Below are 57,671 nucleotides of genomic sequence, written 5' to 3' on the forward strand. Positions count from 1 at the left end.
GAAAAAAGAGGAGAGAGAAAAAGCGAAAGCCGGAGATTCAAAATAGGAAATCCGGCTAAACTACAAAGCAGACAAACTCATGTCGTGAGTTTGTCTGCTTTGTGCTTTAATAACAATGCGGTTTTCTATTAAAAATTTAATAGCATGCTATAACTAAAATTATAATTTGCAAGAAACATTATTGCGGTAATACCCCACTATTGAAAGAAGTCAGACTTGCTGCAATGCTTAAATATACTTTCTCTATTTGATTTTAAAGTCAAAAAAGCACTTATCCTCTATAAAACCTTGTAAATTATCACCAATTTTAACGGCACCAACACCTGCCGGGGTTCCCGTGTAAATTAAATCTCCAATTTTCAGAGTAAAATATTTTGAAACATGACTAATAATCTGGTCGATGTTATATATCATATCTCTTGTATTACCCGATTGCCTTACCTCTCCGTTTACATTCAGTGAGAAGTTCAGATTATTTAAATCTGGATAATCTGATTTTGGAACAAAATCAGACAAAACAGCTGAACCATCAAAAGCCTTGCATTTTTCCCATGGCAAGCCTTTGGATCGCAGTTCATCCTGCAGATCCCGTGCAGTGAAATCAACACCCAAAGCAATCTCATCGTAATATCGGTTCGCAAATCTTTCTTCGATGTTTTTCCCTAATTTGTTAATGCGAACGACGACCTCAACTTCAAAATGAAAATCGTTGGCAAAGGAAGGCAGAAAGAACGGATTATTGTTTCTCAATATTGCAGAATCGGGTTTTGAAAAAACAACTGGTTCGGCTGGAAGAGGATTTTTCAACTCTTTGGCATGCTCTTCATAATTACGCCCAATACATAATATCTTCATCGAAAAATGGTTTAAACTGAAACTCTGACACTACTTATTATTAAACTGACGCAGTTTGATACTAGTCAACACCTTTTTAGTGTAAAGCGGGAAATCGCCATTCATCATCCATCCATAATATCCAGGATCTTTCTCCAAAACCTCTGTGACTTTAACCCCCTTATATTTTCCGAAATTAAAAACCTCTTCGTCCTTTTCGTTAAAAATAATACGACCCGCAAAATCAGCGTTTTTATTGTGCGATGAAAATCCCGATAAAAACGAGATGTCGTTTTCCAACTCGCTATATCTTGCTAACTGGCCTTTTAAGACCTCATAGGTGGCTCGAGTATCGGCTTCTGCGCTATGTGCATCCTCAAGCGTTTTATCACAATAGAACTTATATGCAGCCTCAAGCGTTCGCTTTTCCATTTTATGGAAAATGGTCTGCACATCAATAAAGTGGCGCTTCTTCATGTCAAAATCCACCTCTGCTCTGATGAATTCCTCAGCCAAAAGAGGAATATCAAATTTATTGGAATTATAACCTCCTATATCACAACCTTCCATAAATTTAGCAAGCTCCTTGGCAATGGTCTTAAAGGTTGGACAATCCTTCACATCCTCATCATAAATACCATGAATCTCTGATGATCTCTTGGGTATTGGCATTTCAGGGTTTACTCTAAAATGTTTTGATTCTTCTGTTCCATTAGTGTGAATCTTTAAAATTGCAATCTCTACAATCCGATCTGTTGCAATATTAATTCCGGTAGTTTCCAAATCAAAAAAAACAATCGGATTTTTAAGGTTTAATTCCATATCAATATTAGTTTAAGGAAACAAAAATAAACAATCGGTTTACTTTTCCCCAATAATTTGGCATTTTCCACATTTCGTAATTAAATGATTAAAACAATTGTATTTTTCGCCGAACTGTATAAATTTGTATCTAAAGAAACAAAACCTTGGCCTGAATCTGATAATTAGCCTTTTGTTATATAATTAATTTCAACCAAATTGGAATCAATTCTTCAACTTGATACAGACATTCTTATATACTTAAACAGCATAAGAAGTCTACTTTGGGACAATTTTTTCTGGATATATACCAGTACAATCATTTGGGTTCCATTATATGTCGCCATAACTTACGTGCTTTTTAAAAGAATGGGATGGCAGGCAGTTTGGGTTCTGTTGGCAGTTGCTTTAACCATTACCTTGTGTGATCAAATTTCAAGTTCTATATTTAAACCATTGTTTGCACGCCCCCGTCCTACCAGGGAACCACATCTTGAAGGAATACTTCAGCTGATTAACGACTACCGGGCTGGTCGCTTTGGATTTGTTTCCGGACATGCAACCAACTCATTTGGTCTCGCGATTTTCTTGTCTTTAATATTCAGAAAAAAATACTTTGCCATTTTTATTTATGTTTGGGCATCGTTAAATGCCTATTCGCGAATCTATGCAGGAGTTCACTACCCGGGGGATATTCTTGGAGGCATTATCTTAGGAACATTTATTGGTTGGGGTGTATTTAAACTTTACGAGTACATTACCATTCGACACCCAAAAACAAATAGCATTCGGGAAACAAAATTCGGCTCAGAAGTTCAATTTGCCGTTGCTGTTGGTGTATTATCATTTGTAATGATATTCCTCTCTTCTAAAATTCTACTGAAAATCATGAGTTAAAACAAGGCTTAGTTTATGTAAATGTCGTTTGTTCAAAACAGAAGGGCTTATACATTCATAAAATTGGCACAACAAGAGGGATAGAAACGTTGGAAAAGTAAAAGCCCTAAAGGAGTTCAATCCCTTTAAGAGTTGAGTGTTTCGAGTTATTTAGTCTTGAGTTCATTCATAGCTATCAAAACACAAGCTCTATCGAAGTTAATTGGAATATCATACAACCTAAACTAAATCATGTTTAATTAATATTTGTTAATTACAACGGAATTCTTGTTAATTAATTATTAAATACTGAAAGGTTTTACTATCTTTAAAAATAATCAATAACCTTTTTAAAACCTTTCAATCATGAGTACTACCATAACATTTAATCAGCTGAGGAGGATCAAGGATAGCCTCCCAGAAGGCGCAACACGTACGATCGCCGAAAATTTAAACCTCGACGTAGAAACAGTTCGCAACTATTTTGGAGGGGCCAACTACGATCGGGGTAAGAGTGTAGGAATACATATAGAACAAGGGCCCGACGGTGGCATTGTTGAACTAGATGACACCACCATTCTGGATATGGCTCAAGATATCCTGGCTGGAAAAGTTAAAATTACTGTACCTGTATAGAAAAATATAATAGCTTAAAAAACAAAGGGTGAGATTTTGAATCTCACCCTTTGCTTTTTTTTCATCCGAAAATAATTTAGTTAATTAATTGGCCGAATGGAACTTCCATGAGCTGTTATTTTCGTGCTCTTGTTGTGAGTTGCTCACTCATGGGCGTTTCATTTACTATTTTTGCTACTCTTGCGTGATAACACCTCCACTTGAGCTGGAAAAACTGGTAGAAGTCGCATTGCCCTTTAGTGCAACCCGACCTCCAGAACTGGCTTTTGCAACCACCTTCTCAATTACAGTAAAGGAAACATTGCCACCGGAACTAGCAGACAGATCAGCCTCGCGACACTCCATTGATGCACCTGAAATATTACCTCCGCTGCTGGCACTTCCCTTAATCACTTCGGAATTACCCTGTATATTAATGTTGGCACCAGATGAGGCTTCGATGTTCAGAGAGTTACTGTTTATATTCAAACGACAAAAAGCACCGGAGGAAGCCTTTACATAAAGGCCTGTAACTTCAATTAAATCGTCTCCCTTTGCTTGGGCACCTGAAGAAACAGTTAATGTTTCCAACCGTGCAAAAGTAACATAAACCTTAATAGGGCCGGTTCTCGACCTGCGAAACAGTCCTCTTCGCCTGTTATCAACCCCTATTACAAGTTTACCATTTTTAGAATCAGTTTTGATACGATCAATTATAGATTCATTGGCCACAACAACTACAGAGTGCTCATTTCCCTGAGTCATCAATAATTCAATACCGGAACTAACAGCAATCTCGTGAAAAGGAGCCACTTGTCGACTCTGTTCAAGTAGCCTATCATTCTCATTTGTAGCATAAACACATGAGCAAAAACTCACGGTCAAAAACGCGATACTGAATAAAATAAAGTTAATCTTTTTCATATTTTTAATTTTACAGGTCATATAAAACTCGCCAGAAACAATTCCACTTAGTGAGAAACTATTATTCATGGCTCATTTCATGATATTGGATAATTATAATTGTATGACCAGAATTAACATGAAAAAGTTACAGCAAATTATTGAATTATTTTCATCTCGTCAAGTAAGTAGTCTGCCTTGCCATATTTCTCTATCAAAAACAGGGCATAACGTATATCAACCGATATGTTTCGGCATTGATCTGGATTAAACATTAAATCACTCATCACCCCTTCCCAGGCTCGATCAAAGTTAACCCCAATCAATTCTCCCCTGTTGTTTAATACGGGACTTCCGGAATTACCTCCTGTGGTATGGTTTGTGGCAACAAAACATAATGGAAGTGTGCCATCAACTGCGTAATTACCAAACTTTCTGTTTTCATAAAGATATTTTAAGTGCTCCGGCACAAAATAATCAGAAAACGAAGGATCGTACTTTTCAAAAACTCCATCAATGGTTGTTAGATGTTGGTAATAAACACCGTCTCGTGGTTCATAACCTCTCACTGTACCATAAGAAACCCTCATGGTAAAATTCGCATCCGGATAGAAAAGCCTCTCGGGTTCATATTCCTTCATCAGGTTAATATAAACCCTGTTGAGACTGTCGAGTTTTTGCCCGGCACGATTAAAGCCGGGGGTAAGATTAAAATAGTAGAAATCGCGCAATGATCTGAACAATACATATGCAGGATCCTTTCTATAATCAAGACGGGTGTCGTATGTGACGCTTTCTAACCACTCTTTGGTCTTCTCTTCATTTGTAAAAACAGAGTTTTTAAACAAATCATCAACAAAGGCTTCAAAATCCCCATCAAACTTTTCAAAGATCAACTCAAAAACATCGGGATTATATTTAGGATACATTTCAGAAAAAAACATATTCAAAAGACTAATGGTCATCTCCCTATCCAACGGTTTATAAAAATCCCTGAAATGCTCTGAAATCGAAGCTCTGAGGTTTTCTTTAACCTCATCAGGAATTCCATTATCGTCCCCTATTAATGCTAAGCGGTCAAAAACACCAGAGAATCTGACAGTTTCCATTCCTGTTCGACCGATCATCTCTAAAATATAATCACGCCCCAGCCGATAGTATGAGAAATCAGTGTATAGAGAATCATACAGATCTAATATTATTGCGTGTTCATCGCTGATCAACTCGTTGGATAAAATCCAGTTTCGGAGACTTTTTTCATAATCCTGTTTCTTTTCTACAGCATTTAAAATTCCGAGTCCTCTGATTTCTCCCTGCCACCTTTTCCAAGCATTAGATACGGAGGAGTGTTTACTGGCATAGGCAATTCTTACCGCGGCATCCTGCTCCATGTAGGAATCCATAATGTTAAGTTTATGAGTTCTTACGCCTATCAATGGAGGATAAATATCCTTTGTCAGCATCTTTAGATGCTGAGATGGAACGTATTGTTCAGTTCTTCCAGGATACCCCATCACCATCGTAAAATCACCTTCTTCAACCCCCTGAAGAGAAATCGGGAAAAAATATTTTGGTTTGTATGGTACGTTTTCAGAAGAATACTCTGCCGGAAGATTATTTTCACAAGCATATACTCTGAAAAAAGCAACGTCACCGGTATGCCTTGGCCACATCCAATTGTCGGTATCTCCCCCGAATTTCCCAATTGATGAAGGAGGGGCTCCAACCAAGCGGACATCGGTAAACACCTCATTAACCATTAGAAAAAACTGATTGCCATTAAAAAATGATTCAACGCGTCCCACATAATGAGTTCCATCAATGGCTTTAGCAATAATACGTTCAATATTTGAATCAATGGAATCCTTACGTTGTCTCATGGTCATTTCATTTGTTACATTCTGCAAAACATCAGTGGTGACATCTTCCATTCTGCGCAAAAACGTAACGCGAAGATTCGGATTCACAAGTTCATCCTCGCGGGACATGGCCCAAAAGCCATCTGTCAAATAATCTTGTTCAACAGAACTATGACTTTGAATTACACGATGTCCGCAGTGGTGGTTGGTAATTAATAATCCTTCAGGGCTAATCATCGATCCTGTACACCCGGCTCCGAATATCACAACCGCATCATGCATGCTTTTTTCATTAATGTTGTAGATGTCATCGGCAGTTAGTTCAAAACCTTTCTCCTGCATTTCTGTCAGGTTGAACTGTTCTATAAGAACAGGTATCCACATGCCTTCACGGGCATGTGAATGATTTAATATTAAATGAAATAACAAAAATGTAAGAGATAGATATTTGATCATATTAAAAATTTTTAAGTTCATCATAAAGTCTGTCCACAGGTAAACCAACCACATTGAAATAAGAACCATTAATTCTCGAAATCCCAATTAGGCCAATCCATTCCTGAATACCATAAGCTCCTGCTTTATCCATGGGCTGATAATTCTCTACATAATAATTGATTTCATCTTCACTGAGTTGTTTAAACCAAACCTCAGTAACAGAAGAAAAAGCAACTTCTTTGGAACAGCTCTTTAATACAACACCGGTAATAACACGGTGTTTTTTGCCGCATAGTTTACTTAGCATTAATTTGGCAGAATTCTTATCCAACGGTTTGTTTAAAACCTCATTTTGGAGGCAAACAATGGTATCGGCAGTAATGACAACATTTCCGGGCTTCGTCCAAAAGGCTTCATAAGCCTTTTGTTTTTTCTTAGCTAGCCAAACAGGAACTTCTTCCACAGAAATCCCCTCCTCCACCTCTTCATTAATATCGGGTATTACTTTAACTTCAAACTTAATTCCAGTCATTGACAACAGCTCCTGTCGACGGGGAGATTGAGAGGCCAAAATGATATGATGTGAATTTACTTCGTTAATCATTTCTAAGAATAACGCGATATCGGATTAAACAAAAAAGGTACGTGCGACCAATATAAACAGAATACCAAACAGCATGGTAAGTTTGCTAAGTTGAGAAGCCTGATGATAGTGTTTTGTTTCCTGAGCGGAATAAATACGGGCTGCTATCAACAAGTAAGGCAATGTGAGTAATAAGACAAAATAGGCGAGAGTGATGTCACTTTGATTTAATTCAGGTACCACAGCATATATAACCCAAAGAAATATGACTGATGCCAGTGAAAGTATAACAACGATTGTTTTGGTGTACCCCATTCCCATTTCAATTGGCAGGGTGTGACATCCGGCAATTTTGTCGCCTTTTACATCCTCCATATCCTTAATAATTTCACGACCAAGGTTGCTGATGAACGCAAAAAATGCAAAACCTGTGGTCCAAAACCAGGCCATGGAACAAGCTTCGGTTTCGAGAATGGCATCACCATGAATACGCGCAAGAGCTGCAAATTCTAATGAAACCACAAAATATGCAACCAAAGCAGTCAAGAGGGAAATGATAAGATTACCCAGAATCATCTGCTTCTTAAGCGTGGTGGAATAATACCACAAAAGAAAAGGAAGCAAAATAAACATGAGGGCATAAGTCTCTTTTCTAGTTATATAAGCCAAAAAGAGGCCGGTAAACACCCCTATAAACGTAAAAATAACATGAAACAACAACACCGTGCGCCTCTGAAACACATAACCAACAACCACTTTGTCAGGTCGGTTTACGCGGTCAATGCGTAAATCAAAGTAGTCATTAATCACATATCCCGATGCGGCCAAAAAAACGGTAGCTATAACAAGAAGTAGAAATCTCAAATCCGATAAAGCCGGAACAATATCATAGAATTCCAGCATAGGCAAAAGGAGGCCGTAACGCAGAAGATATTGCAATAAAACAATTATTACCAAGTTCTTAAACCTGATTAATCTAAGAAATGCCATCATCGGTATGTGTTGTTTAGTTTTAATTACCAGGTTACAACTTTCCCCCATTTTCCCTGGGCTCTTAAAACCTGCTCAATTACATCCCTCACACATCCGTCCCCTCCTCTTTTGTCGCTTATATATCGTGAAATTGACTTGATCTCTTCAACAGCATCGGAAGGACAGACAGGAACCCCAACTTTAGTCATCACTTCATAATCGGGTAAATCATCTCCCATGTATAGAATTTCATCAGCGTTGAGCCCTCTAAGCTGAATCCAGTCGTTTAAATCCTCTATTTTATTGGCCGATGCCATATAAATATCCTTTATTCCAAGATTTTGATACCTGAGCTTAACCGATTCTGTGTTTCCACCGGTAATGATTGCAACAGAATAACCTAATTTAACAGCCTTTTGAATGGCAAATCCATCCTTTATGTTGGCAGTTCTCATTGGCTCTCCTGAAGGATGCATGGGAATTACATCAAAACTTAAAACGCCATCAACATCAAAAGCAAGTGCTTTAACCTTATTCAGATCTTCTTTAAAATTACCCATAAATATAGTTTTGAGACGAAATTACATAATTAAGTTCAATTTCGTTCAGAATTTCGCTCCGTTTCATATGTACGGATAATACTTTCTGATATCAAAGCATAAATATCATGATGAAAAGTTTCACCATTAAGCGACTCCTGATGCAATTGTATAACCTGCTTATCGTTTCTTCTTGCAGGACCTGTTTGTGCATGAACAGGTTTTATTGATAAGGCTTTTCTTGTAGTTTCACTAATTAGCGGTTCCAATAACGAAAACTCCATGCCCTGCTTTTCAAGCAAGTCATCGGCCAACACATAAAGATGGTTCACAAAATTGCAGGCAAAAACCGCAGCAATATGCAATGCCTTCCTGTGTTCGCCATTAGCCTTTTGAACCCTGGTACTGATGTGCTGAGCTACTTCGATGATTACATTTTTGCTGTGAGAGATATTCCCTTCAATCAATACAGGAACTTTCTTAAAATCCAACTCCTTATCTTTGGTAAAAGTCTGAAACGGATAAAAGACACCATACAAATTAAACCTGTTCAGAACTTCCATTGGGACACTCCCGGCCGTATGCACGACCACACCTTTAACCAAAGGCATTTCATGGGCTATGGTTTCGATCGCTCCATCGGAAACCGATAAGATATACATATCGGAAGTAACATCCATCTGCTTTAAATTATCTATGGCAGATGCTTCCACCATACCGGCTAAAACTTCAGCATTGACAATATCGCGACTATACACCTGAACAATCGAAAAACCAGCATTTTTCAAAGCAATGGCTAAATGTGTTGCAACATTTCCTGCACCGATGAGTATAATTTTATTAATCTCCATATTAGTGATCTGTTAATCAGTGAACAGTAATCAGTGAACAGGCAGAATAGTTATATCTTTTTACCCTTTCACCCTTTTACCCTTTATCCCTTTAACCATCTATCCATTTTATCCTAATTGCCCTGCCAACATTACAACCATTCCCTCTTCCATCAATTTCGTCTTCGTCTTGGTTGACGGTTTCTCAAATCAATCTCATCGTAAAACACCCAACGGTTATTTTCAAAGCGCAATCCGTTATGAGAAAAATCCGGACCCATATACCTTGGATCGTCGGGATAGAAAGGGTCAAACGATGAAAGATTGTCCATCACGATCATACGTTCGTTTCTATCAAATCGCAACATCATATTTGCACGAACACTATACTCAAAAACCATTCGGTTTTTGATATCACGTCCCTGCATAAAAATAGGTTTTCCAAAAACCGGATGGCCATCATCACCAAACGACAAGACATCAATTACTCGAATTTTTGTGAATGCATTATGAGCATTATATCCCAAAAGCGTATAAATGATTTTTCCACTCACTGTTTGTTCAATAACATCGTAGTAAACAGCTCCGAACCATTCAGTTGGCAAGTGCATTTCGCGCTCAGGGTTTTTAGTATGCCGATGCCTGTCGTGGAGTTCGAAAACGTTGATCTGGTCATTATCTAAAACAGCAACAAGACCGTAAGAGGCATTATCTCCATTAAAGTAAGCAATGTTCCATGTACAAATTTTCACCTTTTGGTTACTTGATATTAAGGTGGACATCCTGTCAAACCCTTTAAAATCGTCAGTATGCAGTTCTTCTACTTCAAGAACGCTTTTTAAGCGTTCTCTAATCTTTTCACTTAACAGCTCCTTTTCGGTATCTTCTGTAGTCGCAACCAATTTGTGAAATAAAATTTTCAGCTCTAAATCGGGAATATACCTGATCTCCTCACCATGATTGAAAAATCGCATCCCATTTACCCACTGATGGCCATCTATGAGCACAAACTCTGAGGATAAATCACTTCCAATATCGGGTGTGGTTTCCGTTTCAATGTGAAACAAACGGAATTGATCATTCTTATGCTTAATTAAAAAAATTAGTCGGGAATTGATATAGCGATATGGCAAAACACCGGCAAGAACTAAGATGGAAGAATCGGAGTTAAATCGTGAGATCCAATCATCCGGAAGAAAATCATCCAGATTATCTAGCGTTAAATCAACGGAACGTTGATTTAAATTGGTAATGAATTGCGCGTATCTGAAATTCTTTTCGTTGTCATCAAATGAACTCATCTGACTCCATTGCTCAGGGAACGAGTCAACACTTGCATGAATTTCCGAACCATAGGTTACAACCAACAAAAACAAAGACAATGTCCGAATCACCATTTCATATTATTTAAATATCAAACCAAAATCTTGGTTCGTTTTAATCAAATATCAAACCAAAATTAATATAAAAAGTCAGCTTTAATATAATCATTAACGGTTAAAAAAACAGAATCATATAAGCTGGTCTATTTTATTTATATGTTTTTATTTATATATTTGCATTTTTACATTTATCTACAATCTAATAAATTTAACAATAAATATATGGAGGGAGAAAAACCAAAAAAGCGCATGCAAATCGCAAAACCGATCATATTTGTTTTTGTAGGAGGTATCATGGGGTTTCTATATTACAATTTTATTGGTTGTAATGGCGGCTGTTCAATTACTTCAACTCCGGTAAACAGCATAATAACCGGTGCCTTGCTTGGCGGAATATGGGGAATAAAATAACGAAATCGTGATTTTTGTTATTTAAACTCATAAAGATTTATTGTAACTTTTTTCCATAAAAAAACATTGAATTTATGGAAAAGATGCGCGCATTGGTAAAAGCAAAACCCGAGCCGGGAATATGGATGCAGGAGATTCCGGTACCGGAACCCGGGCATAATGACGTTCTGATAAAAATAACAAAAACATCTATTTGCGGAACTGACTTGCATATATATAATTGGGATGAATGGGCGCAAAACAACATTAAAACACCTATGACCATAGGTCATGAATATGTTGGTTATGTGGCCAAAAAAGGTTCGGAAGTAAAGAATGTAAAGGAAGGCGATCGCGTAACCGGAGAAGGCCATATAGCATGCGAACACTGCCGAAACTGCAGACGAGGTCGTCAGCATATTTGTGAAAAGACCATTGGAATTGGAGTAAACATAAACGGTGCATTTGCCGATTATGTGCTTGTTCCATCGAACAACGTGATGAAAATCAGCTCAAAAATTCCTGATGAGATTGTCTCAATCATGGATCCTTTTGGCAATGCAACACATACGGCACTATCTTTCCCTCTTATTGGCGAAGATGTTTTGGTTACGGGAGCCGGATTAATTGGAAGCATGTGCGTGGCCGTAGCAAAGTTCGCCGGAGCCAGATATGTTGTAGCCACCGAACTAAATGGTTATAGAGCCAGCCTTGCAAAAAAAATGGGTGCCACCAAAGTCATTAATCCAAAAGAAGAGAATCTTTCTGATGTAATTAAAGAGCTTGGAATGATAGGTTTTGATATTGGTCTTGAGTGTTCCGGATCCACCGCCGCGTTTAATCAGATGCTCGATCACATGTACAATTCAGGCAAAATTGCACTGTTGGGAATTTTACCTGCCAAAACCATGGTAGACTGGAATAAGATGATTTTTAAAGGACTGACTTTAAAAGGAATTTATGGCAGAGAGATGTTTGAAACATGGTATCATATGGAACAGATGTTGATGTCAGGATTAGACATTTCTCCTTTAATCACTCACCGGTTCAACATTGATGAATATCAAAAAGGATTTGATATCATGCAAACAGGAAATTGCGGGAAAGTGATTTTAAACTGGGAGTGATATAAAATAATCAAGCAGGATTAATTCTTGAATTAATCCTGCTTGATACATGTTTTTTATAATCTACTTTTTGCTTTCAACCCATTTTCGGGCATTAACAAAAGCCTCCAGCCATGGTGTCACCTCATCATTTTTTCGATTGCTTGGATAATGCGCCCATTGCCATGGGAAAACAGCCCGCTCCAAGTGAGGCATCATTGCAAGATGGCGACCATTTGCTGAACAAATGCCAGCTACATTATAATCGCTTCCGTTTGGATTGGCCGGATACCCTTCATAACCGTAATAACCAATTACATTGTAGGCGCTTTTGTCCATTGGTAGTTTGAATTTTCCTTCCCCATGAGCAATCCAAATCCCGAGACGACTTCCAGACAAAGAGTTAAACATGACAGAATTATTGTCCGGGATTACCATATTTACAAAACCGGATTCAAACTTATGCGATTCGTTATGCAACATTTTAGGTTTCTGCTCGTGCTCCGGATAAACCAATCCAAGTTCCACCATCAGCTGACAACCGTTACAAACTCCTAAACTTAAAGTGTTTTCTCTTTCATAAAAAGCATTAAGTGATTTCTTTGCAGCATCGTTATATAGAAACGCTCCAGCCCAACCTTTGGCTGAACCTAATACATCGGAGTTACTAAAACCACCTACAAAAACAATAAAATCAATATCTGCAAGAGTTTCACGACCGGTAATCAAATCAGTCATATGAACATCCACCACATCGAATCCGGCAAGATAAAGAGAATAAGCCATTTCTCTGTCCCCATTGACTCCCTTTTCACGAATGATGGCAGCTTTTGCATTACGCTTACCACTTTCGGGCAGAGCGTCCAGTTTAAGTGAATTCAAAGATCCTTTGAATTCTTTATCAATTTTAAACGATAGCGGTTGTAATTTGTAATTTTCGAAACGTGCAGCAGCTTGTTCTGCTCCACTCTGTTTTCGATCCAGAAGGTATGAAGTTTTATACCACAGATCACGCATTTCATCGATATTAATTGAGATATTGTCTCCTTTACCTTCAATTATCAAATTACGATCTTTAATTGGTTTACCAATTAAAGTATATTCAATTTCGTATTTCTCAAGAATAGATGCGACAGCTTTTTCATCTTCAACCTGAATGATCACTCCGGGATTCTCTGAAAAAAGAATTTTAACAACATCCTCTTCCTCGAACACCGAAAGATCTGCTTTAATACCATAACTTGTGTTGGCAAAACACATTTCAAGTAAAGCCGTAACAAGACCTCCAGCTGATATATCATGTCCAGCGAGAATCAGACCGTTTTTAATCAGCTCCTGAATTGCAGCAAATCCTTGTGAAAAATATTCAACGTCTGTAACCGTGGGCGTTTCATTCCCCAATTGATTGAGAATTTGGGCAAAACTACTTCCACCAAGTTTCAATCCATCGAATGACAAATCAACATGTAACAGTTTGGTGTCACTGTTCCTTACTAATACAGGTTCAACAACTTTTCGAATGTCACTCACTTCGCCCACTGAGCTTACGATAACCGTACCCGGTGAAAAAACCTGATCTCCATCCTTGTATTTTTGAGTCATGGACAGAGAATCCTTTCCCGTGGGAACGTTGATTCCCAAATCAGTAGTAAAATCACTGAGAGCCTCAACAGCTTTGTACAAACGTGCATCTTCACCCTTGTTTTTACAAGGCCACATCCAGTTCGCACTTAAACTCACCCCTTTAAGTCCATGTGTTAATGGTGCCCAAACAAGGTTTGTAAGAGCCTCAGCTACAGAAAGCACGGATCCCGCAGCAGGATCAATCAGCGCAGGAGCCGGTGCATGTCCGATGGATGTAGCAACTCCTTCAATTCCACGATAATCAATAGAGGTAACCCCAACGTTGTTTAAAGGAAGTTGGATCTCCCCGGCACATTGTTGTTTGGCAACGCGTCCGGTAACCGAGCGGTCAACTTTATTGGTAAGCCAATCCTTACAAGCAACAGCCTCCAGTTGAAGCACATCCTTAATATATTGCTCTATTTGAGATACATCATAGTTTAAACCGGAAAAGTTATCCTCAACCGTTTCATCATTCATGATGGTTTTTGGAGGGTTTCCAAACATATCGGCCAATTGCCAATTGATAGGTGCATTTCCTTTGGAGTCCTCAAACTTAAGATGCATATCGCCAGTAGTTTCACCCACTACGTACATAGGTGAACGTTCTCTTTCGGCAACTCTCTTTAAATCTTCAATATCCTTTTCATTTAAGACCAATCCCATTCTCTCCTGCGATTCATTACCAACAATCTCGCGAGCAGAAAGAGTTGGGTCTCCAACAGGCAATTTATCAAGGTGAATGGTACCTCCTGTGGTTTCGACCAATTCTGAAAGGCAATTTAAGTGGCCACCGGCTCCATGATCATGAATGGAAACGATTGGATTCTCATCCCTCTCTACCATAGCACGTATGGCATTCATGGCTCTTTTCTGCATTTCGGGATTTGAACGCTGAACAGCGTTCAATTCAATGCTGTTGTCATATTCACCTGTAGCAACAGAAGATACTGCTCCTCCCCCCATTCCAATCCGGTAGTTATCTCCTCCAAGTACAACAACTTTATCACCTTTCGAAGGATCGTCCTTTAAACTATCACTTTTTCTTGCAAAACCAATTCCTCCTGCAAGCATGATCACTTTATCAAAAGCAAATTTCTTTTGATTCTCGAAATGCTCAAAAGTAAGAACAGATCCACAAATCAGAGGTTGACCAAATTTGTTACCAAAATCACTAGCTCCATTCGAAGCTTTTACAAGAATTTGTTCAGGCGTTTGATAAAGCCAAGGCCTTTCAGGAATATTTTTCTCCCAATCTCTTCCTCCATCGGGACGCGGATAACTTGTCATGTACACAGCAGTTCCGGCTAACGGCAGAGACCCTTTCCCTCCTGCCAGACGGTCACGAATTTCTCCTCCTGTACCAGTAGCTGCTCCGTTAAAAGGTTCAACCGTTGTCGGGAAATTGTGTGTTTCCGCTTTTAGTGATATAACCGTTTCAATCTCTTTCTCAGTAAATAAATCAGGCTTGTCTTGTGTTTTGGGCGCAAATTGACTCGCAACAGGTCCCTGTATAAAGGCTACATTATCTTTGTAAGCAGAAATCAGATAATTTGGATTCTCTTTTGAAGTGCGCTTAATCAACTGAAAAAGAGAACTCTGTTTCTCTTCTCCATCGATGATAAATATCCCATTAAAGATTTTATGACGACAGTGTTCTGAATTAACTTGTGAGAAACCGAAAACCTCACTATCAGTTAATTTTCGCCCAAGACGTTTACTTAGGTCATTCAGATAACTGATTTCATCAGTACTTAAAGCAAGTCCCTCTTTTTGATTGTAGGCAGAAACATCTTCAATGTATACAATCTCATCGGGCTTTTTGTTGATATCAAAAAGAGTTTGATCTATGCCATAATACATTTTCTGCAACATAGGATCAAATGTTGCTTCGGCACTTTCAACACCGAAAAGCTCTTCAATCCTCAAAATTCCGGAGATGCCCATATTTTGAGTTATCTCAACAGCATTTGTACTCCAGGGAGTTATCATTTCCCGTCGGGGTCCAACAAAAAAACCTTCCAGATTACCAACATCCAGAAGTTTTGCATTACTGAATAACCATTCCAGTTTTTGAATATCTTCATCAGACAGTTGCCCCTTAACATGCACTGCCAAAACCTGATTGGAGTTACCCCCGAAAAAAAGAACCATGAATTATGCTTTTATTTTGGATTAATTTCTGTGGAATTCGATGCAAATTTAATCAATTGCAATTGTATGCCAACATAAAAAGATGAAAAACAAAAAATCTCTCTCATATATGCATAATAATCAAGGTACTCTTCCTTATTCGTTATCGTTCCACGGCACCTTTGGTGATCTGTAGAAGTTAATCCCTTTGGCTTTTAACCTTTCACCATGCTTGGCCAGTCGGAATTTGTATTCATCCCAATTTCTCTGATCCATATCAGCCCATGCAATTTCTGCAATACCGGGAAGTCTTGGAAAAACCATATATTCAATGTCCTCCATGGTTTCAACTGTTTCAGTCCATAATGGAGACTCAACACCAATAATAAATTCTTCCGGCACTCCATCAATGAAAGTAGTTGGATCCCAATTATAAGCCTCATCAACCTCAGTGTAACCAGCCCAGTTTAAACCAAGTACAGTGGTTGAATCGTATTTCATATCTAGGTAAGCATGTTTGGCAGGAGACATTATGATACGAGCATTCTGTTCAATAGCTAGACGGGCATTTTCCGGACTGGCCCATAACTGCACTATAGAGGTTGGCGAAAGATCAGCCGTAGCGATTTCATCCCAACCAATCATTGTTAAGCCATAGGAATTTATGATATCCTGAGCACGATTAATAAAATAGACATAGTCATCTTTAGGTGTTACGTGGGATTCATCACCCCCAATATGGAAAAAGGAACCATTAATCAATGCTGCTATCTCTCTTACAACATCATCTACAAATTGATAGGTAATTTCTTTCCTGGTGGCAAGAGTACTAAATCCCACTTCCATTCCAGTGTAAAGTTCGCGAGCCACACCATCCTCGTTTAATTCAGGATAGGATGCCAGTGCAGCATTGGTATGCCCGGGCATGTCTATTTCTGGAATTACAGTAATATACCTTTCGTCAGCATATTTCACGATCTCCAAGAACTCCTCCTGGGTATAATACCCCCCTTCACCTCCTCCAACTTGTGTTGATCCACCAATTTCTGTAAGCTTTGGCCATGATTTGATTTCCAATCTCCACCCCTGATCATCTGACAAATGCATATGGAACCGATTCATTTTATATGCCGCCATAAAGTCGATAAACCTTTTCACATCATCTACATCAAAAAAATGTCTGCTTACATCAAGCATGGCTCCACGGTGTTCATATCTTGGGTAATCTCTGATTACTCCAGTACCAATTAACCAACGTTCGGATTGCACATCATTCATTTCAATTTGCACCGGGAAGAGTTGGCGAAGTGTTTGCAATCCCCAGAATAATCCTACAGGTTTATTGGCATTTAACCGAACATGATCATCATCTACAAATAATTCATATCCTTCTTCTCCCAGTTCAGGAAAATCATCCACTAATAAAACTAAAGACTCTTCAATTGATTGACCAGATTTTTGAAAAACCGGAACATCAAAACCGGAAGATTTTCTTAAAAGCTCTGCAAAAATCTCTGCACTCCTCATTACTTCATCGTGTTCAGAATCGACCATGATTCTGAAGGATTGCGTTACTTCAAATGCTCCAAAGGCCGGGATTATTTCTTTTGGAACCGGAATCAAATCGGCATTCGATATGTCTATTTTAGGAACTTTATTGCAGGAAATTCCAATTAAAAGAATTGCGAATAAAGGAAAAGCAAGATTTAGAATGTTTGCAGAGTTTTTATTCATAGCTTAAAATTTATTTGGTTAACCATATAAATTTAATGAAATTCTTCGATTTTCATTAAAAATTATTGCATGATTCCAAACTACAAAGATCCACGAATAATGAGATTGGATGGATTCTTTATTTCAACCTTTTCCCTGGAAATAATCATTCTTGCAAGATTCTCACCCATAGCCTTAAAGTCGGTAGAAATAGTTGTAATGCCATCAGCTATAATCTCTTTTAGGCCATAATCATTCAGTGAAATAATCCCAACATCATCTCCTATTATGTAATTCTCTCTTCGGCAATGCTTTACCAGAAAAACCAAATCCCGATCATTTGGCATGATGTAAACATGCCCCCTTAAAACATCGGACTCAGTTAAACCTGATATTACATCATTACTAAAATTAAAATCCTCACAAAACTTCTTAAATCCGTTAAAAAAACCTCTTGGTTCCTTTCCTCCCGGGTAAACAAGAATCAATCGATTATACTTTTTCAGAAGTTCTAACCCTTGCCGCAAACCGTTATATATATCTTCATCAAAAGACTGGTATATCGACGGATATTCGCCCTTTAACGATACCGGCAACTGATCGAGTATGAACACCTTATCGAGCGGAAGCTTTTTAATTGATAAATGTGCATTGGGTAAAAGTGCAGGCATTACCACATAATTAGTATAGTTTCCTAGCTGATTTGTTATGATAGAATCAAAAACCTCATCATTAAAATGGTGAAAAAAGATATCAATCTGAGCCCTCCCGGCTATAGTGGTAATAAAAGCATTATACAAATCTTCCTTAAACCCGTTAAACTCATCAAACAACAGTAATATACGTAAATCATGGTTAACATCAGTACTTTCAATATAATACCCTTTACCTGGAACACTTTTCAACACACCCCTGGATTTTAACTCATTATAGGCAAGCAACACAGTATCGCGAGATAGGCTATTCCGTTGAGCAATGTCATTTACAGAGGGGAGTTTGTCGCCCCGTTTAAAAAAACCTTCACGTACCTTGTAAATAACCGAATCAATGATCTGACGGTATTTAGCATGAGCCGATGCTTTATTGACCTGAATTATATTTCGATTCATTTAAAACAGTTAAATATTTTGTAATAAATGCCGACTACAAAATAACACCTTCATTGATAAATATTGTGCAAATCCTTAAGAAATATGGAATATATTGTATTTTTTCTAAATTTGTATAATTGAATACACATTTTGAGAGGTTTATTAAACCTCTCATTGCATATAAAAATAACAAATTTAAATCATAACCAACCCGAGCACCTTTTTGCTTTAAAAACAAAATAACAGTTTACAAACCAACATCTTAATGCAATGCTAAGCATCATTGACTATTTTGAAGATAAAACCTCCCAATTTGGCAACAATCCTTTAATATGGGAAAAGAGAGAAAACATATACGAATCCACATCTTATAACGAAAGTCTTGAATTAATTAAAACATATGCCGCAGGGCTTATGGGAATTGGTTTTGAAAAGGGAGATCGTGTTTCATTGTTATCGGAAGGAAGAAGAGATTGGCTCATTGCTGAATTATCCATACTTTATGCAGCAGGAATTAACGTTCCTTTATCAACAAAACTGGAGGAATCCAACGACCTGGTATTCAGAATAAATCATTCAGACAGCAAAATTATAATAGTATCTGCATATCAATTGCCCAAAATAAGAAATATCATCAATCTATTGCCGGGAGTTGAAAAGGTTATCATTCTGGATGAGATAGAAGATTTGCAGACAAAAGAAATTCTTTGGTCTGATTTATACAAATCAGGAGTTGAATTCAGAAAAACAGATGAAGACAAGCTAAAAAATCGTCGAAACGAGATCACTCCCAACGATGTTGCAAATATCTCGTACACATCAGGAACCACGGCTGATCCTAAGGGAATTATGTTGTCACATAGAAATTACACAGCCAATGTTGAACAAGCTTTTAGTTTTATTGATATTCCTTCGCATTACCGAACCCTTGTGGTTCTGCCGTGGGATCATGCTTTTGCACATACGGCGGCACTTTACGCGTTCATGTACCGAGGAGCATCGGTAGCCGCTGTTAAAAGTGGGAGAACCCCCAACGAAACACTTAAAAATTTTGTAAATAACATGCAGGAGATTCAGCCGCATGTATTAATGAGTGTTCCTGCTCTGGCCAAAAACTTCCGCAAAAACATAGAAAAGGGAGTTAGGGACAAAGGCAAAATTGCCTGGTTACTTTTTTCCCTTGCCATAAAACATGCATTCTGGTATAATGGAACAGGAGACAATAAAGGTAAAGGTATTAAGAAGTTAACCAAGCCAATAGGAAATCTTTTTGACAAGATTCTTTTTAGGAAAATCCGTTTAAAATTTGGGGGAAATCTTAAATTTTTTATTGGCGGCGGGGCTTTGCTGGATATAGAATTACAAAAATTCTTTTATGCCATTGGAATTCCCATGTATCAGGGATACGGTTTAAGTGAAGCTGCCCCTATAATTTCTGCTAACACCCCCGACTTTCATAAAATGGGATCGTCAGGAAAAGTGGTACATAACCTGGAACTCAAAATATGTGATGAGAACGGGCGTGAAGTTAATACTGGTGAGTCGGGAGAAATTGTTGTAAAAGGGGAAAATGTAATGCTTGGCTACTGGAAAAACAAAACAGCCACAGCAGAGACCATTAAGGATGAGTGGCTATACACTGGTGATCTTGGCTATGTGGATAATGAGAACTATCTATACGTAAAAGGCCGTTTTAAAAGCCTTCTAATATCACATGATGGTGAAAAGTACAGTCCGGAAGGAATTGAAGAGGCTATTATTGATCATTGCCCGTTAATAGATCAGTTTATGCTATACAACAACCAAAGTCCGTATACCATAGGTTTGGCTGTTCCTAATTCTGACAGCATCAGCAATCTCTTGAAAAATCATGAATTTCAATCTGATGAAGAGAAAAGTGCCTTCATCCTTCGGGCAATTCAGGAAGAGATAAACCAATTTAAACAAGGCGGCAAACTTGATGATATGTTTCCGCAACGCTGGCTACCAACCACAGTTGGAGTTTGTCCTGAACCTTTTACAGAAGTAAATAAGATGTTGAATAGCACTATGAAAATGGTTCGAAGAGTTGTTGAGACCAAGCTAAACAAAGAAATAAACCATCTTTATACTCCGGAAGGAAAAGATATGTTTAGCACAAGAAACAGGCAAAATATTATGCTATATTTAACCAAGCCCGTCAGCTCCTAGTTAAATATTGTATCATAAAAAATGGGCTGATCAACTAATATTATAATTCTTTTATCAACAATTTTGATCAATCCATAAAAAAAATGAAACAAAAAAGCATTATATTACGTCTTTGTATAGTATAACTATTTCATATTTTTAAAGTTTTCACCAATTTTACACCCTAAATAGAACTTACAGTACTCAAATCAGGCCGCTAAATGTACACAATAAATAAAAAATGGTTGTTGGTTTTATTGCTTATGGTGACATGCACCATTACTAACAGCCAAATCAGACGTGGATACAGAGGTTCTCCATTTAATTTAATGGATGGCTTGTCTGTTACTGCCAAAGCCGGACCAAACATTTTTTTCGGAGACCTGGTTGATGAAGGACGTATCGGTTATTCGGCCGGAATAGTTGCCGACAGAGAAATGACCCGAACTTTATCAGCCCGTGCACAACTGATGGGGGGAGTAATGCAGGGAACACAAATATTTCCTAACACAGGCCAGGCTTATGCCGAATTCGACAATATGTATTTTGAATTTACGTTTGGAGGTACATACAGACCTCTTAACGATTTAATGGGGTATTTTAAAGAAAGAACTTTTCAGCCATATGCACTTTTACAGGCAGGATTTGTTTATTACAATGCCACAGAATATTGGGGTCCGGCAAGTGCTGGCACATCCGGTGCTGAACCCGGTGAAAAATGGAGAACTGCAACAGGTTTAGCTCCTATAGTTGGTGCCGGAGGGGGAGCATCAATATGGCTTACGCCCAGATTAAGTGCAAACTTTGAGTTTGCAGGAAATTTAGCGTTTTCAGACAAACTTGATGCACACGATGTATGGTACGATAGTTGGGATCCTTTGGGAACTGAGCACGACACAGATCCATATGACTTCTATTATTCAGTAAATCTGGGGATAACCTATTTGATTCAGGATAGCCCATTCAGAAACGAGCCAAGGTTTAACCGTAGAAGTTACATGAAAACCAGAAGGTTTTTCCAGCCTAAGACAAGATCAAGAAGCTCAAGACCAAGTAGTCATATGAGAAGACGCTGGTTGTTCTTCTAAAAATATTTCCATTTTTTAGGTGAGGTGGTCAAAAATTTACCGTGCAGACTTTCTTTCTTTAAGGAGAGTCTGCAATCGGAACATTTCGTCGCGATACTGTGCTGCAGAAATAAAATCCAGATCTTTTGAAGCGGCTTGCATAGATGCACGTGTTTTCTCAATGGCCTTTTCAAGCGCATGAACGGACATGTAAGCAACCACCGGATCAGCAGCAACATCTGCTGTTTCAGGTTCAGAATAACCTTTCACAAGTTTGTCGTCCCTGCTGCTTCCCGGAATTATTGAGCCTTTTTTCCTTATTATTTGCGATGGAACAATTCCATTGGCTTCATTATAGGCCAATTGTTTGGTTCTTCTGTAATTAGTTGCATCAATGGTCTCCTTCATTGATCTCGTTATGGTATCGGCATACATGATAACCAGTCCGTTTAGGTTCCGTGCTGCTCTTCCGGCAGTCTGTGTAAGCGAACGCGCAGAGCGCAAAAACCCTTCTTTATCGGCATCCAAAATAGCAACCAAGGAAACTTCCGGGAGATCCAATCCTTCCCGCAAAAGATTTACACCCACCAACACATCAAAAAAGCCTTCCCGTAAACCTTCCATAATTTTAACACGTTCAAGAGTATCCACATCAGAATGAATATACTCGCATCGTATCCCCATTCTGGTTAGATAACTACTCAACTCTTCGGCCATCCGCTTAGTCAATGTGGTTACGAGTACCCTCTCATTTTTTTCTGTACGAATTTGAATTTCTTCAATCAAATCGTCCATCTGGTTGAGACTGGGTCTTACGTCAATATGAGGATCCGGCAACCCTGTTGGACGAATGACCTGCTCAACAATCACACCCTCGCTTTTTTCCATTTCATAATCAGCAGGCGTTGCACTTACGTAAATCGCGTTTTTAGCAAGCGATTCAAACTCTTCAAATTTCAACGGTCGGTTATCAATAGCTGCGGGCAATCTGAAACCATACTCCACCAGATTCTTTTTACGGCTAAAATCGCCACCATACATGGCGCGAATCTGAGGAATGGTTACGTGGCTCTCGTCCACCACAACCAAAAAATCATCCGGAAAATAATCAATCAGGCAAAAAGGTCTGGTTCCGGGCTCTCGTCCATCAAAGTACCGGCTATAATTTTCGATTCCAGGACAATATCCAAGTTCCCGAATCATTTCCAGGTCATAATTAACCCTTTCATCGAGTCGCTTTGCCTCAGCTTTTTTTCCCTCATCACGTAGGAATTGCAGATGATCCGTTAAATCATCCTGAATCATTTTAATAGCTGAATTAATTCTTTCTTTGGTCGTTACAAAAATATTGGCCGGATAAATCAGGAAGCTTTGATGTTTCTCCAGACTTATGTTGTTAACCGGGTCAAAACTTTCAATGGATTCTATTTCATCTCCCCAAAAAATGACTCTAAGCGCATGATCAGCATATGCAAGAAAAATATCGACCGTATCTCCTTTTACCCGGAAATGTCCACGATTGAATTCGACCTCGTTACGTGAGTATAGACTATCAACCAATCGTCGGAGAAATTGATTTCGGCCAAAAGTCATACCTGATTCAATTGTAATAACATTGGCATGAAAGTCCTCCGGATTACCAATACCATACAAACAAGATACAGAGCTGACAACAATCACATCTTTTCGCCCTGAAAGAAGAGCCGAAGTTGCGCTCAGACGCAACTTCTCAATTTCATCATTGATTGAGAGATCTTTCTCTATATAAGTATCAGTAACAGGCAAATATGCTTCCGGCTGGTAGTAGTCGTAATAACTCACAAAATATTCAACGGCATTATTAGGGAAGAAATGTTTAAATTCACCATAAAGCTGAGCTGCAAGTGTCTTATTATGACTTAACACCAAAACCGGCTTTTGAAGTTGCTCAATCACATTGGCTACAGTAAATGTTTTACCGGAACCAGTGACACCCAATAAAGTTTGGAATCTACTTCCGATTCTGATTCCTTCAACAAGTTGGCGAATCGCTTCTGGTTGATCCCCTGTCGGCTTAAAATCTGATTCAATTTTAAAATCCATCTGATTATTGCACGTTGATATTTCCGGAAAATACAAATTTAGCAGGACCTTCCAACCAAATATTATTATACACTCCTTTATCCTGAGCAGAAAACCTGACAGTCAGAGCTCCTCCTTTTACCTTTATTGAATATTCTGTGCCTCCACCATGAATGAAAAAATTGGTTAGCACAGAAGCCACGCAACCAGTTCCGCACGACCATGTTTCATCCTCAACCCCTCTTTCGTATGTACGAACCATTATAGAGGAATCTCCGCATTTTTCAACAAAATTCACATTTGTACCCGCTTTACCAAAATAGGAATTATTTCGAATGGCTCTGCCAGCAGAAACAACATCGGTTTGTTCAAGATTCTCTGTATAACAAACAAAATGGGGGGAACCTGTATTCAAAAAATAACCATCTGCCACCTTCTCAATGCCGTTAACATCTAACATTTTCAAATTAATGATATCCGGTTTAACTAAAGCATGGTGAATACCATCAATAGCATCAAAAGTAAATATTTCGTTTTCTTTTACCATACCTAAATCACAAGCAAACTTTACAATACATCTTCCTCCGTTACCACACATAGTACTTTCATTACCATCACTATTGTAGTATCGCATGTAAAAAGCGTGCTCAGGAGAATTTTCCAATAGCATAAATCCATCAGCTCCAACTCCAAAACGGCGATGACATATAAAGCTAATTAATTCCCTATCACTAATATTGAAATAAGAATCTCTATTATCAATAATTACGAAATCGTTACCTGTTCCGTGATATTTGTAAAATTTTAATTGTTCCATATTACGAGCTCTTCAATATTTCTATTCAAATTCATTTTTTACAAAGATAATTAAGTGATTTATAGCAAATATCAATAATTAAGAAATTGTGACAAAAGAATTATGGGTTAACACAAAATATTTCTTAATAATTGTGACAAAAAGGTTAAATAAAAAAACAATTTGTGCATTGCTCCTTTATTAGGCTAGATCTATATTTATAGTCTGAAAAATTTAACTCAAAACAACTAAATCAAATTTCAAACCTAAAATGAATCATGACATCTGATTATCTAAACAATACAATATATACTCAATAGATTTATCACCTTAAAAATTGAACAAAATTATATATAATTTAAAACCACGATTCATGAAAAAAGTCACTTTATTTATGGTATCTGCTTATATATTAATAAGCTGCACCATGGCAAATCAACCCACTCAAGAAGTAAGCGTAGTAAGAATGAGTGATGAAGAAGTTGTCAGGCTAATAGCCGACCACGTACTAGAACAACCAGTTACGCAATTTGTTGGTGTTACCACAGGGGTAGTATATAATTCTACAGATGAAATTCCAGAAGGTGAAGATGTCCGCTTCAAAAGTCCGCTAATGGAATGGCACTACTCTGCAGGTGTTACTAATATGGCAATTATTAAACTTGGGAAATACCTTGAAGAACAAAAATATATTGATTATGCTTTAGACCATGTAGCATTTGGTTTTGCAAATTACCAATACTTTAAAGAGCGCTTTAGAGGTGACCGCAATCATTGGCACTGGCCATACGGACAATTATGGAATTTTGAGGAGTTAGATGATTGTGGTGCAATGGGCGCAAGCGTTATTGACGTATACGCCATCAACCCGCAAGAAAGATACCTTGAATACATAAAAAACTCAGCTGAACATATTCTCAACGGACAGGTTAGAACAGAAAATGGAACATTAAGCCGTACTTTTCCAAGAAATATGACCATTTGGGCTGATGATTTGTACATGTCAGTCTCTTTTCTTGCAAGAATGGGATCTTTTACAAATGATGAGAAGTATTTTAATGACGCTATACATCAAGTAATTAAAATGGATCAATACCTTTGGGATCCAATTAAGCAATTATACTACCATTGTTATTACACAGATCTCGAACGAAACGGAGTCGCGTATTGGGGACGTGCAAACGGGTGGATTACATTTGCTATTTGTGATTTATTGGATGAACTTCCATCTGATCATCCAAAAAGAGACCTTTTAATTTCAATTCTGGAGAAACAAATTGTGGGATATTCAAGATATCAGGACGCTGATGGAATGTGGAAGCAATTACTGGATAAACCAGACTCGTATCAAGAGTCTTCAGTAACTGCACTTTTCATTTATGGAGTTGCAAAAGCAGTTAATGAAGGATGGATTGATCCTGATTATGCAAGTATTGCAAGACGTGGGTGGCATGCGTTAAAAAGAGATAAAATTACACCGGAAGGTAAATTTATTGATGTCTGTGTAGGAACCGGTATTTCGGATGACCTTGTTTTTTATTATACACGACCAGTTGGGGATAATGAGAAACATGGAATAGGTTTGATACTTAATGCTGGGCTTGAAATGATAAAACTCAATAAAGATCGAAATTAACATATACTTTATACATAAATCATATTAACTTAAAGTCTTTGGTTTTTAAAAAAACCAAAGACTTTTTTTGTTTTATAAAGAATGAAAGCTATACTTTAATAGCAACTCTAACAAATAACCAACAAAACCTCAAATAATTTGTTAATAAGGAGTATTGAACCTAATCAATTCTCTAATGCAACTTCTGAAACTTAACAGTGCATGCAAACAGCAAAAAAGTTATCAGTTGTAGAAGCAGTTAAAAATTGTAAAGCCCAACATGTCGGCATTAAATTTGAATTAATGAAGAACAAAACCTTAAATTGTTATTATTATGAAGACTAGAAAACTAATTTCGACATTTGCGATAGCTTTTTTGGGTGCCTTGGCAGGCGTATTTATATATTCACAATTCTTTTCAGCAGAGCCCAGAATTATCGAAGTACCAGTAAAAACAAATCATCCGGGAACAAACAGCATGTTCACCTCATTACCCGCAGGTTCTTCTTCAGCACAGTATCCTGACTTAACCTACGCAGCTGAAAAGTCTGTTCATGCAGTAGTTCACGTTCAAACCAAAGGCAGGAGCTCAGGATCAGGGGCACCTTCTTCAGGTCATCCCCTTTTCGACTTTTTCTTTGGCCCCAGAGGCTTTGGCCAACCTCAGCCGCAGCAACCGGTAATGGGATCCGGTTCAGGAGTCATCATTTCTCAGGATGGATATATTGTTACAAACAACCATGTTATTGACAGAGCCGATGAGATAGAGATTACATTAAATGACAACAGATCATATAAAGCAATTCTGGTAGGCGCTGATCCCACAACAGATATTGCCCTGCTTAAAATAGAAGAAACAGATTTACCCTATTTAGTATATGGAAATAGCGATGCATTGAACATTGGTGAGTGGGTTCTGGCCGTGGGAAACCCTTTTAACCTCACCTCAACCGTAACAGCAGGGATTGTTAGTGCAAAATCGCGCAGTATTCAGATTCTGGGACAAATGAGCATAGAGGCTTTTATCCAAACAGATGCAGCTGTTAACCCCGGAAACAGCGGAGGTGCATTGGTTAACACTCGTGGAGAACTTATTGGAATAAATACTGCGATTGCCTCCAGAACAGGCTCGTTTACAGGATATTCATTTGCAGTACCCGTGAGTATTGTAGAGAAAGTGGTAGATGATTTACTGGAGTTTGGTGCTGTTCAAAGAGGCTTGCTGGGAGTCAGTATTCGCGGAATGAACAACGAACTTGCAAGAGAATTGGGTATGGACAGAGTGCGAGGCGTTTATGTCGTTGAACCAACTGAAGGCGGAGGCGCAAAAGCTGCCGGAATAAAAAGTCGTGATGTTATTCTCAGCGTAAATGGTGATGCCGTAAATTCTGTACCACAACTTCAAGAACGGGTTAGCAGATTCCGGCCTGGAGATAATGTTCAATTAGAGGTACTAAGAGATGGAAAAAGAAAACCTTTTACCGTAACTTTACGTAATATACATGGAAACACAGATTTGGTGCAAAATGTGGATAAGATGTCTTTACTTGGAGCATCGTTTGAACCACTGTCAGATGATGAGAGGCAAAGGCTTCGCATCCGAAATGGCATAAAAGTCACCGAAGTTGGATCCGGGAAATTCCGTGATGCAGGTATACGTGAGGGATATGTTATTATTCAGGCCAACAGAGTACCGGTTAATAGTGAAGACGACTTAAGGAAAGTTGTGGATGTAGCAAGTGATGCCTTGTTCCTGTCAGGAGTTTATCAAAACGGCCGAACATCTTTCTACGCCATCAATCTTCAGGAATAAATAAGCAATTAAGATTGCTTTACTAGATAAAAAAGTGTAATTTTGCGGCGTATTTTAAAGGGAACATGAGACAACTAAAAATAACAAAATCAATCACCAATCGCGAAAGCGCATCTCTGGACAAATATCTTCAGGAGATTGGGCGCGAGGAACTTATCTCTGTAGAAGAAGAGGTAGAGCTGGCGCAACGCATAAAAAAAGGCGACCAAACTGCTCTTGAAAAACTAACCAGGGCAAACTTGCGATTTGTGGTATCAGTTGCTAAACAATATCAAAACCAAGGACTTAGTCTTCCAGACCTTATTAATGAAGGAAACCTCGGATTGATTAAAGCGGCAGAGAAGTTTGATGAGACCAGAGGTTTCAAATTTATTTCATACGCCGTATGGTGGATCAGACAATCCATTCTACAAGCGTTAGCAGAACAATCGAGAATTGTCAGACTACCGTTAAATCAGGTTGGATCGTTGAATAAAATCAACAAAGCTTACTCAAAATTTGAGCAGGAGCATGAGCGCAAGCCTTCTCCCGAAGAGTTGGCAGATCAACTTGAACTACCAGCAGACAAAGTGGCAGATACTCTGCGGGTAGCAGGACGGCATATTTCCGTTGATGCACCGTTCGTGGAAGGAGAAGACAACAGCCTGCTGGATGTATTGGTGAACAGTGATTCTCCAAATGCAGACAGAACTCTGATGAATGAATCTCTTTCAAAAGAGATTGAAAGAGCGCTGGCTACTCTTACCGAAAGAGAAAGCGACATCATTAAACTATTCTTTGGAATAGGATGCCAGGAAATGACGCTTGAAGAGATTGGTGAAAGATTTGGACTTACCAGAGAAAGAGTAAGACAGATTAAAGAAAAAGCAATACGAAGATTAAGACACACTTCACGAAGCAAGTTGTTGAAATCTTATCTTGGATAATAATAAAAAAGGCTTTCGAAATTCGAAAGCCTTTTTTAATCCAATTTATTAACCGGTAATATCTGGAAAATATTCATTCATAACAACTTCTTCCTCTTGCCAGTTAAGTATTTGAGCTGCCCTTTTTAGGTTCTCTTTCCATTCATTTCTCAAGTCTGCAGTTTCGCAGGCAGTTTTAATAGCTTCGGCAATTTCCTTTGGCTCCATAGAGTTTAAAAGAATTCCAGTTTTATATTTCACAACAATCTCACTTATGTCCGGGAAACCTGTTGCTATAACCGGTAAACCCATTGCCGGATAATCAAATATGCGATTGGGCAAAGAGTGATAATAGTTCAGCCCCATATTCTCGAGCAGACAAAGCCCCACATGAGCATTTGTAGCATGCTTGCTTAGTTCCTCAAAGGGAAGCCAACCAAGAAACTCAACCTGCTTCTCCAGCTTTTCATTTATCACCATCTGTCGCAAATCACCATCTATATCTCCGGAGCCGACAATGATCAACTTATAATGAGGCAAATGTTTCATGGCCAAAATTGATGCTTCAAGACCTCTTCCAATATTTAAGGCTCCCTGATAATAAACTATTGGAGAATCACTAACAGGACGAATCTCAGAAATTAAATACGGTACGTAAGGGACATTTCGAAGCAAGAAGAATTCCTTGTTGTATCTGGATCGATAAATATCCTGCAACCCTCGAGAAACAGTAAAACCCTTCTTTACTCCCGGTAGCAATAGCTTTTCTAAAAACAACCAGATGGACTGAATAAAAGGCCTAATTTTCACTTCAGGTGTTTCAGGCATATATTCATGGCTATCGAATACAACGGGAACTCTTTTCAGAAAGCCGGCCAAACGACAGGCTAAAAGTGTATCAAGATCGACTGAAATTATGTGGTCTGATTTTTTGAATAACAATATCCAAAACAGAGCAATATTATAATAAATATAAAAGAATGGACCTCTATTTACAGGACAGGAAAACCGGTAGTGTTTTCCTTTGCGACCATCAGGGATTTTTGTGTCAGGCCATCTTCTCCCTATCAGTAACACATCGTATCCACGCTGTTCTAAAGAGCCTGCAAGCTTTGCCACCCTGTTATCGGTAACAAGATTATTAATTACAGCTATGACAATACGTTTCTTTTTTGCCATTATTTCCAACAATTATAATCAGATACTCTCTTATATACATAAAACCTTCCTGTTCAACGATGGAACAGGAAGGTTTATTATAATATAAAGCCAAAAATCATATTGATGTTTTATACATCAATATTGGCATATGTTGCATTTTGCTCGATAAATTCGCGTCGAGGAGGAACGTCATCACCCATTAACATGCTGAATATGCGGTCAGCTTCTGTAGCGCTTTCAATGGTAACCTGACGCAATGTACGAGTTTCAGGATTCATTGTTGTAGTCCATAGCTGCTCGGCGTTCATCTCTCCAAGACCTTTATATCGCTGTATGTGAACTGCATCTTCCTTACCACCTGCATATTTCTCAACGAACTCACGACGTTGTTTGTCGTCCCAGCAATACTCTTCAATTTTTCCTTTTTTCATTAAGTATAGAGGTGGTGTTGCAATATACAAATGTCCCCTCTTAATTAAATCCTTCATGTAACGGAAAAAGAAAGTCATAATCAATGTGTTGATGTGGCGCCCGTCCACATCGGCATCCGTCATGATTATAATTTTATGATATCTTAGCTTCTCGAGATTCAATGCTTTACTATCTTCATCTGTACCAATGGTAACACCTAATGCAGTGAAAATATTTTTAATTTCATCGCTTTCAAAAACCTTATGTTGTAATGCTTTTTCCACATTTAAAATTTTACCACGAAGTGGTAAAATTGCCTGAAACTGGCGATTCCTTCCCTGTTTGGCCGTTCCGCCTGCCGAATCTCCCTCAACCAAAAAGACCTCGCAAGAGGAAGGATCTTTGTCAGAGCAATCGGCCAATTTTCCGGGTAATCCACCTCCAGACAAAACGCTTTTACGCTGTACAAGTTCACGCGCTTTACGAGCTGCATGGCGAGCAGTAGCTGCAAGAATTACCTTGTTTACAATAGATTTTGCATCCTTTGGATTTTCTTCAAGAAAATTCTGAAGCATTAAACTGACTGCCTGATCTACTGCCAGACTAACATCGCTATTACCTAATTTGGTCTTGGTTTGACCCTCAAATTGAGGCTCTGCCACTTTTACAGAAATCACCGCGGTAAGACCTTCACGAAAATCGTCTCCGTTAATGTCAAATTTCATTTTACTGAGCATTCCGGATTTTTCGGCCCAGGTTTTAAGTGTTCTGGTCAAACCTCGTCTGAACCCGGTTAAATGTGTTCCTCCCTCAATGGTGTTGATATTGTTAACGTAGGAATATACATTCTCGTTGAAGGAAGTATTATAAACAATGGCGATTTCTACTGGAACTTCGTTTTTTTCTGAGTTAATGTAAATAACATTATCAATAAGCGGTTCCCTATTGGTATCGATAAACTTGGCAAACTCACGCAAACCCTCTTCAGAATGAAAACGCTCCGATTTAAACTCTCCTTTTTCGTCGGTTACACGTTTATCCGTAAGAATGATCTGTATGCCTTGGTTAAGAAAAGCAAGTTCCCGCATCCTATCTGCGAGAATGGAGTATTTATATTCTGTAGTAATAAATATTGAATCATCGGGCTTAAAAGTAATCCAGGTACCTTTTTTATCTGTAGTGCCTATTTCCGTGACCTCTGTCTGGGGTTTACCTTTGCTATACTCCTGACGATAAATTTTACCCTCACGATGAACCTCAGCAATTAATTGGGAAGAAAGAGCATTCACACATGATACTCCTACGCCATGCAAACCACCGGAAACTTTATAACTGTCTTTATCAAACTTTCCGCCGGCATGAAGTACAGTCATAACAACCTCCAGTGCAGACCTTCCTTCTTTTGCATGAATGTCAACAGGAATCCCCCGACCATTATCCAATACAGTGATTGAATCATCCTCGTTAATGGTTACTTCAATATAATCGCAATGTCCGGCAAGGGCCTCATCAATTGAGTTATCAACAACCTCGTATACCAGGTGATGAAGTCCTTTTACACCAACATCTCCAATGTACATGGCAGGACGCTTTCTCACCGCTGCCAAACCTTCGAGCACCTGAATGCTGTTGGCTGAATAATCGCCATTTGCTGGCTTCTCGGGAACAAAATCTAAATTTTCGCTCATGATGAATTTTAAATAATTAATTGGCTTCAGGAGTTTTTGAGTACCTGAAAGCAAAGACCTACAAATATAATAAAAATAGCTCTATAAACAGGATGAAATCAACCTCTTTTTATCAACAACTAAACCATCATATCATGCTGATTATATAGCCATTACAACCACAACTAATAATTATCAACAAAATTATTTAAACATATAAGGAAAATCTCTCAATTGAACCACTACCTGATTAGAAATATGTTAATATATCATAAAGACAAAGAGTCTCATATTACTTTTCATAATCGCATAAAGTTTATATTTTTGTACACCTGAAACCAACCAGTTTTGCTTTGAAAAACGAGATTCAACATAAATGGTATGCCTTATACACCAAGTCCAGATCGGAAAAGAAAGTGCGTGAACAGTTAGTTGCAATGGGCATTAAAGCATATTTGCCATTAAAGCGGGAATTAAAACAATGGAGTGATAGAAAAAAATGGGTGGAAACACCCATTATCAGCTCATATATCTTTGTAAACATTTCTGCTGCCGATTACAAACGTGTTTTTGAAGCCAATGGAGTTGTTTCATATGTTTCACACAAAGGTAAAGCGGTAACCATTCCTGATCACGAGATTGAAGCAATGCAAAAAACGGTTGAAAACAAGTTATCTTTCAGTGTTGAAACCGGAAATATTGTAAAAGGTCAAACCGTTACTGTTACTTCGGGACCGTTAAAGGGAGTAAGTGGTATTGTAAAAGAGATCAGAGGCAAGAGGAAACTTCACCTCCAAATCAGCCACATCGGTTACACGCTTGTAGTTAATCTTGAGAACGACTCAGTAGACCTCTGAACCTTTCAGAGCTTGTCTTTGATTTTTTGAAAAAACATCCTGAATGTGTTTCGGAATAAATATGATAATCGGATAAAAACGTTCCGTTTTATACCGGCATTATCATTTCTGATCAATTGCTTTAAGAAATGGTATTTTTGCTTTAGTCCTTTAGAATTCCAAAATCTTTCCCAAGCGATGGAGTAACTGTACTCCAGTTTTTGCTCTCCTGTTCCGCGTGCAAATTTGATGATCAGCTCCAACTCTCTTTTTTGCCTGCCTTTTAAAGGAACATTCAGGTTGGCTGCGGGATTCAAAATATTATACAAAGAAAGAATAAGAGTTACAGGTTCATATATCCCATAACGATGTGCTTTTGAGAGCACATCATCCCATGAAAGTTCATCATAGTATTCCATTAGCTTTCTGATATCCATCAGCCAGCCAAGTCGGATACCTCCCATTTTGTAATTATAATAGGTGTGCAGACAGGTATGTAAAACTTGAGAACAGGGATCCAGTGAAAACAAACCACTCTTTATATCGCGCACCGCGCTCCTCCATATCACATCAACAGGAATTTTATAAGATGTATTCTGTGGGAACAAGGATCTGTGTACCTCTATTGTAGCTCCTCGAAACATTACAGGTGGAAGATGATGGCCGGTAGCGTCTTGTTTTACGAGTTTATAACCGCTATCGGGCCAAAGTAATTTCCAGGCCGTATCAGCCTGCTCCTCCCGCACCAGAATATCAATATCACTGAACGGCCTGAAAGCAGGATTTTCGTATACTACTGCTGAGAGAAAACTCCCTTTAAGAACAATGGCCTCGATTCCGTTTTTATGGAATAATGAAAGTATTTCGATTAAGATTTGATTAAATAAAAGATTTCTCGCGTAAATTGATAGAAAATCTCTTTTGAGCTCATCCAAAACAGGCTGAGAGAATTGGCTTACTGAGTTGCTTTTATATAAGAGTTGTGCCAGACCATGTTTTCGCGCATACAATATGATATGCTGTTGCAGATCGTTATCGAGAGGAGCTAAATCATTGCAATCACGAAAAAGTGCATCAACAACCCATTTCTCTTCCGGGAGAAAAATAAGTTCCCAATGATCATGATTCCGGTCAGATTTTTTCACAGTAGATTTTAATTGAAACATATCACTACCATCTTTCCAAACAAAGAAAGCAAAAAAAACCTTCGAACGCGAACGCGTTCGAAGGTTTGATATCTAATTTACTGCTATATTTATACCAATCCCTGAGCCAACATGGCATTAGCTACTTTATGGAAACCACTGATATTGGCGCCATTTACATAGTTTACATAGCCACTTGCATCAGTCCCGTTTTTAACACAAGTCTCGTGAATGTTTATCATGATGGAATGAAGTTTAGCATCCACCTCCTCAGGAGTCCATTGCAAACGCATTGAGTTTTGAGACATTTCCAATCCTGAAACAGCAACACCTCCGGCGTTGGCAGCCTTTCCAGGTCCATAAAGGATTTTTCTGTCGTGGAAAACTTTAATGGCTTCGGGGGTAGAAGGCATGTTTGCACCTTCGGCCACACAGTAGCATCCGTTTTCTACCAACACCTGAGCATCGTCTCCATTTAACTCATTCTGAGTGGCACATGGAAGAGCAATATCGCATTTTGCCTTCCACGGACGAGATCCTTCCCAATATTCAGCCTCAGGATATTTCTCTGCATACTCCTTAATTCTACCACGGATGGCATTCTTAAGCATCATTACATATTCAAGCTTTTCTGTGGTAATTCCTTTCGGATCGTAAATTGAACCGTTAGAATCAGAAAATGTTACAACTGTACCACCTAACTCAATCACTTTTTGTGCTGCATACTGCGCAACGTTTCCAGAACCACTTATTGCAACAGTTTTTCCTTTAAAGCTATCGTTGCGGGTTTTAAGCATCTCCTGTGCAAAGTAAACAGTTCCAAAACCAGTTGCTTCTGGACGTAACGGACTACCACCAAAATCAAGTCCTTTTCCAGTGAAAGTTCCGGTAAACTCATTACGTAATCTTTTGTATTGTCCAAACATATAAGCAACCTCACGTCCACCAACACCAATATCACCAGCAGGTACATCAAGATTTGGACCAATGTGACGATGCAATTCAGTGATGAAAGACTGGCAGAACTTCATTACTTCATTATCCGATTTTCCTTTTGGGTTGAAATCGGAGCCTCCTTTTCCACCACCCATTGGCAGAGAGGTCAAGCTATTTTTGAAAACTTGTTCGAACGCTAGAAACTTTAAAATCCCAAGGTTAACCGATGCATGAAAACGTATTCCTCCTTTATAGGGACCAATAGCGCTGTTCATTTGTACACGAAAACCTCTGTTTATCTGAACTTCTCCACGATCATCAAGCCATGGAACTCTAAACATGATGACACGTTCTGGTTCAGCCATTCTTTCAAGAATCTTGTTTTTCATTAAAACAGGATTCTCAACGATAAATGGAGCTAAACTTTCTACAACTTCATGTACTGCCTGATAAAACTCCGGTTCAGCCGGATTGCGCGATTGAATACCGGCCATAAAATCTTCAATGTAACGGGATACCTGGTTCTTCATTTTTCTTAAATAATTAAATTATACAATACTTTATATAACCATGATCATTGTCATAAATATGAACTAAAAATAGCTGCTAAATAAATTTCGAGTGACAAAAATACAACAATTTATATCATTTCACTTACAACTTAACCGTTTTTTTCCAAGATTAATAACAAACTATTTGATAGAATTATTACTTTAACTAAAAAATGAAATACGAATACCAATAAATTGAAGGGTAATTATTCCTATTTTTGTTAAAAAAATGAGTTAAGCATGTATTATCAGGACTCTTGTAGGGATAAAATGTAAAACAAAAAGCTTAACCTTCGGAAAAAGAACATTTTAAATTATCTGATATATGCATCATAATATTTTTTATAAAATAATCTGACTTAACATATTGATCACATGAAAAATAAAAAGTCGTGCTTCGTTTGTAACGAAATCATTGAAATAGAGGAGATAACTTACAACAAAGTAATAAACCTCCCGGTTTGCAAAAAATGCATGAATACTGAAAAAGAAAAAAGCGCAGAAAAAAGTGCTATGGACTCTTTGGGAGAAGGGTTTGTTTGTGGATGTATTTGAAAATAATCAATACGACATAAAACGCTGAATGATTCCATCTCCTTGAATGCTTTGGGAAAGCTGAGGATCTCCTGTGTAAAACACTCTACCAGAACCATTAATAACAACATTTAACAGCTCATCTGCATGACAGTAAATCAACCCCGACCCATACAAATAAACCCTGGTACTGTTTGCTTCCAGATGAATTCCATCAATTATACCGGAACCCTCCTGTACCAGTCTTAATGTATCCACCTTGCCTTTAAGTAATGTTTCACCAGAACCAATTTGTCTGACAATAAAATTTCCAAACTCACCTTTCAACATCGCTCTGGCGCCGCTTTCTGAAATATAATTAAAATCATCTACTGCGATGCTGTCAGTTTCTATAAATGATCCTCCGGTATTATTTATTCTTAAGCGCGGAAGATTAAACTCAGATAATATGACCTTTCCATTTCCATTGTTATCAATACTAGACAAAACAGGTGTGGAAACAAGAATATTGATGGCATTAACCGGGTGCAGATTAAAATTATTGCGTCGACGAATAATCAGTCTTGAGTTTTCGATCTCAGTGACAACATATGGAATTAGGTTTGCATCTCCTGTAACGGTAACTCCCCACTGTTCCCCCTGGATAATGGTAACAACAAAATCATTAAGCACCTCGACTTCCCGAAAAGTGCCGATTTCCCGAACATTTTCTGTCAGAATTCCATCTCCAAAAAGATCAAGATTAATGATTCCTTCACAAGAAATGAACAGTAAAGCACCGAATAGAAAGCACGTAATATTGCGAAGGAATTTACCCATATATGTACAACAAATAAACTTCTGTTTCTTACAAAGTTACTTACAACCATTGAAAATAACCAGAAATTAATCTTTATTGACAATTAAAAAAACCTAAATAAATTGCATTGAAAAGTTTTTTTTCTATCTTTACAATGCTTTTGGTTTAATATTTAAAGAGAAGGGGATGGTAACTTCGGTTACAATCCCCTTATTCTTTTTAAATAAACAAAGAAAGTTACATTATGAAATTAATGGACGTCTTCAAAAAAAGAGAATCAGTAAGATCTTACAAATCAGAACTGGTTAGTAAAACAGAACTACTTGAAATTCTGGAAGCAGGCAGAATTGCTCCATCAGCAGTAAATTTTCAGCCATGGCGGTTTATTGTAATCGATGACCCCGAACTTCTGAAAGAAGTATATAAAGCATATCCCAGAGAATGGTTTAAAACGGCTCCCCAGGTAATTATTGTATGCGGAAATCATGATGAATCATGGAAACGTAAATTGGACAACAAAGATCATTGCGATATTGACGTTGCCATTGCCATTGATCATATGACGCTGGCTGCTGCAGAAAAGGGAATCGGCACTTGCTGGGTATGTAATTTTAATCCGACAATAATACAAGAAGTGCTAAATCTTCCTCAGGAACTGGAGCCTGTTGCATTGCTCCCTGTCGGATATCCGGATAACCCAGCTCAAGCAGAAGAAAAAATGCGAAAACCGCTATCAAAAATTGCTTTCAGAAATTCACTTAATAATCCCTTTCAAATCTAACAAGCCTGTCATTTCGAGCGATGCGAGAAATATATTACATGATTATTAATTTAGAAAAACTTAGTCGGGCAGTAGTGATTTTGAAGTATCAACACCCTTATAACAAAAGGATAAGCCTCATAACCGCATGGCTATGAGGCTTATTCTTTTTCATAATATCATTCTACACCCAATAATTCATATTTAAATGAATAGATTACTGACATTGATCTATCATCGCATACTAAGACCAACTCCAAAAGTCAACATGGAATAATCGCCAACGGTATAATCCCCATGGAAAGCAATAACTCCCAAACGCAATCGCATTCCGGCATTAAAATCAAACCCATTTGTTTTATAGGAGAGAGAAATTGGGTCATTTCCAAGAACAGGACCATAATCACCTTTCAAGTCAAAATCACTATTGGTAGAACTATATCCCATTCCGGTATAAATAGAGATAAACGGAATGTTAACACCCAAAAGAAAGCGCGTGGTTAATGCTCCTGAGGTAATATCTAGACTCTGGTTTGAACCACCTTCAAACTGACTAACCGAGACGTCACTTCCAAACCTGGTGTAACCAACCAAAACGCTGGAATTAATCAATGGCATGTGTTTAATAACCGGGATGTACTCCTTTACGCTATGACGTACTCCGAATCCCCATAAATTAACTTTACCTGCATCTCCGGCAGAGATGGATGGAATGAATCTGGCGGAAAGTTCAGTACGGTAAGGCAATCCAACACCAACTTGAACCAATGGCAATGGAAACCTGTCAAACCCTGTCCCGTTAGGCATTTCAAATGACTGTTCTGCATTTTCAGGTCCATACATTAATACAGGCCTGTCGGTCATTTTTCCGGCAATGGTTGGAGCAACACTTACGTTTTCATCCTGCAATCTCCAGCTTCCATCAAGATTATTCAAATCGAAACTTTTACCGGACGATGGAACATTTACCATATTCACATTAAAAGTCAGATTAAAACCTGCCACACGATGCACCCTTGCCGAAGTGTACCAGCCACCATTCAACGAAGTACCCAACATTTCTCCATAAGGTTTCAGGTATGCTTCCGAAAGTACCGTTGCATCTTCAATACCCATTTCAAGAAAACGGGTAACATCTTTCTGCGCATAAGAAACATTTAAAGAGAATATAAAACCTGCTCCCAAAAGCAAAAAACTTCTGATTAATTTCATAACAATTAGTATTTGATTAAACAAAAAGCAACATGGTTGCTTTTACAATTATAGCAACACATTTATTAAGTAACAAAAAAAATAGTTGCTCGTTCATTATTGAATCGTTAAAATTGCAGCTAAATTATAATCAGAAAATAGAAAAAACATCATGAAACGAGTCCCGAGTCTTCAGAACGAGTTCGTCCGAGACCCCGGGAGTTATTAAAAATCAAATTTATAGACAGATGAATAATATCTTAAACCAACATTTTAATACCCCATACCAAACACCTCCATTTAATGAGATTCAACCGGATTTTTTTCTCCCCGCTGTTAAAGAAGCCATCAAACAAGGAATAAACGAAGTCCGGGAAATTATTGAAAACAGTCAAGATCCTGATTTCAGCAATACTATTGAGGCACTTGAGAGATCCGGCAAACAATTAAGTCGCATCAGCTCCATTCTTTTTAACCTGAACGCAGCTGAAACCAGTGAAGCCATACAAAAAGCTGCGCGGGACGTTTCGCCACTGTTATCAGAATATGCCAACGATATTTGGCTGAATGAAGCACTTTTTGAAAAAGTAAAAACCATTTATAACAATAAAGGAACGCTTCAATTATCGCAGGAGCAGCAAACTTTGCTGGATAAAACCTATAAAGGTTTTATCAGAAAAGGAGCATTGCTGGATGATAAACAGAAAAAGAGATATCGCCAAATAACTAATGAATTATCTCAACTATCCATTCAATTTGGAGAAAATCTGTTGGCCGAAACCAACGATTACAAACTTCACATAACAAATGAAGAAGAGCTATCGGGATTACCCGAAGCAGTGATTGAAGCTGCTGCGCATTTGGCGAAAAATGAAGGAAAAGAAGGGTGGATGTTTTCACTGCACATCACCAGCTTTATGCCTTTTATGAAATATGCAGACAATCGAAAATTGAGAGAACAGCTTTTTCGTGCGTATTCATCGCGATGCAACCATAACAACAAACACGACAACAAAGAGATTATTTTAAAGCAAACAGCGCTCCGCCTGGAGAAAGCAGAACTTCTGGGTTACAAATCACACGCTCAATATGTTCTGGAGGAACGAATGGCACAAACCCCCGAAAAAGTCAATAACTTTCTGGAAGAATTCTACTCGAAATCCTTTGATTTTGCAAAAAAAGACATTGAGGAAGTCAAAGCATTCGCCAAAAAAGCCGGTTTTAATGAAGAATTCCAACGATGGGATTTTGCCTATTATTCTGAGAAACTGAAAACGGCACGTTTTCAGTTGGACGATGAAATGACCAGACCCTACTTCCAGCTTGAAAAAGTAAAACAGGGAATCTTCAATCTTACAAAAAAACTATGGGGATTGAGCTACAAAAAGAGTGAGAACATCCCGGTGTACCATCCTGACGTAGAAGCCTGGGAAGTATATGATGAAAGTGGTGAACAGCTTTCTATATTATATCTTGATTTTCATCCCCGAAAATCAAAACAGGGAGGTGCATGGATGACCTCCTTCCGCGACCAGCATGTAAAAAATGGCATCAACATTCTTCCACAGATTTCAGTGGTGTGTAATTTTACAGAACCAACCCCTACCCGTCCCTCGTTACTAACTTACAACGAGCTTACTACATTCTTGCACGAATTTGGACATGCTCTTCATGGCATGTTGAGTAAAGTGACATACGAGTCGCTTTCGGGAACCAGCGTTTATCACGATTTCGTTGAATTGCCTTCACAAATTATGGAAAACTGGGCAAGAGAAAAAGATTGGTTACAAGAAATAGGGATTCATTACAAAACCGGGGAACCAATTCCTGAAGAACTGATAAATAACATCTTAGCATCCGGAAATTTTCAAAGTGGTTACCAGATTATTAGGCAGCTAAGTTTTGGGTTTAACGATATGGCATGGCACACCATAACAGAACCGGTGCAATCAAACCCGGTAGAATTTGAGCGTGAAGCCATGAAACCTACCGAACTGTTCCCTTTGATTGAAGGCACATGTATGAGTACAGCTTTCGGACACATTTTTGATGGAGGTTATGCTTCGGGGTATTACGGTTACAAATGGGCTGAAGTGCTGGATGCAGATGCCTATACCATGTTCAAATTACATGGTATTTTTGACAAAAACACAGCACAAAAGTTTAGGGATACCATTCTTTCAAAAGGAGGAACCATTCACCCAATGGAATTATATAAAGCATTCAGGGGGCAGGAACCTTCAATAGAGCCATTACTAAAACGAAGCGGAATAACAAAGCACTAGAACTTTCGACAACTGTTTTAGTTTTAGTTTCTAAAGAAATCAATAGATTATAGATCTATATCCCGAGGCTTCGGGATTAGACACTCTCAAAACAATTATTGCCCAACGCAAAGAAAGGCGTGTTCGCGTATGATAATTAAAGCAAACTAAATTAGATACCAGGGCTACGCCCCTAAGGTACTATCTATTAATCTTCTTCTATGAAGATATTAGGGCTACGCCCCTATTTTTTTCTGAGATGAATGCCAGGGGCGTTAGCCCTGCAATCTTCGTAGCTTTAATAGTATCTCAATTTGTATAAGGGGCGTAGCCCTGACATCTTAGAAATAATACTGACCGGCTAATTAATTTAGGTTTCTCGCTCTTTTCGAAATAACAAACCTTTCAGTAGGTCAAGGCGGGTGAAGGGGTTATTGCGGCGTCGCCGCAATAACCCCTTCACCTCTCACAACATAACAGCTTGTAATTTCGAGCGAAGCGAGAAATCTAATATATGATTATCATTTAAAAAAATCTTAGTCGAACAGCTCCATGAAAAAAACTAAAATTAGCTTCCATTTTAAAAAAATACGACGTAACTTAATAATAAAATCATATATATGTTGTGAAGAATTCTTATTTTGAATCATCCTAAATCAAAAAAGAACAAGACTTCCTACATCTTTCTCATTTCATGTTGATTAAAACATTATAGCGCACATCTAAAAGGAAGCACAAACGAAAAATTCAAATATTTTCACTATATTTGTCGTACAGAACACATTTTAAATTATTTTCCATTTTAGCGCCAAACCGGTTGACTTTAATAACCAACATCTTGAAGCTCTTTGTTTAACCAGCTATCTAACCAATTAAAAACAACAGTTCTTTATTTACTAATCTCTGGCTGGTTAGTGTTTAATTATTATTTTAAAAAAATGGCACCGATACTGGCATCAAATTCGTGAAAAATGGAAGCGATATAAAAAGAGCGTCAGGAAAAATAAAAAACCATGGAAAAAATTTTCACAAAGCATCAACAAGACATTGCTCACAAAATTGAGCCGAAATCTGTATTAAAAAATTGGAAAGACTGGAAATGGCACATGCGACATGCCGTAAAAACAATAGAAGAGGTAGAAAATTTAACCGGTATAAAATTTGAACCGGAAGATAAAAAACGATTTCAGGAAACTCAGGATAAATTCCCTCTTTCCATCACCCCCTACTATCTTTCAATTATTAAGAAAGAGAACTACAAAAACGACCCTGTTTTTAAACAGGCATTCCTTGATAATCGAGAATTAATAGTGGCCAACAGCGAAATGGGCGACCCATTATCGGAAGACCATGACAGCCCGGTTCCGGGAATTACCCACCGTTATCCCGACAGAGTTCTATTACTTGTGAGTAATGTATGTGCCATGTATTGTCGCCATTGCACACGTAAAAGAAAAGTTGGCGATCAGGATTACATCCCCAACAAAGAACAGATAAAACAAGGCATTGAATACATAAAAAACACACCTCAGGTTCGCGACGTACTGCTTTCCGGTGGAGATCCTTTCCTTTTGTCAGATGATTATCTGGACTGGATTTTGACTGAACTCCGAGCCATTCCGCATGTGCAAATCATTAGAATAGGTACACGAACCCCGGTTGTTCTGCCATACCGCATTACCGATGACTTGGTGAACATGATTAAAAAACACCATCCGGTTTGGATTAACACTCACTTTAACCATCCGAGAGAGTTAACCGCATCTGCAAAGGAGGCACTTGCTAAAATGGCCGATGCAGGTATTCCGTTGGGAAACCAATCGGTGTTGCTTGCCGATGTGAACGACTGCCCCAGAATTATGAAAGACCTGGTACACAAACTGGTAATGAATAGGGTTCGGCCTTACTACCTCTACCAATGTGACCTTTCTGAAGGACTCTCCCATTTCCGCACACCAGTTGGTAAAGGAATTGAGATTATGGAAAGTTTGATTGGCCATACCAGCGGATTTGCGGTGCCAACTTACGTGATTGATGCACCCGGTGGAGGTGGAAAAATACCGGTGATGCCAAATTACATCATATCATGGAGCACCAACAAGGTGATTCTGAGAAACTACGAAGGTGTTATTACCACATATCAGGAACCGGAGAAATATGAATCCACCATTTGCGATCGCAACTGTAAAGATTGCAACCTGGAACTGGATGTGGAGAGCGGCGACGAATACAATGCCATTGGTATTGAGCAGCTTCTGTCTGACTATGATGACACCATATCACTGGTTCCATCCAACAATGAGCGATATGAGCGAAGAGGAGATGAAAATCAGGATGGCGAGCAGAGTTAGATTAACAGTTTATTGTCTTAAACAAACAACTGAAATTAACTGTTCACATAAGAGATTTATAAATCGTCTATATGAGAAATATAAAATCAACCATATCGCACTGTAGCGATAGCAGTCGTGTTTACTTGATGGATTTGCATCATGATGATTTTCCAAAAATCATCAGCATCATTGAGAACATGGCTGATGAAAACGGCTACACCAAACTCTTTGCAAAAATACCGGCCACTTACGGGCCGGCATTTTTAAATGCCGGATACGTTATGGAAGCTTTAATTCCCGGCTTTTACAATGGAAGCGAAGACGCACTCTTCATGATGAAATACAAAACAGAAGAGCGAGCAAAACCGGAATCGGAAGCTTTGGAAGCATTTCAGCAACTCTTGCTGAAACCAGCCAACACAAAAGAGATTCCGATGGATGCTGACTACACGCTAAAGCCACTAAAAGAAGCAGATGCCACAAACATGGTTCCTGTATTTAAAGAGGTATTTGAGACCTATCCATTCCCTATTTACGACCCTGACTACCTGATTAAAACAATGAAGGAAGATGATACCAGGTATTTTGGTGCATTTTTCAATAATGAACTGATTGCCATCAGTTCAGCAGAATGCAACAATACTAAAAAAAACGCAGAGATGACCGATTTTGCTGTTATTTCGTCACACCGGGGAAAGCGGTTGGCAGTTCACCTCTTAAAATTCATGGAAGAAGAGTTGGTAAAAGACGGCTTTAAAACCTTCTATACCATTGCCAGGTTACACTCACTTCCAATGAATAAAACTTTTTACAATCTGGGTTACAAATACTCTGGCACGCTGCATAATAACACCCAAATATCGGGAAAAATTGAGAGTATGAACATCTGGTATAAAAGCAGATAGGAAGTATCTTTAAGAAAGCTCTGAGTCATTCAGAGCTTTTTCAATTTAAAACCTGAAAACATCACAATCTCACCATGCATATTATTGATCTGATAATAATTGTACTGTACTTCACGATAATGCTGTTTATCGGATTCTGGTTTCACAGAAAAAACAACAACACAGAGGATTATTTTGTGGGTAGTCGAAAAATGACCCGATGGCATTTGGGATTATCTGTTGTAGCGACAGATGTAGGCGGAGGCTTTTCAATCGGTTTGGGTGGGTTGGGTTTTGTGATGGGGCTTTCCGGTTCGTGGATTCTATTTACCGGGTTAATTGGTGCGTGGCTAACAGCAGTCATTCTTATTCCCAAGGTACACAAAATTGGAGTTGAAAACGGGCTACAAACATTTCCGGAAATACTTAAATATAATTACGGCCGCACAGTTGCATTGGTAGCTGCTGTGATTTCTGCCATAGGCTATATGGGTTTTACAGCCAGCCAGGTTTTGGCCGGAGCCAAATTAACATCAGCTACTTTTGTTGCGGTTAACATGACCGAGGCCGTCATCATCATGGGAGCCATAGCGGTAGTGTATACTGCTCTTGGCGGCATAAAGGCTGTTATCTATACAGACACCGCACAATGGATCATACTGCTTTCGGGATTATCTCTGGTGGGAGTTCCATTTGCACTTCACAGCCTTGGCGGCTGGGAAGCCGCGAAAGTTTTCCTGACGGCAGAGATGCTTCAACTCACCAATGTAAAGTTCACTACCATCATCAACTGGGCGTTCTCTATCATTCCAATTTGGTTCATTGGAATGACCCTATATCAACGAATATTTGCAGCAAAATCTGCCAAAGAAGCAAAAAAGGCCTGGTATATCGCAGGAGTATTCGAATATCCATTCATGGCATTTCTTGGAGTCTTTTTGGGAATGTTGGCCAAAGCAGCCTTTGGAGCCGGCATTATTCCGGAAGCAGAGATGGCCATGGCCGACAATGAATCGGCCATGCCTCTGATGCTGAAACATGTTCTGCCAATTGGTGCATTGGGGTTAATTATGGCAGCATACTTTTCGGCCATTCTTTCAACAGCTGACAGCTGCCTGATGGCAGCTTCCGGAAACATCAGCAGAGATTTGTTTAATTATAAAAAATCGAAAAATGCACTTAAAGTCGCACAGTGGATGACTCTGGTTATTGGTATTGCTGCCATTTCAGTAGCTCTTTACATTCCTTCAGTTCTTGATTTAATGCTACTTTCCTATGCATTTATGGTATGCGGTCTTGTTGCTCCGGTTCTTGGTTTTATTATTTATAAAAAACCATCTCCCATTGCAGCCATTGCAGCCATGATAACAGGGAGTAGTACGCTGCTCATCATTCAAATTTCGGGAATTAAACTGCCTTATGAATTAGATGCAGTAGTACCCGGACTACTGCTATCCTTACTGGTCATGTTCGTCATTCAAATCTTTAAACCAGAAAAGGAAGTATCAATTTAAAAGTAAAGCACCTTCCGAATATGGTGAACATTTTCGGAAGGTGCAATAACAGAAAAACAGCAACTAAATATTTTCAGGTTTCTATCTGTTCAACTCTAGTGCAGCTATTATGAAAGGAGCAACACCTTTAGGATCGTTGGGAATTACCTTTTCATTGACATAATACTCGAATGAGCCATCTCTGTATGGATTTCCTCCCAAGCCTGTGGCACCAACAATACCTGTCATGGTAATATGTCCATCTTCATCCACAATGATCAAGTGTTCCAGAATAGCATCAAATGATTCGTTCGCAATATCCAGATATTTTTTATCTAAATAGCCATTTTTGGCTCCCTTGGCAAAAACATAAGTAAACATCGCTGAAGCAGAACCTTCAATATAGTTTCCTTCTACTCCACCGTGATCAAGCACCTGGAACCACAGACCTGTTTCTGGGTCACGAACATCCATGACTGCTTCAGATACATTCTGAAGAATTTCAATTAGCGCATCTCTGTCCTGATGATTGCGAGGCAGAAAATCAAGAACATCTACAATTGCCATCATATACCACCCCATTGCACGCCCCCAGAAATGAGGTGATAATCCGGTTTCAGGATCAGACCATCTCTCTTCCCGACTCTCATCAATGGCATGATAAAGCAAACCAGTTTCCTCATCTAATGTTAGTTGATACGCCAGTTTTATTTCGCTTGTCACCACATCAAACCACTCGGGTTCATTAAATTCGCGAGCATATTGAGCCAGAAAAGGCCCAACCATATAAAGACCATCAAGCCAAATCTGGTTAGGATAAATCTTCTTATGCCAAAATCCTCCCGATGGCGATTTAGGGTGTGTCTCCATCTGACGAACATGCTTCTCAATGGCTTTCCGGTATTTTTGTTCCCCTGTCCGCTTATATAGAGTGATGATGTTTTTAGCTGGATTAATGCGATCAACATTATACTCTGAAATTCTGTAATGTAATACCGTACCATCTTCCTGTACAAAATAGTTGATCCAATCCTCCATGTACTGAGAATACTTTGGATCAACATCTCCAAGTTTATCAATTGCCTGGCCAACAAAAGAAACATCGTATTGCCAACGAATCCGCGGATGATCCATTTTCAACAGTGTATCGTTACGAGCCATCACTGCTTCAGCCATTTTTACCGACCATTTAGTTTCATCCTGAGCAGTCTGGCTATTACCACAACCAAACGTTAGCCCGGTTAGAATTACACTAATAATGATTAACGTCAAATTTTTCATTGTCCGAATTTTTAATATTATAAATTCAACTATATTTATTCTTAATCACTGACTCTATTGTCAGTTCTTTATCTTAATTGCCAATTCAGGAATTTGGCTCCGGATTTCAGCCACAACCATATCTGAAATTCGAAAAGCTCCAATTGCTGATAAATGTGTATCATCAATTATATGATCTGTCAAATCCGGATATTCTATTTTGTTTATATGCAAAAATATTTTTTTTGACAGTTCCGGACCCAACGTTTGAATATATCTCTTGCTCAATTTATGCAAATCAAACAACAAGACCTCTTTTTCTTCGGCAACTGACCGGACAACAGCCGGGTAATCTCCATGTGTATCATAAAACATCCCTTCCGCATTAAAACTGCGCCGAGATATTGATGTTAAAAGTACAGGAGTTGCTCCTTTTTCAAATACATTATCCACCATTTTTATCAAATTATTCCTATAATTAGAAAAAGGTGCTGCATAACGTGTAGAATCGCCTTCTTTTGAATCGTTATGCCCAAATTGAATGAACACATAATCTCCAGGATTCAAACTCTCAAGCAACTTACTCCAACGTCCCTCGTCTATGAAGCTTTTAGTACTTCTTCCATTTACACCATGATTTTGAACAAAAACTCCTGGTTCAAAATAGAGAGGAAAGACTTGTCCCCATCCCTTTTCAGGATTTCCATGCCTATAAGCCTTGTCGGCAACAGTTGAATCACCCGCCAGGTGAATAGTAACAACCTCATCAGTGTTGCACCCGGGAAATATGATAAACAATACAAGCGAAACAATAATTAAAGCACGTCCCATCACAAAAAAAGTCTTAAAATAAGAAGTAAAGCCGGGATCAGTTCCCGTCACCCGGCTTTTACCACATCACACCTAACCTAATATAAAAATTAACATCAAAACTTATTATTCTCCCAAGTGATTTTATGATTGCAATATACACCAAAGCTATAATTGTTCAGATGGACAAATTACCCGAAAAAGTGTAATAAATTGTTACAAACAAAACACATTTATTAACCGACACGTAAACAGTTCTTTAAATCTGAAACTAAACAATTCATCCTACCTCTTTATCAACTTTATTGTTTTAAAATCTCCCTTGATTGTTGTTGCACGCAAGAAATAAATCCCTGTGGGCAACTCCGCAGTGTGTATTTTATGAGTCAAACCTCTGGCAAATTCCTCTCTCAATAGTCGGCCATCAGTTGAGTATAGTTGAAGCGATCGAAGTTCATCTCCCCCGTATGTAGATACAGTAACATTTATATCAAAAGGATTTGGATGAACTGAAATCATCTGATTAAGTCCAGAGGTCAAAATTGAATTACTAACTGGCTCAACAATAGTAAAGGTTGCTGAAAACTCGGCCTCGGTTAATCCTCCATAAGTTCTAACAACATAATCATAAATACCAACTTCCAAAGGCCTCCCACGTAATATGGCATGGCGTTGTTCATAATCTTTAATGACCACAACGCCATCCGGCAGCCCCGTTATCTCAACATCCTCTGCATTTTCCCAACGAAAGAAAAATTGTTCAATGGCTTCACCAAATTCAATTTCCTGGTTGGAAGAGGGGGCGCCGTGTTTAATGATTTCGGCACCACCTGTATATACATAAAACAACACGGCTAATTCAGTATAAGTACTTCCCCCTTCTGTTGTAAGATCCACCGAATAAACTCCTGCATCTGAAATGGTTCCGGATAAAAAAACCTGCATACTTTCAGTATCTATGATTAAATCCAAACCATCGGGCAAACCATTATGGATTACTTCTGTTGCATTCTCAAAGTTAATTACAACATCAGCAATTTCTGTATCAACCAAAAGTCTCTGAACAAGAGTTTCTTTATTTTCAGCAATCAAAGAGGCACCATTTTCTATCATCACTGATCCGAATTTGGACACCTTAATTATTCCTCCCAAAGTGGTGATGTCAAACTCGAAGAAACCAGACTGAAGTGGCGTACCACTAATCACGGCTTCATTACTTTCATTATTTATCACAAGGTCAATCCCCTGTGGCAATCCATTAACCATAACTTCTCTGGCATGTTCCCATGAAAGAACAATACTCTGAATACTTTCCCCTGCCAATACTGTTTGATTCAAATCTCCATTAATCACTATTTCAGGTTCACCGGTAAAGACATCATAGACATCGATATAATTGGCTTTTGCACCAATATTTTTTTGATCTACAATATGTTGAACAATACTATTTATATAAACCTCTACATTAGTATAGAAACTGTGGAAATCATGATTGTTTCCATCATCAGGATTTTCAGGATCAAGACCGTATTTAATTTCCCACCAGTCGGGAATTCCGTCACCATCAGTATCCAGGTATGGTTCTTTTGATATCAGATCCGGCCATCCGCCTACATCATCCTGTGAATCAATTATTCCACCAGTACTTCCCTTTGAACCTTGAAAAGTAAAAGTTCCTTCTCGTGTTTCATTCACAACTCTTGAATCAACAGCATCTCGAACCAAACAGGCTCCAGCCCAATTTAAGACCTGTTCAAAAGCATCATAGGCAGAATGTGTAGAAATCTGCCCCTTATCGAATTCAATTACAGATCTTAAATCGTCAAAAGGAACCAACATGGTGCGATGCATACCAATCCAATTATCGGCCGTTACACGAGGAAACCCATCCACATAATTTCCATGTGTATAAAACACCCCGTGAATTCCTGCAGGTTGATTATTTCGTCCATTATCAGGATACATCTGGAAAATACGATCGCGATTTGACCTTGTTCCCGGCCCGGCTTTATAATAATTATTTACCATATTATAAGTACCTCCTTCTCCAGCATATCCACTATTTCCACCCCAGTTGTAAATTACATTGTTTCGGAAATCTACATGTTCCAAGTCAGGGCGACCTGAATATCTGCTACCACAAAATCGGGGGTTTCTGCTATCGTGATGAGCTAATAAATTATGGTGGAAAGTGGCATTTTTGCCACCCCAAATTCCCATGTAACCATGAGAACCCTTTTCATGTAATGAATTCCGAAGGCTTTCTGAAATTATGCACCATTGCATGGTGAAATCGCTGTTATCGTAAAAAGAAGTTGCTTCATCAGTCGCCCAACTCATTGTACAATGATCAATAATTATGGTGTTTTGTCGTCTGCCCCACAAAGCATCATCCTCTACCTGCAAAACATCACCCATCCTAAAACGCAAAAAACGAATGATTACATTGTTGGCTCCAACGTATACAGTTTGATTTCGAATGGTTATGCCATCCCCCGGCGCAGTTTGTCCTGCAATTGTTATATTACCATTTCGAATTGTTACCCTTGATTCCAATTCGATATTTCCTGAAACATTAAACAATACTATGCGGGGTCCACTCTCTACTTCAACAGCCTGCCTGAAGCTTCCCTCTCCACTATCGTTTAGGTTGGTAACGTAGATAATACGACCGCCTCGACCACCAGTTGCAAATCTGCCATACCCCTCTGCTCCAGGAAATGCAATGGGGTTTTCATTTTTTATAATGCTTTCATGATTTCTTGTATCGGCATAAATTTTGGATGCATCAAACAAAATCCAAGATACTGTAACAACTAACAGTAAAACTTCGGAACGTAAAATTTTCATCATATATAATTATTATAAATTAATGCAAATAACACTAATTGCATGGTAAAATTGCCTAGCAACCGTTAATTCAGAGAATCTGCCTGAACCAAAATCAGAGAACTTTATAACTTAAAATTGTACAAGGTCAATTATATCAAAAGTAACCCCCATCGATTTCCTAAAAAAACTTAATGCATGAATAAACCAATTCAACACACCATATACATCAAAAAGACATATTTTCCCTATGTATAGCGATAATTTCGATCACAGTTTGGTTAGATTGACCATAGTTTCATACACTTGCATAGAGTGAAATTTTACATATTACAACACGATTATTCTACTTTTTAAATATATTTGAGCGCTCATCTGCAATAGGAGTATATTTTGATTTCATCGATATTGTTTGTAAATTTCTTATTACAAGCATTTCTTTCTGTACAGATAAATTCAGAATTAGTGAAGGAGACCATGAAACACAAAAAAACAGACACAATCTTCAGTCGATACATATTAATATTAGCCGCTATAATATCCTCAAATTTCCTGAACGATAGTTATGCGACAGAGATATTAAGATTTGAACATTTCAACACATCAAGAGGCCTTTCACAAAACACGGCATCAAGCGTGCTTTGTGATTCCCGTGGTTATTTGTGGATTGGAACCAACAACGGATTAAATCGTTATGATGGGAATAAGTTCAGAGTTTTTTATTCTGAAGAAGACGGACAGATTAACTTCACACACAACAGGATAATTAATATATGGGAAGATGCTAAAGGTTTTATCTGGTTTGAAACCCATGATGGTCATTATCATTATTTTGATCCGGTATCGGAGCAATTTCGCTCTTTATCCGATTTCCTAACGGAATTGGAAGAAGGGCACACCATCTTTTCCAGTTTCCTCCAGTATTCAGAAAGTGATATTTGGCTGGGGCTTTATACAAGAGGTGTCATCCGTTTAAGGTACAATGAGGATCAACACAGGTATGATATTACCCATTACACATCGCGCGGGGCAAATGCCATATCAAACAATAGAGTGTCATTTATAACAAAAGATATTGAAGAGAACATCTGGATTGGCACGCAAAAAGGGCTTACATTAATAGAAAAACAGAGCATTGAAAGTGGATCACTCACGTTCCAGCATCTGTTTATAACACACTCTTTCACATCCCATATTGAAACTGCAACAGAATTATGGTTTGGGACATCTGATGCTGGAATATTGAAGTTTCAAAAACCCATGCAGCTTTACACTTTCCTCAACACAGAGAATACCTCCACGCTGCGATCAAATCACATTACCCTATTGCACATTACCAAAGGAGGCCGGATTATTGTGGGTTTTGATCAGAAAGGATTGCAGATTAATTCAGTTCAGACAAACCAATGGCAAACCATCCCATTAAATGGTTCTCATGTGAATAACATATATGAAGACAGGTTTGGATTGATATGGATTGCGACTGATGAATTTGGATTAACAGGATTTAACCCTTCTACAAATAATACAAAAAGGCATCAGTTTCTTGATCCGGGAAGTGAGGTTGTTCCAGACGAAGAACGACATATTTTCTTTGAAGACAGCAACGATAACCTGTGGGTGGGCACACATGAAGGAGCTTTAAATCTTTATGATCGTGACAGTCATGAATTTGTTCATTTCAGGAATGATCCATCTGATCCAAATTCGATTTCGTCCAACGTGGTATTAAGCATTGCGGAAGATCATTCAGGACAACTCTGGATTGGAACCGGGCAGTTTCACGGAGGAGTAGAAAAAGTGATTTCAAAAAATCCGGCTCTTGATCACATTCTTCCTGCTCCTGATCCGGGACACATCTCTAAGAACATCGTAAGAGCAGTTTTCGAAGATCCGCAAAACAGAACCTGGATAGGAACAAAAGCCGGAAGATTACATGTATTTGAGGATGACAGGCAAATCCATGAATTTGCAAGATTCGCCACACCACAAGGAATCATATCAGGCTTTAATGTTTATTGTATTGTTTTGGATGATGATGGCCATTTATGGTTGGGCTCTAAAGGGAAAGGAATATTAATCAGCCAACAGCCACTTTCTGACTATTCAAATCTTTCAAATATTACTTTTGATAATTACGTTCCCCAAGACAATGACTCAACAACGTTGAGTCATGTCAACATATACAGTATGGCTAAAGACAAAAATGGGAACATCTGGATTGGCACATATGGTAACGGGGTGAACATATCTTATAAAAACAGTGACGGAACATATTCATTTACAAGAATTAACGAAAACAACAGTCGTCTATCAAGCAATCTGGTAAGAAATATTCTCGCAGATTCAAACGGAAGGGTATGGATTGCCACAGGATATGGGCTCAATCTTATTGAGAATATGTCCCAAATCCATGAAAACAAAATAGAAATCAGATCATTTTTCACCGGCCAATACCCCGGAAGCATCAGCCTCAATGATGTTATTCATTTGTATGAAGATTCTGGAAATAACATTTGGGCTGCAACTTTTGGAGGGGGGATAAACAGACTAACAGATTTAAATGAAGAACAAGCTATATTTGAAGTTTTCAATCAATCTCATGGACTTAGTAACAATGTAGTTTACAGCATACAGGAGGACAACCAGGGTTTTTTATGGTTTAGCACCGAAAACGGGCTGAGCAGACTCAACACAGCAAATAATTCGTTCGAGGTATTCAACACCAATAATGGTTTAAACTTTAACATATTCTCGGAAAACACCTCGTATAGAACCCGTGATGAAAGGCTTCTTTTCGGAGGCTTTATTGGTCTGGAAGTCATATCTCCCGACAAAATAGTTATTCCGCAATGGAACAGGCAGGTTGAACTAACCAACTTTCAACTTTTCAATAAAGATGTGCCAATTGGAGAAGACTCTCCACTGCAAAAGAGCATCTCTTTTACCAATGAGATAGTTTTGAGACATTTTCAATCAAGCTTTAGTTTTGAATTCTCTGTACTTGATTTCCTGGATCCTGATAAAACACAGTATGCCTATAAGCTGGATAACTTTGATGACGACTGGAACGTTGTAAGTCAGGTTCCCCAGGCAACATACACCAACTTATCGCCGGGGGCTTACACCTTCAGAGTAAGAGCAACCAACCGATCTGGCGAATGGATTGACAATGAACGCAGGTTACGAATTACCATTCTTCCTCCATGGTACAAAACCCGTTGGGCATTTATGCTATATTCGGGATTACTGGTGATGTTGTTTATGGTTATATTTTCGACCATCGCCAAAATAAACAGGTATAGAAACGACCTAAAAATTGAAAAACGGGTGAACGAAATGAAACTCCGGTTTTTCACCAACATATCGCATGAAATACGTACGCCACTTACCCTGATCATAGGGCCAATTGAGGATCTTATAAAAAAACCGGTTTTGGACAACAGCGATAAACCACGGCTGGAAATCATCAGGCGGAATGGCAAGCGCATGCTTCATCTCACGAATCAACTTTTGGACTTCAGAAAAGTCCAAAACAACAAGATGAGGCTAAAAATCAGCGAATTCGATATTGTCGAATTCACCAGACATATTTACGAGAGTTTTGAGCCTCTTGCAAATCATAAGAATCTCGTTTATGAGTTCAGTACAACAACAAAATCCTACTTTATTTGGGCGGACCCTACTAAATTGGATATGATCATCTATAACATCATTTCAAATGCACTCAAATTTACCGATGCATCGAAGCAAGTTAAAATAGAGTTGAATGACAACGAAGAATCCGAATTCTTTCATATTAAAATAACCGATGAGGGACGAGGAATAGCAAAAGAGGAGCTGCCACAGATTTTTGAAAGATATACCATCTTAAGTGGAAAAGAACTTGCCGGAACCGGAATTGGATTATCCCTTTCAAATGAGTTAACTCGTCTTCATCATGGAGAAATTACAGTGGAATCGGAGCCAGGTGTGGGAAGTAGCTTTACTCTTAAACTCAGAAAAGGTAAAGAGCATTTTGTTAGTGATGAAAAGGTAATTATGGCCGGAGGAGAAGAGAAAACGGTTGAAACAATCATCAAGCCATCTCCTCACGAAGAAATTGTCAGCACCAACAGCGAACCTGATATTTTAAAAGTCAGAAATGGAGACAGGCCGCTTGTTATGATTGTTGAAGACAATCATGAAATTGGAGAGTATATCAGTCAGTCGTTGAGTCCAGATTTTGCAAGCTGCCTGGCATCAAACGGACAAGAGGCCCTCGATCTTTTGAATAGTCAAAATCCGGATCTTATTATTTCAGATGTGATGATGCCGGTTATGGATGGCATGGAAATGACCGAAAAGATTAAAGATAATTTTGCGACCAGTCACATTCCCATCATCCTGTTAACATCAAAATCGGGTGTAAACGACCAAATTGCAGGAGTAGAAAAGGGAGCTGATGTTTATATAACCAAGCCCTTTAACTCAGATTATCTCAAAGCAGTGGCAAAGAATCTCATTGAACAAAGAAAGAATATATTCGCCAAGTTCAGAGACAATAAAACCATTGATCCATCAACACTGAAGGTAAATTCAAAGGATGAAGAGTTTTTACAAAAGCTCATATCATATGTAGAAGAAAATCATTCTGAAGAATTTACCATAGAGGAGCTGGCTGACACCCTTTGCGTAAGTCGTACTGTATTCTATAACAAAGTAAAAGGATTAACCGGACTTAGTCCGGTAGAATTTGTGAGGCAGTTGAAACTAAAAATCGCTGCTCATTTACTAACCCAAGGATACAACGTTTCAGAAGCCGCCATAAAAGTAGGTTTTTCTGATGCAAGATATTTTAGCAGACAGTTTAAAGCATTATTTGGCTACCTGCCCAGCAAGCATGTGCAAAAAAAATAAATAAAAAACATAGTTTTTTATTTGCAAATTTCCAAAACCGATGTATCTTTGTAGTGGGTTAGGGTTAAGGTTAAAAGAGGTTGCCAAAATCGTTTGGTAGCCTCTTTTATATTTATACCCCTTTTCAATTTATTGTGAATCATGCCGAATCTTGAACCAGTTATTGAAGAGAGTTGGAAAAAGGCTCTTAGTAAAGAATTTGATGCCCCGTATTTTCTCGAGCTCAAAAAGTTTCTCATAGAAGAGAAGCAAAATCATACCATTTATCCTCCAGGCAGTTTAATATTTAATGCGTTTAACCATACCCCCTTTGAAAAGGTTAAGGTTGTGCTGTTAGGACAAGACCCTTATCATGGGGCAGGACAGGCACATGGGCTATGTTTTTCAGTACCTGATGGCGTTAAACAGCCTCCGTCGCTTAAAAATATTTTTAAAGAGATACAAGACGATATTGGTACTCCCCCACCCCATTCGGGCGACCTGACCCGTTGGGCCAATCAAGGCATTCTACTTCTTAACGCGACACTTACCGTGCGTGCAAGTTCAGCAGGTTCGCACCAGGGAAAAGGTTGGGAACAGTTTACTGATGCAGCCATTAAAGCAGTCTCAACCAACTGCCAAAACATTGTTTTTTTGTTATGGGGACGATATGCACAAAATAAAACTTCATTGATAGATACATCAAAACATCTTGTACTTAAAGCTGCGCACCCCTCCCCATTTTCAGCATACAATGGTTTTTTTGGATGCAAACATTTCTCCAAAACCAACGAATGGCTGCAAAATTATGGCAAGGAAGCCATTGTTTGGTAAATTGGATCCTGAAAATAAATAGAAACGAGTCATAGGATTAGCAAAATAGATAAAATCAAAAGTCTCCTTTTGGCAAGAGTTTGACTACACCTCGCGAGAAATCGGGATTCAATTCTTGTGCTAACGGAGTGGAATAAGTATAGAATATTTCTAAAAAAGAAATGCCTGTTACATCACTCAAGAAGTGCTTTACAAGCACTTCTTGCATGTTGTTATTTTTATCATGTTACAAGTATTCAGAAACAGGATCAGCCCCTCTCCAGGAACCTTTGGTTTCAAGAATAAGAAACCGGGCAAAAAGATCTTCACTGAAAACTTTGAATTCATGAGCCATTTCTACTACTTTCGCATGAGCACCGGATTTGTGGTATGCAAATTTCTGCATATCATTTAACGACTTCCATATTGAAATAGTGGCTTGTTCAATGAGAGGAAGTTCTCCTATGCCTTTAGTAAAAAGCAAACCCTCTGCTTTTTTTTGAGATTTGGTGACAGAGGAAACATGCAACCAGAATTTCAATAATCGTTTGACACGAATTGAAGCTCGTGTAATGACCACCAAAGGTTTATGTCCTATTTTTATTTCAGATGGATGAAATGGATTAGCCCCAGACCAACTGCCCCTTGATTGAACTGGAATCATAAATATTGAATAAATCTCCTTGGTACGATATCTGAAATCATTCATGATTTCAGATGAACTTTCAAAGTTTTTAGCAGCAACCTTATCATCCCACACAGTTAACAGTGCATAAGTAGCAAAATCAGGTTTTATACTAAAACCAAATCCGCCCCCGGTGCCTAATAATTTAAAAAAACTCAAATGCTTAATATTTTCAAGTCGTGATTTCATAAAATTCATCTGCATCATGCCCCAAAATCGGTTTCTTAAGCGATAATGGAAAAAACTCATGACAACAAAACATTTGGAGTTATCTCTTTTAAAATCCATAACAACGAATTAATTAAAATTAAATTCCA

Annotated in this window: 42 protein-coding genes; 18 read left to right on the forward strand and 24 right to left on the reverse strand. The window is 38.4% G+C overall.

All coding sequences use genetic code 11. The features are described from left to right. Window positions 1-243: 243 nt before the first annotated feature. Window positions 244-855 carry a fumarylacetoacetate hydrolase family protein gene (locus B5X70_RS15790; protein WP_079558878.1) on the reverse strand — a complete coding sequence of 204 codons (612 nt, stop codon included), beginning with the start codon at window positions 853-855 and terminating at the stop codon, window positions 244-246. Between the two features lie 30 nt (window positions 856-885). Continuing rightward, entirely contained in the window at window positions 886-1,656 is a 771-nt protein-coding gene (locus B5X70_RS15795; protein WP_079558879.1) for a 3'-5' exonuclease, read from the reverse strand. 198 nt (window positions 1,657-1,854) lie between these two features. Here B5X70_RS15795 and B5X70_RS15800 point away from each other — a divergent pair, with 198 nt between their 5' ends. Together B5X70_RS15800 and B5X70_RS15805 are read left to right on the forward strand one after the other, a co-directional pair. Beyond that, the gene (locus B5X70_RS15800) at window positions 1,855-2,532 is read left to right on the forward strand and encodes a phosphatase PAP2 family protein (protein WP_079558880.1); all 678 of its coding nucleotides are present in this window, start codon (window positions 1,855-1,857) and stop codon (window positions 2,530-2,532) included. Window positions 2,533-2,877: 345 nt separating this feature from the next. After that, complete coding sequence (locus B5X70_RS15805; protein ID WP_079558881.1) at window positions 2,878-3,147, forward strand: DNA-binding protein; 270 nt, start codon at window positions 2,878-2,880, stop codon at window positions 3,145-3,147. A gap of 174 nt (window positions 3,148-3,321) precedes the next feature. Here B5X70_RS15805 and B5X70_RS15810 read toward each other — a convergent pair whose 3' ends face one another. The 7 genes from B5X70_RS15810 to B5X70_RS15840 all read right to left on the reverse strand — a co-directional run bounded on the left by B5X70_RS15810 (window position 3,322) and on the right by B5X70_RS15840 (window position 10,647). Beyond that, window positions 3,322-4,050: a head GIN domain-containing protein gene (locus B5X70_RS15810; protein WP_157666522.1), complete on the reverse strand. Its 729-nt coding sequence runs from the start codon at window positions 4,048-4,050 to the stop codon at window positions 3,322-3,324. Between the two features lie 137 nt (window positions 4,051-4,187). After that, the gene (locus tag B5X70_RS15815; RefSeq protein WP_088328672.1) at window positions 4,188-6,344 is read right to left on the reverse strand and encodes a S46 family peptidase; all 2,157 of its coding nucleotides are present in this window, start codon (window positions 6,342-6,344) and stop codon (window positions 4,188-4,190) included. Between the two features lies 1 nt (window position 6,345). Continuing rightward, the gene (locus B5X70_RS15820; protein WP_079558883.1) at window positions 6,346-6,930 is read right to left on the reverse strand and encodes a Maf family nucleotide pyrophosphatase; all 585 of its coding nucleotides are present in this window, start codon (window positions 6,928-6,930) and stop codon (window positions 6,346-6,348) included. A gap of 24 nt (window positions 6,931-6,954) precedes the next feature. Next, on the reverse strand, window positions 6,955-7,902 hold the full coding sequence (locus B5X70_RS15825) for a geranylgeranylglycerol-phosphate geranylgeranyltransferase (RefSeq protein WP_232468324.1): 948 nt from the start codon (window positions 7,900-7,902) through the stop codon (window positions 6,955-6,957). A gap of 23 nt (window positions 7,903-7,925) precedes the next feature. Then, window positions 7,926-8,441 carry a KdsC family phosphatase gene (locus B5X70_RS15830; RefSeq protein ID WP_079558884.1) on the reverse strand — a complete coding sequence of 172 codons (516 nt, stop codon included), beginning with the start codon at window positions 8,439-8,441 and terminating at the stop codon, window positions 7,926-7,928. A 35-nt stretch (window positions 8,442-8,476) separates the two neighbouring features. Then, window positions 8,477-9,271 carry a Rossmann-like and DUF2520 domain-containing protein gene (locus B5X70_RS15835; protein WP_079558885.1) on the reverse strand — a complete coding sequence of 265 codons (795 nt, stop codon included), beginning with the start codon at window positions 9,269-9,271 and terminating at the stop codon, window positions 8,477-8,479. Between the two features lie 152 nt (window positions 9,272-9,423). Beyond that, window positions 9,424-10,647, reverse strand: a complete 1,224-nt coding sequence (locus B5X70_RS15840; RefSeq protein WP_079558886.1) for a hypothetical protein — start codon at window positions 10,645-10,647, stop codon at window positions 9,424-9,426. Between the two features lie 207 nt (window positions 10,648-10,854). Here B5X70_RS15840 and B5X70_RS15845 point away from each other — a divergent pair, with 207 nt between their 5' ends. After that, on the forward strand, window positions 10,855-11,043 hold the full coding sequence (locus tag B5X70_RS15845) for a hypothetical protein (protein ID WP_079558887.1): 189 nt from the start codon (window positions 10,855-10,857) through the stop codon (window positions 11,041-11,043). 74 nt (window positions 11,044-11,117) lie between these two features. Continuing rightward, entirely contained in the window at window positions 11,118-12,149 is a 1,032-nt protein-coding gene (gene tdh, locus B5X70_RS15850; RefSeq protein ID WP_232468323.1) for an L-threonine 3-dehydrogenase, read from the forward strand. 63 nt (window positions 12,150-12,212) lie between these two features. On the opposite strand, the gene purL is transcribed toward tdh, so the two are convergent. From purL to B5X70_RS15865, 3 genes are all read right to left on the reverse strand, one after another. After that, window positions 12,213-15,905 (reverse strand): phosphoribosylformylglycinamidine synthase, encoded by a 3,693-nt coding sequence (gene purL / locus B5X70_RS15855; protein WP_079558888.1) that lies wholly within the window; start codon window positions 15,903-15,905, stop codon window positions 12,213-12,215. Between the two features lie 135 nt (window positions 15,906-16,040). Beyond that, complete coding sequence (locus B5X70_RS15860) at window positions 16,041-17,618, reverse strand: beta-N-acetylhexosaminidase (RefSeq protein WP_079558889.1); 1,578 nt, start codon at window positions 17,616-17,618, stop codon at window positions 16,041-16,043. 80 nt (window positions 17,619-17,698) lie between these two features. Then, window positions 17,699-18,706: a GntR family transcriptional regulator gene (locus B5X70_RS15865; RefSeq protein ID WP_079558890.1), complete on the reverse strand. Its 1,008-nt coding sequence runs from the start codon at window positions 18,704-18,706 to the stop codon at window positions 17,699-17,701. A gap of 252 nt (window positions 18,707-18,958) precedes the next feature. Between B5X70_RS15865 and B5X70_RS15870 the strand changes: the two genes are divergently transcribed. Both B5X70_RS15870 and B5X70_RS15875 read left to right on the forward strand, forming a co-directional pair. After that, window positions 18,959-20,878 carry an AMP-dependent synthetase/ligase gene (locus B5X70_RS15870; RefSeq protein ID WP_079558891.1) on the forward strand — a complete coding sequence of 640 codons (1,920 nt, stop codon included), beginning with the start codon at window positions 18,959-18,961 and terminating at the stop codon, window positions 20,876-20,878. Between the two features lie 200 nt (window positions 20,879-21,078). Further along, window positions 21,079-21,945 (forward strand): hypothetical protein, encoded by an 867-nt coding sequence (locus tag B5X70_RS15875; protein ID WP_079558892.1) that lies wholly within the window; start codon window positions 21,079-21,081, stop codon window positions 21,943-21,945. Between the two features lie 36 nt (window positions 21,946-21,981). On the opposite strand, the gene uvrB is transcribed toward B5X70_RS15875, so the two are convergent. Both uvrB and dapF read right to left on the reverse strand, forming a co-directional pair. Next, entirely contained in the window at window positions 21,982-24,006 is a 2,025-nt protein-coding gene (gene uvrB, locus B5X70_RS15880; RefSeq protein WP_079558893.1) for an excinuclease ABC subunit UvrB, read from the reverse strand. A 4-nt stretch (window positions 24,007-24,010) separates the two neighbouring features. Further along, window positions 24,011-24,802 carry a diaminopimelate epimerase gene (dapF, locus tag B5X70_RS15885; protein WP_079558894.1) on the reverse strand — a complete coding sequence of 264 codons (792 nt, stop codon included), beginning with the start codon at window positions 24,800-24,802 and terminating at the stop codon, window positions 24,011-24,013. A 352-nt stretch (window positions 24,803-25,154) separates the two neighbouring features. Here dapF and B5X70_RS15890 point away from each other — a divergent pair, with 352 nt between their 5' ends. From B5X70_RS15890 to B5X70_RS15900, 3 genes are all read left to right on the forward strand, one after another. After that, window positions 25,155-26,417: a glycoside hydrolase family 88/105 protein gene (locus B5X70_RS15890; protein WP_079558895.1), complete on the forward strand. Its 1,263-nt coding sequence runs from the start codon at window positions 25,155-25,157 to the stop codon at window positions 26,415-26,417. Window positions 26,418-26,730: 313 nt separating this feature from the next. Beyond that, window positions 26,731-28,209, forward strand: coding sequence for a Do family serine endopeptidase (locus B5X70_RS15895; RefSeq protein WP_079558896.1), 1,479 nt, complete (start codon window positions 26,731-26,733; stop codon window positions 28,207-28,209). A gap of 65 nt (window positions 28,210-28,274) precedes the next feature. Further along, entirely contained in the window at window positions 28,275-29,135 is an 861-nt protein-coding gene (locus tag B5X70_RS15900) for a sigma-70 family RNA polymerase sigma factor (RefSeq protein WP_079558897.1), read from the forward strand. A 48-nt stretch (window positions 29,136-29,183) separates the two neighbouring features. Here B5X70_RS15900 and B5X70_RS15905 read toward each other — a convergent pair whose 3' ends face one another. Continuing rightward, window positions 29,184-30,293, reverse strand: a complete 1,110-nt coding sequence (locus B5X70_RS15905; RefSeq protein ID WP_079558898.1) for a glycosyltransferase — start codon at window positions 30,291-30,293, stop codon at window positions 29,184-29,186. A 110-nt stretch (window positions 30,294-30,403) separates the two neighbouring features. Then, a complete protein-coding gene (gyrB, locus tag B5X70_RS15910) occupies window positions 30,404-32,374 on the reverse strand; it encodes a DNA topoisomerase (ATP-hydrolyzing) subunit B (protein WP_079558899.1) in 1,971 nt (656 codons plus the stop codon). Window positions 32,375-32,706: 332 nt separating this feature from the next. On the opposite strand from gyrB, the gene B5X70_RS15915 reads away from it, so the two are divergent. Next, the gene (locus B5X70_RS15915; protein ID WP_079558900.1) at window positions 32,707-33,210 is read left to right on the forward strand and encodes a UpxY family transcription antiterminator; all 504 of its coding nucleotides are present in this window, start codon (window positions 32,707-32,709) and stop codon (window positions 33,208-33,210) included. Window positions 33,211-33,215: 5 nt separating this feature from the next. Here the strand turns inward: B5X70_RS15915 and B5X70_RS15920 are convergent, their stop codons facing one another. Further along, window positions 33,216-34,355, reverse strand: a complete 1,140-nt coding sequence (locus tag B5X70_RS15920; RefSeq protein WP_079558901.1) for a nucleotidyltransferase domain-containing protein — start codon at window positions 34,353-34,355, stop codon at window positions 33,216-33,218. 89 nt (window positions 34,356-34,444) lie between these two features. Continuing rightward, a complete protein-coding gene (gdhA, locus tag B5X70_RS15925; RefSeq protein ID WP_079558902.1) occupies window positions 34,445-35,800 on the reverse strand; it encodes an NADP-specific glutamate dehydrogenase in 1,356 nt (451 codons plus the stop codon). Between the two features lie 396 nt (window positions 35,801-36,196). Here gdhA and B5X70_RS15930 point away from each other — a divergent pair, with 396 nt between their 5' ends. Next, window positions 36,197-36,376 (forward strand): hypothetical protein, encoded by a 180-nt coding sequence (locus B5X70_RS15930; protein ID WP_079558903.1) that lies wholly within the window; start codon window positions 36,197-36,199, stop codon window positions 36,374-36,376. 6 nt (window positions 36,377-36,382) lie between these two features. Here B5X70_RS15930 and B5X70_RS15935 read toward each other — a convergent pair whose 3' ends face one another. Next, window positions 36,383-37,174: a head GIN domain-containing protein gene (locus tag B5X70_RS15935; protein WP_079558904.1), complete on the reverse strand. Its 792-nt coding sequence runs from the start codon at window positions 37,172-37,174 to the stop codon at window positions 36,383-36,385. A gap of 224 nt (window positions 37,175-37,398) precedes the next feature. Here B5X70_RS15935 and B5X70_RS15940 point away from each other — a divergent pair, with 224 nt between their 5' ends. Continuing rightward, window positions 37,399-37,935, forward strand: a complete 537-nt coding sequence (locus tag B5X70_RS15940; protein WP_079558905.1) for a nitroreductase family protein — start codon at window positions 37,399-37,401, stop codon at window positions 37,933-37,935. A gap of 213 nt (window positions 37,936-38,148) precedes the next feature. Here the strand turns inward: B5X70_RS15940 and B5X70_RS15945 are convergent, their stop codons facing one another. Next, on the reverse strand, window positions 38,149-39,126 hold the full coding sequence (locus B5X70_RS15945; RefSeq protein ID WP_079558906.1) for a DUF6588 family protein: 978 nt from the start codon (window positions 39,124-39,126) through the stop codon (window positions 38,149-38,151). A gap of 227 nt (window positions 39,127-39,353) precedes the next feature. Between B5X70_RS15945 and B5X70_RS15950 the strand changes: the two genes are divergently transcribed. The 4 genes from B5X70_RS15950 to B5X70_RS15965 all read left to right on the forward strand — a co-directional run bounded on the left by B5X70_RS15950 (window position 39,354) and on the right by B5X70_RS15965 (window position 46,100). Then, a complete protein-coding gene (locus tag B5X70_RS15950; protein ID WP_079558907.1) occupies window positions 39,354-41,390 on the forward strand; it encodes a M3 family metallopeptidase in 2,037 nt (678 codons plus the stop codon). A 992-nt stretch (window positions 41,391-42,382) separates the two neighbouring features. Next, on the forward strand, window positions 42,383-43,720 hold the full coding sequence (gene kamA, locus B5X70_RS15955; RefSeq protein WP_079558908.1) for a lysine 2,3-aminomutase: 1,338 nt from the start codon (window positions 42,383-42,385) through the stop codon (window positions 43,718-43,720). A 71-nt stretch (window positions 43,721-43,791) separates the two neighbouring features. Continuing rightward, complete coding sequence (ablB, locus tag B5X70_RS15960; protein WP_079558909.1) at window positions 43,792-44,607, forward strand: putative beta-lysine N-acetyltransferase; 816 nt, start codon at window positions 43,792-43,794, stop codon at window positions 44,605-44,607. 74 nt (window positions 44,608-44,681) lie between these two features. Then, a complete protein-coding gene (locus tag B5X70_RS15965) occupies window positions 44,682-46,100 on the forward strand; it encodes a sodium:solute symporter family protein (RefSeq protein ID WP_079558910.1) in 1,419 nt (472 codons plus the stop codon). An 81-nt stretch (window positions 46,101-46,181) separates the two neighbouring features. On the opposite strand, the gene B5X70_RS15970 is transcribed toward B5X70_RS15965, so the two are convergent. The 3 genes from B5X70_RS15970 to B5X70_RS15980 form a co-directional block, all read right to left on the reverse strand. Then, window positions 46,182-47,360, reverse strand: coding sequence for a glycoside hydrolase family 88/105 protein (locus tag B5X70_RS15970; RefSeq protein ID WP_079558911.1), 1,179 nt, complete (start codon window positions 47,358-47,360; stop codon window positions 46,182-46,184). A 60-nt stretch (window positions 47,361-47,420) separates the two neighbouring features. Further along, a complete protein-coding gene (locus B5X70_RS15975) occupies window positions 47,421-48,221 on the reverse strand; it encodes a rhamnogalacturonan acetylesterase (RefSeq protein ID WP_079558912.1) in 801 nt (266 codons plus the stop codon). Window positions 48,222-48,434: 213 nt separating this feature from the next. Further along, window positions 48,435-51,002, reverse strand: coding sequence for a T9SS type A sorting domain-containing protein (locus B5X70_RS15980; RefSeq protein ID WP_079558913.1), 2,568 nt, complete (start codon window positions 51,000-51,002; stop codon window positions 48,435-48,437). A gap of 453 nt (window positions 51,003-51,455) precedes the next feature. On the opposite strand from B5X70_RS15980, the gene B5X70_RS15985 reads away from it, so the two are divergent. Beyond that, window positions 51,456-55,877 carry a hybrid sensor histidine kinase/response regulator transcription factor gene (locus B5X70_RS15985; RefSeq protein WP_079558914.1) on the forward strand — a complete coding sequence of 1,474 codons (4,422 nt, stop codon included), beginning with the start codon at window positions 51,456-51,458 and terminating at the stop codon, window positions 55,875-55,877. Window positions 55,878-56,018: 141 nt separating this feature from the next. Further along, entirely contained in the window at window positions 56,019-56,690 is a 672-nt protein-coding gene (gene ung, locus B5X70_RS15990) for a uracil-DNA glycosylase (RefSeq protein ID WP_079558915.1), read from the forward strand. 226 nt (window positions 56,691-56,916) lie between these two features. Here ung and B5X70_RS15995 read toward each other — a convergent pair whose 3' ends face one another. Beyond that, a complete protein-coding gene (locus B5X70_RS15995) occupies window positions 56,917-57,642 on the reverse strand; it encodes a hypothetical protein (RefSeq protein ID WP_079558916.1) in 726 nt (241 codons plus the stop codon). Window positions 57,643-57,671: the final 29 nt, after the last annotated feature.

It is taken from the genome of Alkalitalea saponilacus (assembly GCF_900168165.1).
GTDB classification, from domain to species: domain Bacteria; phylum Bacteroidota; class Bacteroidia; order Bacteroidales; family Marinilabiliaceae; genus Natronoflexus; species Natronoflexus saponilacus.

What these genes read in the sequence shown, in the direction of transcription:
- B5X70_RS15790 (WP_079558878.1), bottom strand. Translation starts at nt 855, where the DNA reads ATGAAGATATTATGTATTGGGCGTAATTATGAAGAGCATGCCAAAGAG.
- B5X70_RS15795 (WP_079558879.1), bottom strand. Translation starts at nt 1,656, where the DNA reads ATGGAATTAAACCTTAAAAATCCGATTGTTTTTTTTGATTTGGAAACT.
- B5X70_RS15805 (WP_079558881.1), top strand. Translation starts at nt 2,878, where the DNA reads ATGAGTACTACCATAACATTTAATCAGCTGAGGAGGATCAAGGATAGC.
- B5X70_RS15810 (WP_157666522.1), bottom strand. Translation starts at nt 4,050, where the DNA reads ATGAAAAAGATTAACTTTATTTTATTCAGTATCGCGTTTTTGACCGTG.
- B5X70_RS15815 (WP_088328672.1), bottom strand. Translation starts at nt 6,344, where the DNA reads ATGATCAAATATCTATCTCTTACATTTTTGTTATTTCATTTAATATTA.
- B5X70_RS15820 (WP_079558883.1), bottom strand. Translation starts at nt 6,930, where the DNA reads ATGATTAACGAAGTAAATTCACATCATATCATTTTGGCCTCTCAATCT.
- B5X70_RS15825 (WP_232468324.1), bottom strand. Translation starts at nt 7,902, where the DNA reads ATGATGGCATTTCTTAGATTAATCAGGTTTAAGAACTTGGTAATAATT.
- B5X70_RS15830 (WP_079558884.1), bottom strand. Translation starts at nt 8,441, where the DNA reads ATGGGTAATTTTAAAGAAGATCTGAATAAGGTTAAAGCACTTGCTTTT.
- B5X70_RS15835 (WP_079558885.1), bottom strand. Translation starts at nt 9,271, where the DNA reads ATGGAGATTAATAAAATTATACTCATCGGTGCAGGAAATGTTGCAACA.
- B5X70_RS15840 (WP_079558886.1), bottom strand. Translation starts at nt 10,647, where the DNA reads ATGGTGATTCGGACATTGTCTTTGTTTTTGTTGGTTGTAACCTATGGT.
- B5X70_RS15845 (WP_079558887.1), top strand. Translation starts at nt 10,855, where the DNA reads ATGGAGGGAGAAAAACCAAAAAAGCGCATGCAAATCGCAAAACCGATC.
- tdh (WP_232468323.1), top strand. Translation starts at nt 11,118, where the DNA reads ATGGAAAAGATGCGCGCATTGGTAAAAGCAAAACCCGAGCCGGGAATA.
- purL (WP_079558888.1), bottom strand. Translation starts at nt 15,905, where the DNA reads ATGGTTCTTTTTTTCGGGGGTAACTCCAATCAGGTTTTGGCAGTGCAT.
- B5X70_RS15860 (WP_079558889.1), bottom strand. Translation starts at nt 17,618, where the DNA reads ATGAATAAAAACTCTGCAAACATTCTAAATCTTGCTTTTCCTTTATTC.
- B5X70_RS15865 (WP_079558890.1), bottom strand. Translation starts at nt 18,706, where the DNA reads ATGAATCGAAATATAATTCAGGTCAATAAAGCATCGGCTCATGCTAAA.
- B5X70_RS15870 (WP_079558891.1), top strand. Translation starts at nt 18,959, where the DNA reads ATGCTAAGCATCATTGACTATTTTGAAGATAAAACCTCCCAATTTGGC.
- B5X70_RS15875 (WP_079558892.1), top strand. Translation starts at nt 21,079, where the DNA reads ATGTACACAATAAATAAAAAATGGTTGTTGGTTTTATTGCTTATGGTG.
- uvrB (WP_079558893.1), bottom strand. Translation starts at nt 24,006, where the DNA reads ATGGATTTTAAAATTGAATCAGATTTTAAGCCGACAGGGGATCAACCA.
- dapF (WP_079558894.1), bottom strand. Translation starts at nt 24,802, where the DNA reads ATGGAACAATTAAAATTTTACAAATATCACGGAACAGGTAACGATTTC.
- B5X70_RS15890 (WP_079558895.1), top strand. Translation starts at nt 25,155, where the DNA reads ATGAAAAAAGTCACTTTATTTATGGTATCTGCTTATATATTAATAAGC.
- B5X70_RS15895 (WP_079558896.1), top strand. Translation starts at nt 26,731, where the DNA reads ATGAAGACTAGAAAACTAATTTCGACATTTGCGATAGCTTTTTTGGGT.
- B5X70_RS15900 (WP_079558897.1), top strand. Translation starts at nt 28,275, where the DNA reads ATGAGACAACTAAAAATAACAAAATCAATCACCAATCGCGAAAGCGCA.
- B5X70_RS15905 (WP_079558898.1), bottom strand. Translation starts at nt 30,293, where the DNA reads ATGGCAAAAAAGAAACGTATTGTCATAGCTGTAATTAATAATCTTGTT.
- gyrB (WP_079558899.1), bottom strand. Translation starts at nt 32,374, where the DNA reads ATGAGCGAAAATTTAGATTTTGTTCCCGAGAAGCCAGCAAATGGCGAT.
- B5X70_RS15920 (WP_079558901.1), bottom strand. Translation starts at nt 34,355, where the DNA reads ATGTTTCAATTAAAATCTACTGTGAAAAAATCTGACCGGAATCATGAT.
- gdhA (WP_079558902.1), bottom strand. Translation starts at nt 35,800, where the DNA reads ATGAAGAACCAGGTATCCCGTTACATTGAAGATTTTATGGCCGGTATT.
- B5X70_RS15930 (WP_079558903.1), top strand. Translation starts at nt 36,197, where the DNA reads ATGAAAAATAAAAAGTCGTGCTTCGTTTGTAACGAAATCATTGAAATA.
- B5X70_RS15935 (WP_079558904.1), bottom strand. Translation starts at nt 37,174, where the DNA reads ATGGGTAAATTCCTTCGCAATATTACGTGCTTTCTATTCGGTGCTTTA.
- B5X70_RS15940 (WP_079558905.1), top strand. Translation starts at nt 37,399, where the DNA reads ATGAAATTAATGGACGTCTTCAAAAAAAGAGAATCAGTAAGATCTTAC.
- B5X70_RS15945 (WP_079558906.1), bottom strand. Translation starts at nt 39,126, where the DNA reads ATGAAATTAATCAGAAGTTTTTTGCTTTTGGGAGCAGGTTTTATATTC.
- B5X70_RS15950 (WP_079558907.1), top strand. Translation starts at nt 39,354, where the DNA reads ATGAATAATATCTTAAACCAACATTTTAATACCCCATACCAAACACCT.
- kamA (WP_079558908.1), top strand. Translation starts at nt 42,383, where the DNA reads ATGGAAAAAATTTTCACAAAGCATCAACAAGACATTGCTCACAAAATT.
- ablB (WP_079558909.1), top strand. Translation starts at nt 43,792, where the DNA reads ATGAGAAATATAAAATCAACCATATCGCACTGTAGCGATAGCAGTCGT.
- B5X70_RS15965 (WP_079558910.1), top strand. Translation starts at nt 44,682, where the DNA reads ATGCATATTATTGATCTGATAATAATTGTACTGTACTTCACGATAATG.
- B5X70_RS15970 (WP_079558911.1), bottom strand. Translation starts at nt 47,360, where the DNA reads ATGAAAAATTTGACGTTAATCATTATTAGTGTAATTCTAACCGGGCTA.
- B5X70_RS15980 (WP_079558913.1), bottom strand. Translation starts at nt 51,002, where the DNA reads ATGATGAAAATTTTACGTTCCGAAGTTTTACTGTTAGTTGTTACAGTA.
- B5X70_RS15985 (WP_079558914.1), top strand. Translation starts at nt 51,456, where the DNA reads ATGAAACACAAAAAAACAGACACAATCTTCAGTCGATACATATTAATA.
- ung (WP_079558915.1), top strand. Translation starts at nt 56,019, where the DNA reads ATGCCGAATCTTGAACCAGTTATTGAAGAGAGTTGGAAAAAGGCTCTT.
- B5X70_RS15995 (WP_079558916.1), bottom strand. Translation starts at nt 57,642, where the DNA reads ATGGATTTTAAAAGAGATAACTCCAAATGTTTTGTTGTCATGAGTTTT.